This is a genomic window from Streptomyces sp. NPDC054842 (assembly GCF_053611025.1).
Map to the genome: position 1 here is coordinate 1 of NZ_JBSGZN010000057.1, position 48,973 is coordinate 48,973.

The 48,973-nt window shown below is 74.3% G+C and carries 46 protein-coding genes and 1 pseudogene; 24 read left to right on the top strand and 23 right to left on the bottom strand.

The window, feature by feature from the left end:
• Positions 1-192: 192 nt before the first annotated feature.
• Together ACWGIS_RS31545 and ACWGIS_RS31550 are read left to right on the top strand one after the other, a co-directional pair.
• Positions 193-1,044 carry a patatin-like phospholipase family protein gene (locus ACWGIS_RS31545; RefSeq protein ID WP_453365902.1) on the top strand — a complete coding sequence of 284 codons (852 nt, stop codon included), beginning with the start codon at positions 193-195 and terminating at the stop codon, positions 1,042-1,044.
• A gap of 157 nt (positions 1,045-1,201) precedes the next feature.
• A complete protein-coding gene (locus ACWGIS_RS31550) occupies positions 1,202-2,047 on the top strand; it encodes a spermidine synthase (RefSeq protein WP_453365903.1) in 846 nt (281 codons plus the stop codon).
• Positions 2,048-2,308: 261 nt separating this feature from the next.
• Here the strand turns inward: ACWGIS_RS31550 and ACWGIS_RS31555 are convergent, their stop codons facing one another.
• Positions 2,309-3,334 (bottom strand): hypothetical protein, encoded by a 1,026-nt coding sequence (locus ACWGIS_RS31555; protein ID WP_453365904.1) that lies wholly within the window; start codon positions 3,332-3,334, stop codon positions 2,309-2,311.
• 217 nt (positions 3,335-3,551) lie between these two features.
• Between ACWGIS_RS31555 and ACWGIS_RS31560 the strand changes: the two genes are divergently transcribed.
• On the top strand, positions 3,552-3,989 hold the full coding sequence (locus tag ACWGIS_RS31560; RefSeq protein WP_453365944.1) for a DUF4442 domain-containing protein: 438 nt from the start codon (positions 3,552-3,554) through the stop codon (positions 3,987-3,989).
• Between the two features lie 72 nt (positions 3,990-4,061).
• Here ACWGIS_RS31560 and ACWGIS_RS31565 read toward each other — a convergent pair whose 3' ends face one another.
• The 3 genes from ACWGIS_RS31565 to ACWGIS_RS31575 all read right to left on the bottom strand — a co-directional run bounded on the left by ACWGIS_RS31565 (position 4,062) and on the right by ACWGIS_RS31575 (position 6,364).
• Positions 4,062-4,457 carry an NUDIX hydrolase gene (locus ACWGIS_RS31565; protein ID WP_453365945.1) on the bottom strand — a complete coding sequence of 132 codons (396 nt, stop codon included), beginning with the start codon at positions 4,455-4,457 and terminating at the stop codon, positions 4,062-4,064.
• Positions 4,458-4,924: 467 nt separating this feature from the next.
• Positions 4,925-5,524 (bottom strand): hypothetical protein, encoded by a 600-nt coding sequence (locus ACWGIS_RS31570; protein WP_453365905.1) that lies wholly within the window; start codon positions 5,522-5,524, stop codon positions 4,925-4,927.
• Positions 5,525-5,779: 255 nt separating this feature from the next.
• Positions 5,780-6,364 (bottom strand): hypothetical protein, encoded by a 585-nt coding sequence (locus ACWGIS_RS31575; protein ID WP_453365906.1) that lies wholly within the window; start codon positions 6,362-6,364, stop codon positions 5,780-5,782.
• A gap of 525 nt (positions 6,365-6,889) precedes the next feature.
• Between ACWGIS_RS31575 and ACWGIS_RS31580 the strand changes: the two genes are divergently transcribed.
• Positions 6,890-9,367 (top strand): beta-glucosidase, encoded by a 2,478-nt coding sequence (locus ACWGIS_RS31580; RefSeq protein WP_453365907.1) that lies wholly within the window; start codon positions 6,890-6,892, stop codon positions 9,365-9,367.
• Positions 9,368-9,582: 215 nt separating this feature from the next.
• Positions 9,583-10,269, top strand: coding sequence for a DedA family protein (locus ACWGIS_RS31585; RefSeq protein ID WP_453365908.1), 687 nt, complete (start codon positions 9,583-9,585; stop codon positions 10,267-10,269).
• Positions 10,270-10,284: 15 nt separating this feature from the next.
• Here ACWGIS_RS31585 and ACWGIS_RS31590 read toward each other — a convergent pair whose 3' ends face one another.
• Positions 10,285-10,818 (bottom strand): gamma carbonic anhydrase family protein, encoded by a 534-nt coding sequence (locus ACWGIS_RS31590; RefSeq protein WP_453365909.1) that lies wholly within the window; start codon positions 10,816-10,818, stop codon positions 10,285-10,287.
• 144 nt (positions 10,819-10,962) lie between these two features.
• Between ACWGIS_RS31590 and ACWGIS_RS31595 the strand changes: the two genes are divergently transcribed.
• Complete coding sequence (locus ACWGIS_RS31595; protein ID WP_453365910.1) at positions 10,963-11,781, top strand: acyltransferase; 819 nt, start codon at positions 10,963-10,965, stop codon at positions 11,779-11,781.
• A 90-nt stretch (positions 11,782-11,871) separates the two neighbouring features.
• Here the strand turns inward: ACWGIS_RS31595 and ACWGIS_RS31600 are convergent, their stop codons facing one another.
• Positions 11,872-12,738, bottom strand: a complete 867-nt coding sequence (locus ACWGIS_RS31600; RefSeq protein WP_453365911.1) for an EamA family transporter — start codon at positions 12,736-12,738, stop codon at positions 11,872-11,874.
• Between the two features lie 93 nt (positions 12,739-12,831).
• Here ACWGIS_RS31600 and ACWGIS_RS31605 point away from each other — a divergent pair, with 93 nt between their 5' ends.
• Positions 12,832-13,404 (top strand): helix-turn-helix domain-containing protein, encoded by a 573-nt coding sequence (locus tag ACWGIS_RS31605; RefSeq protein WP_453365946.1) that lies wholly within the window; start codon positions 12,832-12,834, stop codon positions 13,402-13,404.
• A 43-nt stretch (positions 13,405-13,447) separates the two neighbouring features.
• Complete coding sequence (locus tag ACWGIS_RS31610; protein WP_453365912.1) at positions 13,448-14,005, top strand: YbaK/EbsC family protein; 558 nt, start codon at positions 13,448-13,450, stop codon at positions 14,003-14,005.
• 117 nt (positions 14,006-14,122) lie between these two features.
• Here ACWGIS_RS31610 and ACWGIS_RS31615 read toward each other — a convergent pair whose 3' ends face one another.
• On the bottom strand, positions 14,123-14,683 hold the full coding sequence (locus ACWGIS_RS31615; protein ID WP_453365913.1) for an NAD(P)H-dependent oxidoreductase: 561 nt from the start codon (positions 14,681-14,683) through the stop codon (positions 14,123-14,125).
• 156 nt (positions 14,684-14,839) lie between these two features.
• On the opposite strand from ACWGIS_RS31615, the gene ACWGIS_RS31620 reads away from it, so the two are divergent.
• Complete coding sequence (locus ACWGIS_RS31620; protein ID WP_453365914.1) at positions 14,840-15,496, top strand: TetR/AcrR family transcriptional regulator; 657 nt, start codon at positions 14,840-14,842, stop codon at positions 15,494-15,496.
• A 77-nt stretch (positions 15,497-15,573) separates the two neighbouring features.
• Entirely contained in the window at positions 15,574-16,137 is a 564-nt protein-coding gene (locus ACWGIS_RS31625; protein WP_453365915.1) for a DinB family protein, read from the top strand.
• 31 nt (positions 16,138-16,168) lie between these two features.
• Here the strand turns inward: ACWGIS_RS31625 and ACWGIS_RS31630 are convergent, their stop codons facing one another.
• Complete coding sequence (locus ACWGIS_RS31630) at positions 16,169-16,576, bottom strand: CoA-binding protein (RefSeq protein ID WP_453365916.1); 408 nt, start codon at positions 16,574-16,576, stop codon at positions 16,169-16,171.
• A 308-nt stretch (positions 16,577-16,884) separates the two neighbouring features.
• Here ACWGIS_RS31630 and ACWGIS_RS31635 point away from each other — a divergent pair, with 308 nt between their 5' ends.
• The 5 genes from ACWGIS_RS31635 to ACWGIS_RS31655 all read left to right on the top strand — a co-directional run bounded on the left by ACWGIS_RS31635 (position 16,885) and on the right by ACWGIS_RS31655 (position 23,202).
• Positions 16,885-17,580, top strand: coding sequence for a hypothetical protein (locus ACWGIS_RS31635; RefSeq protein ID WP_453365917.1), 696 nt, complete (start codon positions 16,885-16,887; stop codon positions 17,578-17,580).
• On the top strand, positions 17,577-18,131 hold the full coding sequence (locus ACWGIS_RS31640) for a SixA phosphatase family protein (RefSeq protein WP_453365918.1): 555 nt from the start codon (positions 17,577-17,579) through the stop codon (positions 18,129-18,131). Before ACWGIS_RS31635 ends, ACWGIS_RS31640 begins: the two co-directional genes overlap by 4 nt.
• Before the next feature lie 73 nt (positions 18,132-18,204).
• A complete protein-coding gene (locus ACWGIS_RS31645) occupies positions 18,205-18,831 on the top strand; it encodes a YigZ family protein (RefSeq protein WP_453365919.1) in 627 nt (208 codons plus the stop codon).
• Positions 18,832-18,890: 59 nt separating this feature from the next.
• Complete coding sequence (locus ACWGIS_RS31650) at positions 18,891-20,054, top strand: exonuclease SbcCD subunit D (RefSeq protein ID WP_453365920.1); 1,164 nt, start codon at positions 18,891-18,893, stop codon at positions 20,052-20,054.
• Between the two features lie 154 nt (positions 20,055-20,208).
• The gene (locus ACWGIS_RS31655) at positions 20,209-23,202 is read left to right on the top strand and encodes an AAA family ATPase (protein ID WP_453365921.1); all 2,994 of its coding nucleotides are present in this window, start codon (positions 20,209-20,211) and stop codon (positions 23,200-23,202) included.
• Between the two features lie 34 nt (positions 23,203-23,236).
• Here the strand turns inward: ACWGIS_RS31655 and ACWGIS_RS31660 are convergent, their stop codons facing one another.
• On the bottom strand, positions 23,237-23,683 hold the full coding sequence (locus tag ACWGIS_RS31660) for an Lrp/AsnC family transcriptional regulator (RefSeq protein WP_453365922.1): 447 nt from the start codon (positions 23,681-23,683) through the stop codon (positions 23,237-23,239).
• A gap of 161 nt (positions 23,684-23,844) precedes the next feature.
• Here ACWGIS_RS31660 and ACWGIS_RS31665 point away from each other — a divergent pair, with 161 nt between their 5' ends.
• Both ACWGIS_RS31665 and ACWGIS_RS31670 read left to right on the top strand, forming a co-directional pair.
• Positions 23,845-24,351: a rhodanese-like domain-containing protein gene (locus ACWGIS_RS31665; RefSeq protein ID WP_453365923.1), complete on the top strand. Its 507-nt coding sequence runs from the start codon at positions 23,845-23,847 to the stop codon at positions 24,349-24,351.
• 121 nt (positions 24,352-24,472) lie between these two features.
• Complete coding sequence (locus tag ACWGIS_RS31670; RefSeq protein WP_453365924.1) at positions 24,473-24,988, top strand: immunity 21 family protein; 516 nt, start codon at positions 24,473-24,475, stop codon at positions 24,986-24,988.
• Positions 24,989-25,141: 153 nt separating this feature from the next.
• On the opposite strand, the gene ACWGIS_RS31675 is transcribed toward ACWGIS_RS31670, so the two are convergent.
• Entirely contained in the window at positions 25,142-26,833 is a 1,692-nt protein-coding gene (locus tag ACWGIS_RS31675) for a DUF885 domain-containing protein (RefSeq protein ID WP_453365925.1), read from the bottom strand.
• A gap of 33 nt (positions 26,834-26,866) precedes the next feature.
• Positions 26,867-27,394 (bottom strand): Lrp/AsnC family transcriptional regulator, encoded by a 528-nt coding sequence (locus tag ACWGIS_RS31680; RefSeq protein ID WP_453365926.1) that lies wholly within the window; start codon positions 27,392-27,394, stop codon positions 26,867-26,869.
• Positions 27,395-27,453: 59 nt separating this feature from the next.
• On the opposite strand from ACWGIS_RS31680, the gene ACWGIS_RS31685 reads away from it, so the two are divergent.
• The gene (locus ACWGIS_RS31685; protein WP_453365927.1) at positions 27,454-28,674 is read left to right on the top strand and encodes a trans-sulfuration enzyme family protein; all 1,221 of its coding nucleotides are present in this window, start codon (positions 27,454-27,456) and stop codon (positions 28,672-28,674) included.
• A 478-nt stretch (positions 28,675-29,152) separates the two neighbouring features.
• Here ACWGIS_RS31685 and ACWGIS_RS31690 read toward each other — a convergent pair whose 3' ends face one another.
• The 4 genes from ACWGIS_RS31690 to pdxR all read right to left on the bottom strand — a co-directional run bounded on the left by ACWGIS_RS31690 (position 29,153) and on the right by pdxR (position 35,477).
• Entirely contained in the window at positions 29,153-30,571 is a 1,419-nt protein-coding gene (locus tag ACWGIS_RS31690; RefSeq protein WP_453365928.1) for a GNAT family N-acetyltransferase, read from the bottom strand.
• A 159-nt stretch (positions 30,572-30,730) separates the two neighbouring features.
• Entirely contained in the window at positions 30,731-31,936 is a 1,206-nt protein-coding gene (locus ACWGIS_RS31695; RefSeq protein WP_453365929.1) for a hypothetical protein, read from the bottom strand.
• A gap of 357 nt (positions 31,937-32,293) precedes the next feature.
• Positions 32,294-33,883: an alkaline phosphatase D family protein gene (locus tag ACWGIS_RS31700; protein ID WP_453365930.1), complete on the bottom strand. Its 1,590-nt coding sequence runs from the start codon at positions 33,881-33,883 to the stop codon at positions 32,294-32,296.
• Positions 33,884-34,034: 151 nt separating this feature from the next.
• Entirely contained in the window at positions 34,035-35,477 is a 1,443-nt protein-coding gene (gene pdxR / locus ACWGIS_RS31705) for a MocR-like pyridoxine biosynthesis transcription factor PdxR (protein ID WP_453365931.1), read from the bottom strand.
• Positions 35,478-35,524: 47 nt separating this feature from the next.
• Here pdxR and ACWGIS_RS31710 point away from each other — a divergent pair.
• Positions 35,525-35,926, top strand: a pseudogene (locus ACWGIS_RS31710) (EamA family transporter); the annotation flags it as partial.
• 477 nt (positions 35,927-36,403) lie between these two features.
• Here ACWGIS_RS31710 and ACWGIS_RS31715 read toward each other — a convergent pair.
• Positions 36,404-37,234: an alpha/beta fold hydrolase gene (locus tag ACWGIS_RS31715; protein WP_453365932.1), complete on the bottom strand. Its 831-nt coding sequence runs from the start codon at positions 37,232-37,234 to the stop codon at positions 36,404-36,406.
• Positions 37,235-37,498: 264 nt separating this feature from the next.
• On the opposite strand from ACWGIS_RS31715, the gene ACWGIS_RS31720 reads away from it, so the two are divergent.
• Entirely contained in the window at positions 37,499-38,389 is an 891-nt protein-coding gene (locus tag ACWGIS_RS31720) for an RNA polymerase sigma-70 factor (protein WP_453365933.1), read from the top strand.
• A gap of 301 nt (positions 38,390-38,690) precedes the next feature.
• Positions 38,691-39,452, top strand: a complete 762-nt coding sequence (locus tag ACWGIS_RS31725) for a GntR family transcriptional regulator (protein ID WP_453365934.1) — start codon at positions 38,691-38,693, stop codon at positions 39,450-39,452.
• Between the two features lie 99 nt (positions 39,453-39,551).
• On the opposite strand, the gene ACWGIS_RS31730 is transcribed toward ACWGIS_RS31725, so the two are convergent.
• The 3 genes from ACWGIS_RS31730 to ACWGIS_RS31740 form a co-directional block, all read right to left on the bottom strand.
• The gene (locus ACWGIS_RS31730) at positions 39,552-40,709 is read right to left on the bottom strand and encodes an ROK family transcriptional regulator (RefSeq protein WP_453365935.1); all 1,158 of its coding nucleotides are present in this window, start codon (positions 40,707-40,709) and stop codon (positions 39,552-39,554) included.
• Positions 40,710-40,808: 99 nt separating this feature from the next.
• On the bottom strand, positions 40,809-41,471 hold the full coding sequence (locus tag ACWGIS_RS31735) for a response regulator (protein ID WP_453365936.1): 663 nt from the start codon (positions 41,469-41,471) through the stop codon (positions 40,809-40,811).
• A 90-nt stretch (positions 41,472-41,561) separates the two neighbouring features.
• Positions 41,562-42,713, bottom strand: coding sequence for a sensor histidine kinase (locus ACWGIS_RS31740; protein ID WP_453365937.1), 1,152 nt, complete (start codon positions 42,711-42,713; stop codon positions 41,562-41,564).
• 107 nt (positions 42,714-42,820) lie between these two features.
• Between ACWGIS_RS31740 and ACWGIS_RS31745 the strand changes: the two genes are divergently transcribed.
• The 3 genes from ACWGIS_RS31745 (at position 42,821) to ACWGIS_RS31755 (ending at position 45,009) form a co-directional block, all read left to right on the top strand.
• Positions 42,821-43,756 (top strand): ABC transporter ATP-binding protein, encoded by a 936-nt coding sequence (locus tag ACWGIS_RS31745; RefSeq protein WP_453365938.1) that lies wholly within the window; start codon positions 42,821-42,823, stop codon positions 43,754-43,756.
• A gap of 2 nt (positions 43,757-43,758) precedes the next feature.
• Positions 43,759-44,484, top strand: a complete 726-nt coding sequence (locus ACWGIS_RS31750; protein WP_453365939.1) for an ABC transporter permease — start codon at positions 43,759-43,761, stop codon at positions 44,482-44,484.
• Between the two features lie 81 nt (positions 44,485-44,565).
• The gene (locus ACWGIS_RS31755) at positions 44,566-45,009 is read left to right on the top strand and encodes a hypothetical protein (RefSeq protein WP_453365940.1); all 444 of its coding nucleotides are present in this window, start codon (positions 44,566-44,568) and stop codon (positions 45,007-45,009) included.
• 64 nt (positions 45,010-45,073) lie between these two features.
• On the opposite strand, the gene mug is transcribed toward ACWGIS_RS31755, so the two are convergent.
• The 4 genes from mug to ACWGIS_RS31775 form a co-directional block, all read right to left on the bottom strand.
• On the bottom strand, positions 45,074-45,637 hold the full coding sequence (mug, locus tag ACWGIS_RS31760) for a G/U mismatch-specific DNA glycosylase (RefSeq protein ID WP_453365947.1): 564 nt from the start codon (positions 45,635-45,637) through the stop codon (positions 45,074-45,076).
• On the bottom strand, positions 45,634-47,076 hold the full coding sequence (gene purB, locus ACWGIS_RS31765) for an adenylosuccinate lyase (protein ID WP_453365941.1): 1,443 nt from the start codon (positions 47,074-47,076) through the stop codon (positions 45,634-45,636). Before purB ends, mug begins: the two co-directional genes overlap by 4 nt.
• A gap of 117 nt (positions 47,077-47,193) precedes the next feature.
• On the bottom strand, positions 47,194-47,532 hold the full coding sequence (locus ACWGIS_RS31770; RefSeq protein ID WP_453365942.1) for a DUF4326 domain-containing protein: 339 nt from the start codon (positions 47,530-47,532) through the stop codon (positions 47,194-47,196).
• A 104-nt stretch (positions 47,533-47,636) separates the two neighbouring features.
• Positions 47,637-48,419, bottom strand: a complete 783-nt coding sequence (locus tag ACWGIS_RS31775; protein WP_453365943.1) for an SGNH/GDSL hydrolase family protein — start codon at positions 48,417-48,419, stop codon at positions 47,637-47,639.
• Positions 48,420-48,973: the final 554 nt, after the last annotated feature.

Sequence of the window (48,973 nt, forward strand, 5' to 3'; positions counted from 1 at the left end):
TGGGCGCGGCGCGGGGGGGGGGGGGGGGGGGGGGGGGGGGCGGGGGCGGGGGGGGGGGGGGGCGGCGGGGGGGGGGGGGGGGGGGGGGGGCCCCGCCCCCCCCCCGGGGGCCCCCCCCGCGCCGCCGCGTGCCCGTGCCGTGCGCGACACTGACCCCCCAGGGTGACCGGCGGCGCGGGAGGGCGGACAACCGTGACAGGCAGGGCAGGCAAGGCACTTGTGCTCGGCGGCGGAGGCCACGCCGGGATCGGCTGGCTGGCGGGGATCCTCTACGGGCTCGGCGAGGCCGGCGTCGACCTGGGCGACGCCGACGTGGTGATCGGCACGTCCGCCGGGTCCTCGGTCGGCGCCCAGCTCACCTCCGGCGAGCTGACGCTGGAGGGGCTCTACCGGCGCCAGCTCGTCCCGCCCGCCGCCGAGACCGCCGGACGGCTGGGTCCCGCGCGGATCCTCCGTTTCGTCTGGCCCGCGCTGACCTCGCGCACACCCGAGGAGTACGGCCGCAAGCTCGGCCGGATGGCCCTCGCGGCGGACACCGCCTCCGAGGCGAAGCGCCGCGCGGCCATCGAGAGCCGGCTCGTCTCGCCCGAGTGGCCCGACCGCGCCCTGCTGATGCCCGCCGTGGACACGGCGACCGGCGAACTGCGCGTCTTCGGCAAGGACAGCGGCGTCGCCCTCGCGGACGCCGTGGCCGCGAGCTGCGCCGTCCCGGGCGTCTGGCCGCCGGTCACCATCGGCGGCCGCCGGTACACCGACGGCGGCATCCACTCCGCGGCCAACGCCCACTTGGCCGCCGGGTACGAGCGCGTGGTCGTCCTCGCGCCCCTGGCCGTCGGCGGCGGGCCCCTGGTCCCGGCCGCCGTGCAGGGCCGCAGGCTGGCGGAGGCCGGGGCGCGCGTGGCCGTCGTCACGCCCGACCGGGCGGCGCGGCGGGCGTTCGGGCGCAACCCGCTGGACCCGGCCGTACGGGCCGGAGCGGCGCGAGCCGGCCTCGACCAGGCACGGGCGCACTCGACGGAGGTCGCGGAAGTCTGGCGGGGCTGAGCCGGGAGCGCCGGAGCGGGGAGGGCGCGGGCCGTCCGGGCGGCCGGTGGCGGGAAGGAGCCGGCCGGCCTCAGCGGGGAGGCGGCTCGGCCGTCCGGGGCGGCCGGTGGGAAGGACCCGGCCCACCGGGGTGCGCGAGCGACGGCACAATGGAGCCGTGGACGAGCCGATACCCGTGACGCGGGACGTGGATCACGGGACCGCCAAGCTGATGCCGGACGTCGACCGGCGGCGGGCCTGGCTGCTCACGGTTGACGGGGCTCCGCAGTCGTACGTCGACCTGGACGCCCCGGAACACCTGGAGTTCGAGTACGCGCGACGGCTCGGGCACGTGCTGGACACGGTCGCGGAACCGGGACGGCCGCTGGACGTCGTGCACCTCGGCGGCGGCGCCCTCACCCTGCCCCGCTATCTCGCGGCGACCCGGCCCGGCTCACGCCAGGACGTCGTGGAGGCCGACCGCGCGCTGCTCTCCCTCGTGACCGAGCACCTGCCCCTGCCCGAGGCGGCGGGCATCACGCTGCACGGCGCGGACGCCCGCACCTGGCTGGAGGCCGCCGCGCCCGCCTCGGCGGACGTCGTGCTCGCGGACGTCTTCGGGGGCTCGCGCGTCCCGGCGCACCTGACGTCCGTGGCCTACGCCCGCGCCGCCGGACGTGCCCTGCGCTCCGACGGCGTCTACCTGGCCAACCTCGCCGACGCGGCGCCCTTCGCTTTTCTCCGCTCCCAACTGGCCACCTTCTCCTCGGTGTTCGAGGAGCTGGCACTCATCGCGGAACCGGGCGTGCTGCGCGGCCGCCGGTTCGGCAACGCCGTGCTCGTGGCGTCCCACCGGCCCCTCGACACCGCCGCCCTCGCCCGCCGCACCGCCTCCGACGCCTTCCCCGCCCGCGTCGAACACGGCTCCGCGCCGCGGGAGTTCATCGGCGGCGCGGCTCCCGTGCACGACGAGGACGCCGTGCCCTCACCCGAGCCGCCCGACGGAGCCTTCGGCATCGGCTGACCCGCGTACGGCGTCCATGCCGTCGCCGCCCGCGTCGGGAAGGGCGAAGGCCGCCGCCATCGGAGGGCCTTGGCCGCCCGGGCGCGTGCCGCCCGCGGCGGCGGTCGGCCGGGACGGGTTCGGGCCGGCCGGGGAGGGGCGGCGACGGGGAGTGCCGGCTGCACTGGTCGCCCGCCGGCCGTCCCCGCCGCGTCCCGGTCCGTCGAGCCGACCGCTGTCAGGCGCCCGGCCCGCCGCGCCCCGGGGTTGTCGGACGGCGGCTCAGGACTCCTCGGGGTCGCCGTGCAGCCGCACCGTGGAGGCGATCTTCTGTATGGTCGCGTCCGGCACCTCGTCCTTGACGCCCTTGGCCCCGTAGAAGGTGAAGGAGGCGAAGTCACCCGCCGAGTTCTTGAAGGCGAACGTGGTCGCCTTGCCCTCGGTGGCGCACTTGTTGTCCTTCTTGACCCCGCGCGTGTAGCTCGTCGCGATGCTGCCCTTGAGGCCCGACGCCGAGGTGAAGTCCTTGGCCTTGCCGATCACGATCTTCTTCTCGTCGGCCTTGGTCTGGTCCGTGTAACCGGCCCAGGCCCAGGTCGCGGAGTCACTGCGGGCGGCCTGCGCCGTGCTCTTGGCGCCGCTCTGGCCCTTGGTGCCGGCCGCCGCGAGCTCGGTGTCGTCCTTCGTGCCGTCCTTGTCCTCGTCGGTCGTGCACCACTTCTCCTTGAGGAAGGCGGGTGCCGACATGCCGACGACCGCGGAGCCGTCCTCCTTCTGGGCGTCCTCGAAGCCGATGAAGGTGCCGGGGGTGCGCACCTCCCACTCCGCCGGAACGTCGAACGCCGTCCCCCACTTGGGGTTGATGACGACCTTCCATCCGGCGACGGTCGGCTTCTCGTCGTCGGTGCCGCGCGGGTTGCCACCCGTGGCCGACTCGCTCGGCTTCTCGCTGGCGGTGGCGGACGGCTTGGTGCTCTTGCCGTCGGCCTCGTCGTCCTTGTCGCCGCCGAGGACCAGCACGCCGGTGACAGCGGCGGTCACGACCACGGCGGAAGCGGCCACGATCGCGACGACCTTCGTGCTCTTCCCGCCACCGTGCGACGGCTGGGGCGCGCCCGCGGGGGCGGGAGCGCCCCACTGTCCCGAGCCCGGCTGCTGCTGGTACGGGTTGGGCTGCTGATACCCCGGCTGCTGGTATCCCGGTTGCTGGTACGGGTTCGGCTGCTGGTACCCCGACTGCTGGTACGGGTTCTGGTTCTGGTCCTGCGGGTTCTGCTCGCCCCCGGGCGGCTGCTGTCCTGGCCACATGGGCAGTAACCCTAGTGCCGCCCGTGACACGTTTGGGTCACTGCCTCTCGTCAGACCTGTACCGGGCGCGGGCACCTCCGCCCGCCGGGAGGGGTCGGTCACCCCTTTTCCGGGGGTTCCGCCGCAATCACGTGCCGGGGCGGGGGCGGGGATCGCCGACGGGTCCTGGTCAAAGTTTGCTACTCGTGGGTAACATCAGCGCATGAGCGCAGACCAGATGTCGATCGGCGAGATGCTCGCCGCCACCGTGCCGATGGCCAGGACCCTGAACCTGGAGTTCCTGGAGACCACGCCGGAGAAGGCAGTGGTCGCCCTGCCGGACCAGGGCGAGTACCACAACCACGTCGGCGGCCCGCACGCCGGAGCGATGTTCACGCTCGGCGAGTCGGCGAGCGGCGCGATCGTCCTCGCGGCGTTCGGGGAGCAGCTCTCGCGCGCCGTGCCGCTCGCCGTCAGCGCCGAGATCGCGTACAAGAAGCTCGCCATGGGCCCCGTCACGGCCACCGCGACGCTGGGCCGCCCGGCCGCCGAGGTCGTCGCCGAACTCGACGCGGGGCAGCGTCCCGAGTTCCCGGTCGCCATCGCCATCCAGCGCGAGGACGGTGCCGTCACCGGCGAGATGACCGTCGTGTGGACGCTCCGCCCGAACGGCTGAGCGTGCGGCCTGCGCGATCGCCACTCCCTGGCTCCCTGGAATGTGGGCCAGGGAGCGCCCAGGGAGAATCGATCAGTGCGTCAGGGCCTCGTCGAGGTACTCCCGCACCGGCTCGAACACCCCACCCGGCACCAGGCGGGCCAGATCTTCGAGGTCCGCCCACGCCACTTCTGCGACCTCCCGCGGCGACGCCACGTGCGCCCGGCCCGACAGGAGCCGGCAGGCCACATAGACCACCTGCCACCCAGTGACCGGATGAATCCGTTCACCGAGTACCGACAAGGGCTCGACGGTCACGCCCGCCTCCTCCAGCGCCTCGCGTGCCGCGGCCTCGGGCGGCCTCTCGCCCGCCTCGACCTTCCCCGACGGGAACGTCCACACCAGCGACCCCACGGCAACAGCGCGACGGACCAGCAACACCCGACCCGCGTCCACCACCACCGCACCGGCAACCAACCCGCCGCTCACCGCAGACAACCTCGACTCCATCTCCACAACGGGCGATCACCGCATGCCGCGACGACGGCACAAACATCATGCCGAGCATCAACCTTGCAGGCCTCGTCGACTGGATCGAGTCGCGCGACCTGCCCGCCACCGCGCTCACGGTTGGGGCTGCCGTCCTCGTCGCGGACCTGGCCTAGGCGCACAGGGCCGCAGCACGGGGGAGTTGTCGGTTGCTGGCTTCATGCCGGACTGGCACGTCGCCGCTGGTTATGGGCCGGGCACCGTGACTCCTCTTGAAGGCGAGCCGACGTGCTCACAGGCCAGATCATCTCGCTCTACGACGCCCACAGCTTCATGGCAGGGGAACTGCTGGAGATGCTCGTGGCCGTCCTTTTGCTCAGGCGAGGACGAGACTAGCCAGGCATCACACGCCGCTTCCTCGCCACGGCGGGGCAGCGGCGTGTTTGGCCACGTAGGGGTGAGGTCGCCTACTGCTCGGCGGGCCTGTACGTGGCACTGTCCGGCTCGGTCTTCACGATGAGGCCGGTGGCGGCGACATCCCGGAGCGCTTGCCGGGCCCGCTTCTCTTGCTGCCGCCGGTCCCCATTCGCGCGACCGGCGTCCTGCAACGCCGTGACGGCACGGCGCGTGTCCCAGGTGCCGCCGAGCGCACGAATGACATTCGCGAGAACCTCCTGATGCGTTAGGAGGAGAGGCGCTACAACTCCCATGGAGGGGCCGATGGCGTCGGGTTCAGGCATGCCGAAGGGCGCCGGCCCGATAGCGGAACAACCGCTCACAACGGGGCCGCCGGTGGCCACGAAGGCGCTCTCGCGGCCGTCGGGCATGCGGAGGATTCCCGGGAAGGCATCACTGAGATCGACTCCAGACTCTTCGTCGAGGAGTGTGATGGCGCCAGCCCACGTGCTGTCCTGGTCGGACTCCCGGTTGTCGGTTCGCGTCGGGTCGTACCGCAGCACTAGGGATGCGGTGACTTCAGCTTCACGTCCGTCTGTGAAGACGACCGTCGCGGGACCGACGTAGCGCTGTCGGCCGTCGCCGAGGTGGAAGGGTGCTCGTTCTGCCATGCCGGGAGGCTAGCCCCGAAGATGTGCGGGCGCGCTCGGGTCAACCGATCCGGACAACTGGGCAGCGCACAACGTGTCCGTATGTGCCGATCGTTTGAGGCGTCCCTGGGTGAGGGCTCGCGGTGCACAGTGTCTCAAAGGATCGCGGGGTGCGGCCGGTTGACCGACCGTGCCGCGTGACCGCGCCCCCACTCCTTCCGCTGCGGCGGGGGAGTGGGGCGACTGTCGTGCTGGGGCAGTTGGCCGATGAGTAGCTCAGCCGACCTTCTTCCAGGTCTTGCATCCCGTCGTCTTGAACGCTCCATCACTGCTGGAGATGGTGACGGTGGTCGGCCCTTCGGAGTTGTCGTTCGCGATGATGTCGTTGAAGCTGCCCGACGTTCCCTTCAACCGCGCCCAGTAGCAGTTCGGGATCACCGACTCCTCGGCACCCGCCGTCTTGTAGGTGCCCGGCTTGACGTCGGCCCCGACAACGAAAGTGCCATCGCCCGGAATGGTGGCGGCCTTCGGTGCGGGCTTCTTCTTCGGCTCGGCTGTCTTCGTCTTCGTGACGGTGACCGTCGGCTGCGGCTCCGCCTTCTTGGCCTTGTTGGTTGCCGTCCCAGCGGTCTTCGTGATGGTCACGGTGGGCGGCGGCTTCGAGGCGGCGCCCGCCTTCTGCGCTTCGCTGTCGGATGAGCCGATCCCGACTCCGATGAAGAGGATCACCAGCGCCGCCGGAATGACGACTCGCTTCCGCGCCCACTTCGGCTTCGACGGCCCAGGCTGACCAGGGGGCGGCCCGAAGGGCGCCGGGCCAGGGAAGGGTGGTTGGGCAGGTGGCGGCTGGTTGTACGACATAGTCCCCCCAGGGATGGTCCTTGGAGGGACGAACGTAAGGGTGCAGGTGAAAGTTTTGTAAGAGTTGTGGAGTCAGGGTGATGAAACCGTAACGAAATATGAACGTTCAATGAACCATCGGGGTTGTGCGGCCCGGGTCGGCTCGCTGTCAACTAGTGGATCTTTAGAGCCGGTTTGCGTAACGCTCCCCTGGGGGTGGCTCGTTGCTCGGCCGCCCCCGAGCGGCCGGTGAAGAGAGGCGCACGTATCGCTGGACTCCCGCGCGGACCCTCCGCCGGTGCGCGGGTGGGTCGCCGGCCCCGTCACCCTCCGATCTCACCTCCCGCCAGGGCGCCTCGCTGGTTTCGTCGTTGTCGTTGACACGAGTCACCGGCGGTCATAGTTTTCGCGCCGTACCCGTGGTGTCTGACGGGCTGTCAAGTGGGCGTCGGCGCATAGTGCGTGCAAGGGCCGGACGCGGCTGCCGTCGGCACGCGTACACGCGGTCCACGACGACGTGCCCGCGCACAGAAGGAGTGACGGCCCATGTCCCCCTCCCTTTCCCGGCGTTCCACCCTGCGGCTGCTGGGCAGCGCCGTCGCGGTCGCCGCGGCGGCCACCGGAACCGGCGCCGCGGACCACGCGTACGCGTCCACGCGAAGGGGCGACGCGCCCGCGAACCGGCGGGTCGAAAGCCTGGTCGCCCGGCTCACCCTCGACGAGAAGATCTCCCTCCTGCACGGCGCCACCGACCCCGATCCGCTCGGGCAGGCCGGATACGTCCCCGGGGTCCCCCGCCTCGGCATCCCCCCGCTCCGGCTGGCCGACGGCCCCGCCGGTGTCCGCGTCACCCGCCACGCCACCGCCCTGCCCGCCCCCGTGCTGCTCGCCGCCGCCTTCGACCCGGACCTCGCCCGCCGCTACGGCCAGGTCATCGGCCGCGAGGGCCGGGCGCTCGGCCAGGACGTGCTGCTGTCGCCGATGGTCAACCTCGTCCGCACCCCGTACGCGGGCCGCAACTTCGAGACGTTCGGCGAGGACCCGCTGGCCGCCGGCGACCTGGTCGCCGCCGAGATCCGCGGCATCCAGGGCGAGGGACTCGTCGCGACCGTCAAGCACTTCGCGCTGAACAACCAGGAGAAGGACCGCATGTCCGTCGACGTGCGGGTCGGCGAGCAGACGCTGCACGAGGTCGAACTGCGCGCCTTCGAGGCCGCCGTCGACGCGGGCGTGGGCGCCGTCATGGGCGCCTACAACAAGGTGAACGGCACGTTCGCCTGCGAGAACCGGCCGCTGCTCACCGACGTCCTGCGCGAGCGGTGGGGTTTCGAGGGCTGGGTGATGACCGACTGGTTCGCCGCCCACAGCACCGCCGCCTCGATCACCGCCGGACTCGACATGGAGATGCCGGACGGGACCTACTTCGGCGCGCCGCTGAAGAAGGCCGTACGGGACGGCGGCGTGTCCGAGCGGTACGTCGACCGGGCCGTACGGCGCGTCCTGACCGTGATGGACCGCTTCGGGCTCCTCGACGGCAGTGCCCGGCCCCGCCCGGAGCGGGACCCGGAGGCGGGCGCGGCCGTCGCCCTGGAGGTCGCCAAGGCCGGGGCCACCCTCCTGCGCAACGAGGACCGGGCGCTGCCCCTGACCGGCGCCGCCGCGCGGAGCATCGCCGTCGTCGGTCCCACCGGCGCCGTCCCGTTCGTCAGCGGCGGGGGCAGCGCGCACGTCGTCCCCGACCGCGCCGAAAGCCCCCTGGACGCCATCCGGGCCCGCGCGGGCCGCGGCGCCCACGTGTCGTACGCGCTCGGCGAGGACCTCTACGGCAAGCCGCTGCCGGACCGCGCGCTGGACGGCGCCGTCGACCCGGAGGGCCAGGACGTCCCGGCCGGGCGGACCTGGACCTACGAGGGGACCCTGACCGTCGCGGACGCCGACGAGTGGACCCTCGTCGTCCACTACTCCGGCGAGCGGCCCGAGGTCGTCCTCGACGGCGAGGACCTCTACCCCGTGCAGCCCGGATACGCCGAGTACTTCCAGGGCGGCCTCGTCACCACCGCGCCCGACGGGCTGTCCGTGCGCCGCCGGACGCTGCGGCTCGGCGCGGGCGCGCACAAGCTCGAGATCACCGCGAAGGGCGGCGAGCGGGGCCAGGTGTTCCGGCTGCGGCGTGTCACCGGCGCCACCCGGGCGCAGGACGTCGTCGAGGCGGTCCGGGCCGCCCGTGCCGCGCGGAGCGTCGTCCTCTTCGCCTACGAGGACGCGACCGAGGGCCAGGACCGCACCACGATCGCCCTGCCCGGCCACCAGGCGCAGCTGATCGAGGCGGTGACGGCGGCGAACCCCCGCACCACCGTCGTCCTCAACACCTCGTCCTCGACGGCGATGCCGTGGCTGGGGCGGACCGCCGCCGTGCTCCAGATGTACTACCCCGGCCAGGAGGGCGCCGCCGCCACCGCCGCCGTCCTGTTCGGCGACTGCGACCCGGGCGGGCGGCTGACCCAGACCTTCCCGGTGGACGACGCCCACCACCCGGTCGCCGGCGACCCGCTCCGCTACCCGGGCGGCGACGGCGTCGAGGAGTACTCGGAGGGCGTCCACGCCGGCTACCGCTGGTACGACGCGCAGGACGTGCGCCCGCTCTTCCCCTTCGGGCACGGACTGTCGTACACCTCCTTCGCCTACGAGGACCTGCGGGTACGCCGGAGCCGGCGCGGCCTGGACGTGACGTTCACCGTGCGCAACACCGGGCGGCGCGACGGCGTCGAGGTGGCGCAGGTCTACGTCGGCCCGTCGCCCGAGCTGCGGCTCGACCAGGCCGTGCGGATCCTCGGCGGCTACCGGCGCCTCGCCCTGCGCGCGGGGGAGCGGCGCCGGGTGAGCGTGACGGTGACACGGCGCACCCTCTCCTCGTGGGACGCGAAGCGTCACGGCTGGGTCCTCGGCACCGGCCGCCGTACGGTCTGGGCGGGCTCGTCCTCGCGTGACCTGCGGCTGCGTACGACCGCGGAGGTGACGAGCTGAGACACCGAACCGCCGCCGTCCTCACCGCTCCCGCCCGGCACAGGCGGCCCGCCGGTCGCCCCGCGCACCGGGGGCACCGGTGCGGCCTCCGGGACTCGGCCCCCCGGGCCCGAGCGGGTAGGCTGCCCGGCGGGCGCCCGGGGGGAGGGCGCGCGCCGGGGGACCCGCACAGCGGGAAGCCCGGACCATGCACAGCGATACGGGAGGAACCGGCGTTGCACGTCCAGGAATGGCTCGAGACGGTGCCCGCGGTCAGCATCTACGCGCTCGTGGGACTGGTCATCGGACTGGAGAGCCTGGGCATCCCGCTGCCCGGCGAGATCATCCTGGTCTCCGCGGCGCTCCTCTCCTCCCAGCACGCCGGCATCAACCCGGTCGTCCTCGGCGTCTGCGCCAGCGTGGGCGCGATCGTCGGTGACTCCATCGGCTACGCGATCGGCCGCAAGGGCGGACGCCCGCTGCTCGCCTGGCTGGGCGGGAAGTTCCCCAGGCACTTCAGCGAGGGGCACATCGCCACCGCCGAGCGGTCCTTCGAGAAGTGGGGGATGTGGGCGGTCTTCTTCGGCCGCTTCGTCGCCCTGCTCCGCATCTTCGCGGGCCCGCTCGCGGGCGTGCTGCGGATGCCGTACTGGAAGTTCCTCATCGCCAACGTGCTCGGCGGGATCCTCTGGGCGGGCGGCACGACCGCGGTCATCTACTACGTCGGTGTCGTCGCCGAGTCCTGGCTCAAGCGGTTCTCCTGGCTCGGGCTCGTGGTGGCGCTGCTCATCGGGGTCACCTCGCTGCTGATCGTCCGGCGCAAGACGAAGCAGGCGACCGCCCACGCCGAGGCCGCGGGGGCCCCGGCGGCCGGGGCCCCCGCGGTCGAGCCGGAGCCCGTTCCGGCCCCCGCCGCCGACTGACCGGACGGTCCGCTCTCAGCTCTCCTCGTGCGCGGCCCGGTGCGTCCTGGCCAGCTCCACGTAGAAGGCGCCGTTCAGCGCGATGCCCTCGCATTCCTCGGCGGTCAGCTCCCGCTTGACCTTGGCCGGCACGCCCGCGACGAGGGAGCCCGGCGGCACCCGCATCCCCTGCGGTACCAGCGCCTGCGCCGCCACCAGCGAGCCCGCGCCGATCACCGCCCCGTTCAGCACCGTGGCGCCCATCCCGATCAGGCAGTCGTCCTCGACGGTGGCTCCGTGCACCACGGCGTTGTGCCCGACCGACACGCGCTCGCCGATGGTCACGGGGAAGCCGGGGTCGACGTGGAGCGTGCAGTTGTCCTGGATGTTGCTGTCGGCGCCGACGACGATCGGGCCGCCGTCGGCGCGCAGCACGGCGCCGTACCAGAGGCTCGCGCCCGCGCCCAGCGTCACCTCGCCCAGCACCACGGACGTCGGGGCAGTGAACGCCTCCGGGTCGACCTGGGGTTCCTTGCCGCCCACTGCCGCGATCAGCGCCTGGTGCGTCATCGCACTCTCCTTGTTCCTCTTGTCCCCGATGGGCCTCGTCACCGGCACCGTAGGCGATGGGCGCGGGGCCGGGACGGCCGGGTGGGGCGAAGATCACAGGTGCCCGGCCGGGTGCCCGCACGGCACGCTGAGTACCGTGAGCGGGTGCCCACGAGCAAGAACACGTTCTCATCATGGCGGCGCCGCCTCGCGCAGCGCGCCGTCCACGCGGGCTGGGCCTGGGTGCAGCGCACCGGCGCGGTCACGGCCGCGCGGCCGGGCCGGTTCCGGTTCGGCGCGATGGGGACCGGCACGCGTCTCGCGTTCCCGCTGGGCACGGTCTTCGGCGAGCCCTGGATCCACCTCGGCGCGCACTGCATCATCGCCGAGCAGGTCACGCTGACCGCCGGTCTGATGCCCGACCTGGACCTCGGTCCCGACCCGATCCTGCGCATCGGGGACGGTGTCGTCCTCGGCCGGGGCAGCCACGTCATCGCGGACACGACGGTCACGATCGGCAGCGACTGCTACTTCGGGCCGTACGTGTACGTGACCTCCACGAACCACTCGTACGACGATCCGCACGAGCCCATCGGGAAGCAGTGGCCGCGGATGGACCCGGTGTCCATCGGGCCCGGGTGCTGGATAGGGACGGGGGCCGTGATCCTGCCGGGGGCGCGGATCGGCCGCAACGTCGTGGTCGCCGCGGGTGCGGTGGTGCGCGGGACGGTTCCCGACCACGCGGTCGTGGCCGGGGCCCCGGCGAGGGTCGTACGGCGCTGGGACGCGCGGCTCGGCTGGCAGCCGCCGCTGCGGACGCCGGCGCCGGTGCCGATCCCGGACGGGGTGACCCCGGAGCAGCTGCTCGCGCTCTCGGACCTGGGCGCCGAGGAGATCACCCGCCTCACGGAGCTGGACGCGGAGGCGATGGCCCGGGTCACGGAGCCGGGCGCGGAGGCCGAGGACGCGCGGGCGGAGTCCTGACGGTCCCGCCGTCCGGCTCCTGAGCGGACGGCCCGGTCGCCGGGCCATTCCTTGCCCCGGGGAGCGTCCTCGGCGTCGCGTCGGCCCCGGTCAGCCGGTGGCGAGCAGGACCGTGCCGATCAGGGCCAGGCCCGCGCCGGCCGCTTGGATCCCGCGGAGCCGTTCGCTGAGGAGGCCGCGGGCCGCGAGCGCCGTGACCACCGGGTAGAGCGAGGCGAGCACCGCCGCCACGGTGACCGGACCGAGCTGGGCCGCGGTCGCGTACGTACCGTTCGCCGCGACATCGGCGAGTCCGACGAAGGCGAGAGCGGGCAGCGCGCCGCGGACGACGGCTGCCCCGCCGTCCTCGGGGAGCGCCCTGGCGCCCCGCCGGACGGAGACCCAGAGGGCCGCGCCGCCCGCCGCCACATTCGTGACGCGCTGCACGAACAGGGCGAGGAAGAGGCCGGTGAGCGTCGAGGACGCCTCGGCGATCAGCGACATCACGCCGCCGAAACCGAACGCGGCGAGCAGGGTCAGCAGCACCGCCTGGCGCTGCACGGCGGCGCCCCTGAACTGCGGGCCGCCGGCCAGCACGACCCCGGCGACGGCGACCGCGATGCCCGCGAACTGCAGGACGCCCGGACGCTCGCCCAGCACCAGGCCCACACCGACCGGCACGGCGACGCCCAGGGACCCCAGCGGGGAGACGACGCCCATCGGGCCGAGCGCCAGCGCCTTGTAGAAGGCGAGCATCGCGACCGGGCCGACCAGACCCGCGGCGACCGCGAACCACAACTGCGGCCCCGCCTCCCGCCACCCGCCCGTCGCCACCACGATCACCCCGAGGACTCCCGCCGCGATGGTCTGCGAGACCACGACCACGGTCAGCGCGGGCATGCGCCGGGTCAGCAGTCCGCCGCCGAAGTCGGCCAGGCCCCACAGGAGGCTGGTGGCCAGGGCGAAGAGTGCTGTCATGGGTCGCCTCGCAGTACAGTGCAGTGAACAATCCGGTGCACCACACCGTAGTGCAGCACAATGAACTCTGTCATCCAGAATATTGGACGGAATGTGTCGGACCTCGACCTGCTGAACCAGTCCCTGGCGCGCAACGTCAAGCGCTGGCGCACCGAGCGGGGCTTCACTCTGGAGGCGCTCGCCGCCCGGGCGGGGGTCAGCCGCGGCATGCTCATCCAGATCGAGCAGGCCAGGACCAACCCCAGCATCGGCACGGTCGTCAAGATCGGTGACGCCCTCGGGGTCAGCATCACGACCCTGCTCGACTACGAGCAGGGGCCCAAGGTCCGTATCGTCCCGGCCGAGCAGGCGGTGCGGCTGTGGCACACCGACGCGGGCAGCTTCAACCGGCTGCTCGCGGGCACGGAGGCGCCGGGCCCGCTGGAGATGTGGGACTGGCGGCTGATGCCGGGCGACGGCAGCGACTCCGACCCGCATCCCGGCGGCACGGTCGAACTGATCCACGTCACGGCGGGCGAACTGACGCTCACGCTCGACGGGGTCGCCCACCGGGTCCCCACCGGCGCCAGCGTGTCCTTCGAGGCCAACGTCCCCCACACGTACGGCAACCAGGGTGACGAGCCACTGGAAATGATCATGGCCGTGTCGGTGCCGCCCGTGCACTGAGACGCCCGAGAGGGGCCGTCCGCAGGGCTGTTAGCGTGCGGGCATGCGCGCACCCATCGGAGACTTCGACACCGCCACGCCTGTACCGGACTGCCTCGACGTGCTCACGGCCCCGGTCGCCGACGCCGTGCGCCGCTGGAGCGGCAGCGTGCCCGCCGACCGGATCCTTTACGTCGACACCGAGCCGGAGTGGGCGGACACGGCCGTCTTCGTGGAGCACTACGGCAAGGACCTGCTCGACCGGTCCGCCAACTGCGTGGTCGTCGCGGGCAGGCGCGGCGGCGAGACCACGTTGGCCGCCTGTGTCGCGCTCTCGGCCACCCGCGTCGACGTCAACGGCGCGGTGCGGCGCCAACTCGGCGCGCGCAAGGCGTCGTTCGCCCCGATGGAGACCGCGACCGGGGAGACCGGCATGGAGTACGGCGGCATCACGCCCCTCGGGCTGCCGGACGCGTGGCCGGTGCTCGTGGACTCGGCGGTCGTCGACCTGCCGTACGTCCTGGTCGGAAGCGGGCGGCGGCGCGGGAAGCTGCTGGTGCCGGGGAAGGCGTTCGCCGAACTGCCCAACGCGGTGGTGCTGGAGGGGCTGGGCGTCGCCTGACCTCGCGCCGGAACCGGCGGACGCCTCGCGTCAGGGCGTGAACGCCCACCAGGGGTACGGCAGTTGTGCCGTACCCCTGTGTCGTCTGCGGTGCCGGGCGTCCGGCGGGCGCGCTCGTCAGGCGGCGGCGGGCGCGGCCTGCGCGGTCAGCTGCCGGAGGACCTCGGTCAGGCCCGTCACGACCTCGTCGTCGTCGGCCGGGTGCGTCTCGGCGAACCGGGTCACGGAGCCGGGGATGGACAGCTTGACGTCCTCCAGCACCGTGCCGCCGGCGATGCCCGCGGCCTTGCGGGCCTCGTCCTGCGCCCAGACGCCGCCGAACTGGCCGAACGCGGTGCCGACCACGGCGACCGGCTTGCCGCCGAGCGCACCGGCGCCGTACGGGCGGGACAGCCAGTCGATCGCGTTCTTCAGCACGGCCGGCATGGTGCCGTTGTACTCGGGGGAGAAGAGCAGGAAGCCGTCGGCCTGCGCGGCGGAGGCGCGCAGCCGGGCGGCGGCGGCCGGCACGTCGCCCTCGACGTCGATGTCCTCGTTGTAGAAGGGCACGTCGGCCAGCCCTTCGAACAGCTCGATCTCGACGCCCTCCGGGGCGTGCTTCACGGCGGCCTCGGCGAGCTGGCGGTTGTGCGAACCGGCGCGAAGGCTGCCGACGAGCGCCAGGATGCGGACGGACATGGGGGACTCCTCAGAGAGCGGGTCAAGGCGGTGTGCGGCGGGGGGCGGCCCGCACCGGGCCCAGGCTCCGCGGCTAAGCGGACCGGGGTCCGGTACGATTTCTATCACTGAAACGGACCAGGGTCCACTTTCCCTGGTGAGCGCTACGCTGGTGTCATGACCTCGCTCCCGCCGCCCCCGCCCCCGACCGCGCACGACGCCCAGGCCGGGCTGCTGGAGCTCACCCTGACCCCGGTGGACGAGCCGCCCCAGCTCAGGGCCGACGCCGCCCGCAACCGCTCGCGGCTGCTGGAGGTCGCGGCCCGGCTGGCGTCCGAACGCGGCGCCGCCAACCTCACGATGGAGGCCGTCGCCCTGGCCGCGCAGGTCGGCAAGGGCACCGTCTTCCGGCGGTTCGGCGACCGGACCGGACTGCTCATGGCGCTCCTGGACCACTACGAGAAGCAGGTCCAGGCCGCCTTCCTCACCGGTCCGCCGCCGCTGGGCCCCGACGCCCCGCCCCTGGAGCGCCTGCGGTCGTTCGGGGCGGCCGTCATCCGCCACGAACAGGTCCACCACGACCTCTATCTGGCCGCCCACGCGGAAGCGGGACGCCGCCACACCTCGCCCGCGTACGGCCTTCGGCTGACCCATGTCTCCCTGCTGCTGCGGCAGGTACGGGTGGGCGGCGACATCGAACTCGTCGCGCACACCCTGCTCGGCTACCTCGACCCGACACTCGTCCACCACCTGGTCACCCGGCGGGGCGTGTCGCTGGAGCGCGTCGAGGCGGGCTGGTACGACCTCGTGGACCGCTACACGGCACAGGGCTGAGTCGGCGGCCCACCCGCTGACGGCCGTACTCCCGCCCCAGCCACGGGAGTTGACGGGCGGGAGTCGATGATGGACCCATGACGACTCCCAGCAGAAGAGGCGACTTCTTCGTCCCTGCCGGCGCCGCCACCGGCCCGGACCCGCGGCAGACCGGCCCGGCGACCGGTGACGAACGGGTCCTGCTCACCGGCTTCCTCGCCGCCCAGCGCGCGACACTGGAACTCAAGTGCGCCGGACTGGACGACGACGTGTGCCGGCGCTCGGTGCCGCCGTCGACGCTGTCGCTGCTCGGGCTCGTGCGGCACCTCGCCGACGTGGAGCGCCGCTGGTTCCGGGCGGTGATGGCCGGGCAGGACGCGCCGGCCCGCTTCTCCTCGGCGGCCGACCCGGACGGTGACTTCGGCGGCGCGGTGCCCGGTCCGGCCGTGGCGGCGGAGGCATGGGCGGCGTGGCGCGCCGAAGTGGCGTTCGCCGAGGACTTCGTGACGGACGCCCCCCACCTCGACGTCGAGGGCCACGACTCCTGGCGCGGCACGGTGTCCCTGCGCTGGGTCCTCGTCCACATGATCGAGGAGTACGCCCGTCACAACGGCCACGCCGACCTGCTCCGCGAGCGGATCGACGGCGCGATCGGAATCTGAGGCGGCCGGAAGGCGTCCCGCGCGGGGCCGGCTAGCCCAGTCTGCCGATCTCGATCGCCGGGCAGCGGTCCATGACCATGTCCCGGCCCGCCGCGCGGGTGCGCTCGTAGGCCGCCTCGTCGACGACCCCGAGCTGGAACCAGACGGCGTCGGCGCCGATCGCCACCGCCTCGTCGGCGACGGGTCCCGCGAGGTCGCTGTTCACGAACACGTCCACCACGTCGACCTTGAAGGGGATGTCCGACAGGGACGCGTAGCCCTGCTCGCCGTGGACCGTCTCGGCCTTGGGGTGAACGGGGACGATCCGCTTGCCGTAGCGCTGGAGCACGGCCGCGACGCCGTACGCCGCCCGCTGCTGGTTCGGCGACAGGCCCACGATCGCCCACGTGTCGCCGAGCTCCGTGAGGATCTTGCGGATCGTTGCCGGGTCGCCGTGCACGGTCGGCCTCCTAGGGGTCCCAGTGAAGAACGTTCAGCCGGGGAACGGTCCGGGGGACGCGATGATTCCCCGACGTCGCGGAGTCCTCCGTAGCCGTGTCCCGCACGGCTTCGGGGCGACGGCAGGCGCACTCGGGGCAGCGGGCCGCGCCCCGCTGTCCGGTCGCCGCAGCCCGCCTCGGGGAAGGGTGCCGTCCCGCGCCGCGGGGCCGGCGGCGCCCCCGGCCGAGCCGCACCCCAGGTGCGCCGCCTGTCCGGAATGGCGCCCACCGCCCTGCACGCGGGCCGTCCCCCGCCTACGCTCACCCCGTGCTGCGAATCACCGATGCCCGAACCGGCGAGTCCACGGACGCCGTCGCCGCCCCCCGGGGCCTGACCCGCGTGGAGGCGCACGTGACGGGAGCCGACACCGCGGCCCTGCGCGTCCTGCTGGTGGCCGACGTACTGGCCCGGGCCCTGGAGATCGGCAAGACCCCCGTCGTCACGGTCGCCGATCCACCCCCCGAACTCCGCGCCCTCGCCCTGGAACTCGGCATCCGGCCGCCCGAGGGCCGCGCCGCGCCCGGCGGCCAGAGCGTGCACGTCATCGGGGCGGACGCCGCCGGCCGGGACCCGGTCCCCGCGGACGGCATCCACGTCGAGGTCGCCCCGGCCCGCGGCACCGCCGACCCCGGCGTGCTGCGGCTCGCCCTCCTCGCCCGGCCGCGCCGGGAGCCCGCCGACCTCGACGACGAGACGGTGGCCCTGGCCGCGGAACAGCTGGCCCGGTGGCGCAAGGCCGTCGCGACCTGGGCCACCCGTCCCTCCAAGCCCGTCCCCGAGCACGTCAAGCAGCAGCTGCGGGCCGCCTGGGAGGACGACCTGGACGTGCCCGCCGTCCTGCGGGTGCTGCACGGGGTGGAAGACGCGGAGGACATCCCGGACGGCGCCCGCTTCGAGACGTACGCCTACGCGGACCGGCTCCTCGGACTCGAACTCACCCGGGACATCGGGACATCGGGATGATCGCCCGCACCGGGGCGGGACCTCTTCGCCGGCTCGTCGTGCTGCGGCACGCCAAGTCCGCCTGGCCCGACGGCGTACCCGACCACGAACGGCCGCTCGCGCCGCGGGGCCGCCGTGACGCCCCGGCCGCGGGACGCGCGCTCACCGCGGCGGACTGCCTGCCCGACCTCGTGCTCTGCTCCACCGCCGTACGCGCCCGCCGCACCTGGGACCTCGTCGCGGCGCAGTGGGGCACGCCCCCGCCCGTGCGGCTCGATCCGCGGCTGTACGGGGCCGGCACCGGCGACCTGCTGGAGGCCGTGGGCGAGGTGCCGGACCCGGTGCGGACCCTGCTGCTCGTCGGGCACAACCCGGGACTGGAGGAGCTGGTGCTCGCCCTCGCCGCGGACGGTGTCGACGAGACGCTGGAGCAGGTGCGGACGAAGTTCCCGACCTCGGCCGTGGCGATCCTCGCCTGGCACGGCAACACCTGGCGGGACCTCGCGCCCGGCACCGCCCTGCTGACGGACATGACGGTCCCGCGCGGCGGACGACCCGACGACCGGCACTGACCCGACCGCCGGCCCGCGCCGGCGGTCCCGGGCACGGTGATCCGCGGGCAGGGGCACCGCATACGCTGGCGGAATGCAGGACGAGTACCGCACAGTGGCCCGCGCGGGCGTGCACGAGACCGAGATCAGCCGCTCGCGCTTCCTCTGCGCGCTCGCTCCCGCCGCCACCGAGCAGGAGGCCCAGGACTTCGTCGCCGGCGTCCGCAGGCGGCACGCGGACGCCACGCACAACTGCTACGCCTACGTCATCGGAGCCGACGCCGCCGTGCAGAAGGCGAGCGACGACGGCGAACCGGGCGGCACCGCGGGCGTCCCCATGCTCCAGATGCTGCTGCGCCGCGACATGCGGTACGTCGTCGCGGTCGTGACCCGCTACTACGGAGGCGTCAAGCTCGGGGCCGGCGGACTCATCAGGGCCTACGGAGGCGCCGTCGGCGAGGCGCTGGACGCGGTCGGGACGCTGACCCGCAGACGGTTCCGGCTGGCGACCGTGACCGTGGACCACCAGCGCGCCGGCAAGCTGGAGAACGAGCTGCGGTCCACCGGACGCACCGTGCGCGAGGTGGCCTACGGCGAGGCGGTCACCATCGGGATCGGCCTGCCGGACGCCGACGTGGAGGCGTTCCGGTCCTGGCTGGCAGACGTCACAGCCGGGACAGCAGGGTTCGAACTGGGCGGAGAGGCATATGGGGACGCATAACGGGCCGATACGGGAGTAGCCGTCCGTGATGTCCGACCCGCCCGTTAGTCTCGGGGATCATGAGGCTCCTGCACACTTCCGACTGGCATCTCGGCCGGGCGTTCCACCGGGTGAACATGCTCGGTGCCCAGGCCGAGTTCATCGGTCACCTCGTCACGACCGTGCGCGAGCGCGGCGTCGACGCGGTGGTCGTGTCGGGTGACGTGTACGACCGCGCGGTGCCTCCGCTCGCCGCGGTGGAGCTCTTCGACGACGCCCTGCACCGGCTCGCGGACCTGGGCGTGCCGACGGTGATGATCTCCGGGAACCACGACTCGGCGCGCCGGCTCGGCGTCGGCGCCGGGCTCATCGGACGGGCCGGCATCCATCTGCGGACCGACGCCTCGGCGTGCGGGACCCCCGTCGTCCTCGCCGACCGCCACGGCGACGTGGCCTTCTACGGGCTGCCGTATCTGGAGCCCGCCCTGGTGAAGGACGAGTTCGGGGTCGACAGGGCGGGACACGAGGCGGTGCTCGCCGCCGCCATGGACCGGGTCCGCGCCGACCTGGCCACGCGTCCCCCGGGCACCCGTTCCGTGGTCCTCGCGCACGCCTTCGTCACCGGCGGCCAGGTCAGCGACAGCGAGCGGGACATCACCGTCGGCGGGGTCGCCGCCGTGCCCGCGGGCGTCTTCGACGGCGTGGACTACGTGGCGCTCGGTCACCTGCACGGCAGTCAGACGATCACCGGGCGCGTCCGCTACTCGGGCTCCCCACTGCCGTACTCCTTCTCGGAGGCCGACCACCGCAAGAGCATGTGGCTGGTCGAGCTGGGCCCCGACGGCAGCCTCGGCGCGGAGCGCGTCGACTGCCCGGTGCCGCGTGCCCTGGCCCGGATCCGCGGCCGCCTGGACGACCTGCTGGCCGACCCCGCCCTGATCCGCCACGAGGACGCGTGGGTCGAGGCGACCCTCACCGACCCGGTGCGACCCGCCGAACCCATGGCCCGGCTGGCCGAGCGCTTCCCGCACACCCTCAGCCTCGTCTTCGACCCCGAGCGGGCGTCCGGCGAACCCGAGGTGTCCTACGCGCGGCGGCTCGCCGGCCGGGGCGAGCAGGAGATCGCCGAGGACTTCGTCGCCCATGTGCGCGGCGCCGGGCCCGACGCGCACGAGCGGTCCGTGCTGCGCGACGCCTTCGACGCGGTCCGCGCTGACGAGACGGTCCGAGAGGTCGCCCGGTGACGCGGCATCGGCTGGGCAGGACGGGGGAGCCGGTGGTGCCGGGACGAAGCGAGCGCGCACAGCCGAGTGGCGCCCGCGGCATCCGGCGAGCGCCCGCCGGCCCGGCGGTCGCGCGCGGAGCCCGGCGTGGTGCCGGTGCGGAGGTGGCTGCCGCATGAGGCTGCACCGGCTCGACATCGCCGCCTTCGGCCCCTTCGGGGGCGAGCAGCACGTCGACTTCGACGAGCTGTCCGCCGCGGGACTCTTCCTGCTGCACGGACCGACCGGCGCGGGCAAGACGTCCGTCCTCGACGCCGTCTGCTACGCGCTGTACGGGGCGGTCCCCGGTGCCCGGCAGAGCGGCCAGGGCCTGAGCCTGCGCAGCGACCACGCGGCGCCCGGCACGCGCACCTCCATCCGCCTCGAACTCACCGTGGCCGGACGCCGCCTGGAGATCACCCGGCAGCCGCCCTGGGCACGCCCGAAGAAGCGCGGCTCCGGCACGACCGTCGACAAGGCGCAGAGCTGGCTGAGGGAGTACGACGGCACGGCGGGCGCCTGGAAGGACCTCAGCCGCTCGCACCAGGAGATCGGCGAGGAGATCACCCAGCTCCTCGGGATGAGCCGCGAGCAGTTCTGCCAGGTCGTCCTGCTGCCCCAGGGCGACTTCGCGCGTTTCCTGCGGGCCGACGCCGAGGCGCGCGGCAAGCTCCTCGGACGCCTCTTCGACACCCACCGGTTCGCCGAGGTGGAGAAGCGGCTCGCCGAGCGGCGCCGGGTGGCCGAGGCCCAGGTGCGGGCCGCCGACACCGAGTTGCTCGCCGACGCGCACCGCATGCAGCAGGCGGCGGGCGACACCGCGCCCCTGCCCGACCTCGCGCCGGGCGACCTCGGACTCGCCGAGGCCGTCCTGACCTGGGCCGCGATCGCCCGGAGCACGGCCCGTGAGCGGCTCACCGTCGCCAGTTGCGCCCGGCGCACCGCGGAGTCCGCGCACGCCGCAGCCGAACGGGAACTCGACGAGGCACGCGAAGTGGCCCGGCTCCAGCGCCGGTTCGCCGAGGCACGCGAGCGTGCCGCGCGACTGGAGGAGCGCGCCGACGGCCACCGGGAGGCGCGGGCGCGGATGGAGCGGGCCCGCAAGGCCGAGGCGGTGGCCCCCGCGCTCGACCTGCGCGAGGCCGCCGAGGCCGAGCACCGGCGCGCCGCCGCGAAGGAGACCCGCGCGCGCGAGCTGCTGCCAGGGACCTTCGCCGGGGCCGGCGCGGCCGGGCTCGCCGTCGCCGCGCGCAAGGCCGCCGAGGAGCTGGGCGGCCTGGAGTCCGCGCGCCGCGCCGAGCAGCGGCTGGCCGGACTCCTCGCGGAGCGCGAGGCGCTCGACCGGCAGGAGCGCGCCGACGAGGACGTGCTCCAGGAGGCCGCGAGCTGGCTCGCGGAATGGGACACCACACGGGCGGCCCTCCAGGCGGACGTCGAGTCCGCGCAGGGGGCCGCCGCCCGCGCCGAACAGCTCGCCGTCCAGCGCGACCCGGCCCGCAGACGGCTGAACGCGGCCCGTCAGCGCGACCAGTTCGCCCGCGACACGGACGAGGCACAGGAGCAGGTGCTCGCCTCCCGGGAGCGCGCGGCGGACGCCCGCGCCCACTGGCTGGACCTCAAGGAGCAGCGGCTGAACGGCATCGCGGCCGAACTCGCCGCGAACCTGGCCGACGGCGCGCCCTGCGCCGTGTGCGGCGCCACGGAACACCCCGCGCCCGCCCGGAAGATCGACGGGCACGTCGACCGGGAGGCCGAGGAGCGGGCGCTGGCCGCCTACCAGGACGCCGACGAGCGGCGCGCGGAGGACGAACGACGGCTCGGCCTCGTACGTGAGGCGCTGGCCGCGGCCACCGCCGAGGCGGGCGACACCCCGACCGGTCGACTCGCCGAAGAGGCCGACGACGTGGAGCGGCTGTACGCCGAGGCGCGGGCCGCCGCGTCCGGGCTGCACGGCTCCCGCGAGGCGCTCGCCCAGGCCGAGCGCGAGCACGGGCGGCGGGTCGCGGCCCGGCAGGCGGCCGAGGTGCGAGCCGCTTCCCGCGTCGCCCGCCGGGACGCGCTGGACCGCGAACGCCTCACACTGGAAGAGGAGTTGGCGCACGTCCGGGGCGACGCCGACAGCGTGGCGGCGCGGTCGGCGCAGCTGGAGCGGCGGGCCGCCCGGCTCACCGACGCCGCGGACGCCGCACGCGAGGCCGAAGAGGCCGCCCAGCGGCTCAAATCGGCGGACGCGCGCCTCGCCGACGCGGCCTTCCGCGCCGGATTCGACACCCCGCTCGCCGCGTCCGCCGCCCTGCTGGACGACGCGGCCCACCGCGACCTGCAACGACGGCTCGACGCCTGGCAGTCGGAGGAGGCGGCCGTGCGCGCGGTGCTCGCCGAGGCCGACACCGCCACGGCCGCCCAACTGCCGCCCGTGGACCTGTGGTCCGTCGAGCGGGCCGCCGATTCCGCGGCCCGCAGGCTCCAGGACGCCGTCTCGGCCGGGGACGCCGCCGCCCGGTGCTGCGCCGAACTCGACCGGCTGTCCGCGCGGGCCCTGGCGGGCGTACGGCGTCTCGGCCCCCTGCGGGAGGAGTACGACCGGGTGGCGCGGCTGGCGGGACTCGCCGCGGGCACCTCCGCGGACAACGAGCGCAAGATGCGCCTGGAGTCCTACGTGCTCGCCGCCCGCCTGGAGCAGGTGGCCGCCGCGGCGACCGTGCGGCTCCAGCGGATGTCGTCCGGGCGGTACACCCTCGTCCACTCCGACGACCGCTCGGGCCGCGGCCGCAGCGGACTCGGCCTGCACGTGGTCGACGCCTGGACCGGCCGGGAGCGGGACACCGCGACACTGTCCGGCGGCGAGACCTTCTTCGCCTCGCTCGCGCTGGCGCTCGGTCTCGCGGACGTCGTCACGGACGAGGCGGGCGGGGTGCGGCTCGACACCCTCTTCATCGACGAGGGCTTCGGCAGCCTCGACGACCAGACCCTGGACGAGGTCCTCGACGTACTGGACTCCCTGCGGGAACGCGACCGCAGCGTCGGCATCGTCAGCCACGTCGGGGACCTGCGGCGGCGGATCCACGCCCAGCTGGAGATCGTGAAGGGCCGGACGGGTTCGGCCGTACGCCAGCGGGGCGCGGGCTGACCCGTCCCGGCCGTCGGCTGTCGGGCCGCCGGACTCAGCGGCCCACCGGGCGCCGGGGCAGCGGCGAGGAGTAGACGACGCTGGTCGTCACCGAACCCAGCGTGCCGATCCGGCCCGTCACCTGCTCCAGGTGGGCCATGGAGCGCGCGGCGACCTTGATGACGAAGCAGTCGTCGCCCGTGACGTGGTGCGCCTCCAGGATCTCGGGCGTCACCGCGACCAGGTCGTGGAAGGGCTTGTAGTTCCCGGTCGGATACCGGAGACGGACGAAGGCGAGGATCGGCAGTCCGAGGCTCTCCGGGGCGACGACGGCCGCGTAGCCCTGGATGACGCCCGCCTCCTCCAGCCGGCGCACCCGCTCGGTGACCGCGCTCGCGGACATGGAGACGGCACGGGCCAGCTCGGCGAAACTGGCCCGGCCTTCGCGTTGCAGGACGTCGAGGATGCGCCAGTCGGTGGCGTCCGGGGAATACGCGGTCATACCCGAGAGACAACAGGGAAATCCCCGGCCGATCAAGACCGGGGCCGTGATTCGCCACTTCAGCGAAGGGGCCGCCGGCCATAGGTTCTTGGACAGGAAGTCCCGTACGGCCCGCGCGGTGAAGGCGCCGGTACGGCGGGACCGCTAGGAAGGCCCGACCCATGACCGCGACAGCCACCGCCACCGTCACCACCGAGATCAGCGCCGCGAACCCCGTCCTGCGGATCGCCCCCGCGGCTCCGGCCGAGGCCGCGGCCTTCTTCCGCGCCGGCCTCGCCTTCCACGCCGACGTGTCCGACGTCGCCTCCGTGCTCGCGGCCGGCGGCGACCCCGGGTTCGTCGTGCTCGACTCGCGCTCCACGGCCTCCTGGGACCAGGGACACGTTCCCGGCGCCGTCCACCTGCCCACCGCGCTCATCCCGGAGCAGGCCGAGCGGCTCCTCGACCGCTCCGTGCCCGTCGTCACCTACTGCTGGGGCCCCGGCTGCAACGGCGCGACCCGCGCGGCCCTGGCGCTCGCCCAACTGGGCTTCCAGGTCAAGGAGATGCTCGGCGGATTCGAGTACTGGGTGCGCGAGGGCTTCGCGTACGAGACCTGGGAGGGCAGCGAGCGGCGCAGCGCCGACGCGCTGACCGCGCCGGTGGACGCCGAGGAGTGCGGCTGCTGAGTCCGCGGCCCGCCGCGCCAAAGAGCCTGCGACGGCGAGGCGTTGGGGCGGAACAGGGGATATCGGACGCGGCGGGGGAGCGGGAGAGCCCGGGCGGAACGCTGCCTGTAGCTTCTGCCGCATGGCGCGTTACGCGGAACCGGGTGCGGTGGAGTGGGTCGAGTCGGGCGGCGGGCCGCTCATAGCGATTCCCGAGGTGGTCCTGCCGTTCTGGTCGGGGGCCGACGGCGACGACATGTCGTCCGACTACGACCGGGCGTGCGACGTCGAGGGGTTCATCGGCCTGGTACCGGTGGGGGACACCCGGGCCCTGGTCCTCGGCGACGAACCAGCCTCCACCACGTTCCTGCCCCGGCACGGCACCTTCGTACGGTGGTGCGCCGCCGACTCCGAGGCGGAACTCCTCGCCGGCGTCCCGGCCGCGCTCGACGCGGCGGTCTGGGAACCGGAGGTGCGGTGGGACGTCCCCGGACCGGTGCTGCTGTTCGACGCGGCCTGGCCGGGCCGTGTCTCCGAGCAGACGGACCACCTGCGGGTCGACCTGGAGCCCGGCCGGTACGGCGTCCGCGCGGCCCATGTGGAACCGGGGCCCGAGACCTGGCTGGGTCTCGTGCAACTGCGCCGGCTGGCCGTCTGACCGGACGTCGGCCACCGGACCGGCGTCCGGCACCGGACCGGCGGCTCGGACCGGACCCGTGGCTGGCACCGGGCCGGCGGCTGGCACCGGACCGGCGGTCGGGGCCGGACCGGCGGGCGGCCCGGCCCCGGCCGCCGTGCGGCGGCGGACCGGCTACAGCTGGGACAGCTCGTCCACCAGGTCGTCCAGGCCCAGGGAGCCCTGGGAGAGCGCCGCCATGTGCCAGGCCTTGGCGTCGAAGGCGGCACCGTGCCGCTTCCGCGCGTTCTCCCGGCCGAGCAGCCACGCCCGCTCACCGAGCTTGTAGCCGATGGCCTGCCCCGGGATGGACAGGTAGCGGGTCAGCTCGCTCTCCACGAAGTCCGCCGGCCGGCTGCTGTGCGAGCCGAAGAACTCCTCGGCCAGCGCGGGCGTCCAGCGCTCACCCGGGTGGAACGGCGAGTCGGCCGGGATCTCCAGTTCCAGGTGCATGCCGATGTCCACGATCACCCGGGCCGCCCGCATCATCTGCGCGTCCAGGTAGCCGAGGCGCCGCTCGGCGTCGGTGAGGAAACCCAGCTCGTCCATGAGCCGCTCCGCGTACAGCGCCCAGCCCTCGCAGTTGGCGCTCACCCCGCCGACGGTGGCCTGGTAGCGGGAGAGGTCCTCGGCGACGTGGGCCCACTGCGCGAGTTGCAGGTGATGGCCGGGAACGCCCTCGTGGTACCAGGTCGACACCAGGTCGTACACCGGGAACCGGCTCTGGCCCATCGTCGGCAGCCAGGTACGGCCGGGGCGCGAGAAGTCCTCGGACGGAGCCGTGTAGTAGGGGGCCGCCGCGCCGCCGGGCGGCGCGATACGGGACTCCACCCGCCGTACCCGCTCGGCCAGTTCGAAGTGGGTGCCGTCGAGCGCGTCGATCGCCTCGTCCATCAGGGCCTGAAGCCAGTCGCGGACCTCGTCGACCCCCTCGATGTGCGTGCCGTGCTCGTCCAGGTGCGCGAGCGCCACCCACGGCGTCGCGGCACCCGGCAGGATCTTCTCCGCCTCCTGCTTCATCTCGCCGAGCAGCCGGTGGTACTCGGACCAGCCGTAGGCGTACGCCTCGTCGAGGTCGAGGTCCGTGCCGTTGTAGTACCGCGACCAGCGCGCGTACCGTTCGCGGCCCACCGTGTCCGGGGCGCCCTCGATGGTGGGCGCGTACACGTCGCGCATCCAGTCGCGCAGGGACACCAGGGCCTCGGTCGCCGTCCGGGCGGCCGAGTCGAGATCCGCGCGCAGGGCCTCGGGGCCGGGCGAGACGAAGTCCTCGAACCAGCCGCGGCCCTGCCCGTGCGGGTCCGACCACTCGGTCAGCTGGGTGATGAAGGTGGCCGTCGGACGCGGACCGCCGTAGAGCTTGCGCTCCAGGCCGAGGGCCAGGGACTCGCGGTAGCCCTCCAGCGCGGCGGGCACCGCGCGCAGCCGCTCGGCGACCGCGGCCCAGTCCTCGTCCGTCGCGGTCGGCATGAGGGAGAAGATGTCGCGCACCGAGTGCGCGGGGGAGTGCAGGTTGCTCACCACCCGCAGCCCCTCGTCGGCGTCGTGCACGGCCAGTTCGGCGGTGAGGCGCTCACGCAGCAGACGGGCGCAGCGGCGCTCGATGCCGCTGTCCGCGCCGGGCTGCCGCTCGGCCTCGTCGAGCCGCGCCAGCGTCGTCCGCGCCAGCTCCGCCAGGGCCTCCTGGCCCGCGGGCGAGGCGTCCGGCAGCCTGGTCGAACTTGCCGGGTCGCCGAGGTAGGTACCGGTGACCGGGTCGAGGGCGATGAGCTCGTCGACATAGGTGTCGGCGACCTCGCGGGGCAGCGGGCTCTTGGTGTCTGACATGCGGACAATCCTCATACGAGGACCCGGTCCGCGTCAGCCGGATTCCGCTGAGGGCGTGGACCCTTGCGCCCCGTGCGCCGAGGTGTCCCGCTGCGGTGGCAGCAGCGGCCCGCAGTCCCACTGCTGGAAGATCAGCCGCGTCTCGACCCGGGCCACCTCGCGCCGTGACGTGAACTCGTCGATCACCAGGCGCTGCAGATCCGTCATGTCCGACACCGCCACGTGCACCAGGTAGTCGTCGGGGCCGGTGAGATGGAAGACCGTACGGGACTCCGGCAGCGCCCGGATCCGGTCCACGAACGGCCCGACCAACTCCCGCCGGTGCGGCCTGACCTGCACGGACAGCAGGGCCTCCAGACCGCGCCCCAGCTTCGCCGGATCGAGCCGCAGCTGGTGCCCGAGGATGACCCCGGCGCGGCGCAGCCGGGTCACCCGGTCCAGGCAGGTCGACGGCGCGACCCCGACCTGCGTGGCAAGATCGCGGTAGGTGGTCCGTGCGTCGTTCTGCAGCAGGCGCAGCAGATGAAGATCCACCGGATCCAGTACGACGGTTTCGGCCATGGCCCGAACGTAGCACGGGGTTCGACGCCACGGGCCCGCCCGGTGTTCAGGCTGCGGCCATGGACTCCGTCACCCCGCACGCCTCTCGCGTCCCCGATCCACGTCCCGCCCCGCGCAAGCTGGCCACCGAGGCCGTCCACGCCGGGCGCGACGACCTCGCGCGGCAGGGACTGCACGCCGCGCCGATCGACCTGTCCACCACCTACCCCTCCTACGACAGCAGGGGCGAGGCCGCCCGCATCGACGCCTTCGCCGCGGACGGCGCCGAACCGGAGGGGCCGCCGGTCTACGGGCGCCTCGGCAACCCGACGGTCGCCCGCTTCGAGACCGCGCTGGCCCGGCTCGAAGGCACCGAGAGCGCGGTCGCCTTCGCCAGCGGCATGGCGGCACTCAGCGCGGTGCTGCTCGTGCGCAACGCGATGGGGCTGCGCCACGTCGTGGCGGTGCGCCCGCTGTACGGGTGCAGCGACCATCTCCTGACCGCCGGGCTGCTCGGCTCGGAGGTGACCTGGGTCGACCCGGCCGGGATCGCGGACGCCCTGCGGCCCGACACCGGGCTGGTCATGGTCGAGTCCCCGGCCAACCCGACCCTCGCCGAACTCGACCTGCGGGCCGTCGCGCACTCCTGCGGTTCGGTCCCGCTGCTCGCGGACAACACCTTCGCCACGCCCGTGCTCCAGCGGCCGGCCGAGCAGGGCGCCCGTCTCGTCCTGCACAGCGCCACCAAGTACCTGGGCGGACACGGCGACGTGATGGCCGGGGTGGTGGCCTGCGACGAGGAGTTCGCGCGGGGACTGCGCCAGGTGCGGTTCGCGACCGGCGGGGTGCTTCACCCGCTCGCCGGCTACCTGCTGCTGCGGGGCCTGTCGACCCTCCCGGTGCGGGTCCGGGCGGCCTCGGCCAACGCCGCGGAACTCGCCCGCCGGCTGGCCGCGGATCCGCGGGTCGCCCGCGTGCACTATCCGCGCATCGGCGGCGCCATGATCGCCTTCGAGGTCGTCGGCGACCCGCACGAGGTCATCGCGGGCGTCCGCCTGATCACCCCCGCCGTGAGCCTGGGCAGCGTCGACTCCCTCATCCAGCACCCCGCCTCCATCAGCCACCGCATCGTCCCCTCGGCCGACCGCCGGGACGCGGGCGTCAGCGACCGACTGCTGCGGCTGTCGGTGGGCCTGGAGGACGTGGACGACCTGTGGACCGACCTGGACACCGCACTGGGCGCGCGACCGGAGCCGCGGGCCCTGGCCCGGGAGCACGAGGCGGCCGTGCGGGGGGCGTGACCGGCGGCCCCGAGGGGAGGGGCCGGAACCGGCGGGGCCGTGGCGACGGGTGAGGGGCACCGTCGTAAGCGGACGGCGCTCGCCGTGCGGGGCGCGGGACCGGCCCGGCGGGGTGCGCGGGGACGGGCCGAGGTCGGCGGGGCCGCCACGACACGCAGGGTCTCGCTCGTCGGAGAGCGACGCTCACCGTGCGGGGCGCGGGGGCGGGGGCGGTCCGGGGGCTGCGCGGGGGCGGCCCGGGACCGGCGGGGCCGTGCCGGCGGGGGAGGGCCACCGTCCTGCGCGGGGCGACGCTCGCTTGCGGGGCGGGCGGCCGGTCCGACGGGGTGCGCCCACGGGGCCGGGGCCGACGGGGGTCACGCCGACGGGCGAGGGCCAAGGTCGTACACGGGGCGACGCTCGCCCGCGGGGCGCGCGGCCGGCCCGGCGGGGTGCGCCGGGCCGGTGCGTTCGGTACCGGGGGTGCCGGATCGTGCCGTCAGTCCCGGGTGGCCGGTCCGCCCACCTGGTCCCGCGACTGCGGTGCGGCGGCCCGGACGCCGTCCAGGCGGGCGGTGATGACGAGGGTGCCCTCCTCGATCTGGTAGTCGAGGGGGAGATCCAGAGCGCGCATCGCGGCGACCATGCCCGTGTTGGACGCCTGCGTCACGGCGTACACGCTCTCGCAGCCCGCCTCGACCGCCATGGCGACCAGCCGGCCGAGGAGTTCCCCGCCGATGCCGCGCCGCTGCCACTCGTCCTCGACGAGCAGCGCGACCTCGGTCTCGTCGCCGTCCCACAGGAGGTGGCCGAGGCCGACGATGCGGCCCGAGGCGGTCTGCACGGCGAGCGTCCGCCCGAAGCGGGGGCTGAGCAGGTGGTTGAGGTAGCGGTCGGCGTCCCCGACGGGGCCGTGGTACCGCATGCTCAGCGTGCGCGGCGAGCAGCGCTCGTGCATGGCCTTCGCGGCCTCGTGGTCGGCGGCGTCGGCCCTGCGCACGGTGATGGCGTTGCCCTCGGGCAGCGTCAGGACGTCCAGGCCGCGCGGGATCCGCGGACCGAGCCGCGCGTCCAGCTCGACCAGGGCCCGCGCCCGGGCGAACTCGGTCGGCGTGAACGGCAGATACGGCCGCTCCACCGTGATCACCCCGCCCTCGGGAGCCCGCAGCCGCATCACCGTGTCCTCCAGAGCGCCCTCGACCGGCGCCGCCTCGATCGCGCGGCCGGAACCCGGCGACCTGGCGGGCAGCGAGCGGATGGTGCAGCGGCCGAGCAACTGCCGCAGCGCCAGCGGCAGTTCCGCGGCGTCCAGGGCGGTGCGCGTGGCGAGGCCGAGGACCCGGGTCGGCGCGTCCACCAGGTCGTGGGCGTCGGCCCGCTCGATCCACGTCCCGGTGCCGCCCGCCCCGGCGACGGCGCGGGTGACTTCGGCGGCGGTCAGGGCGCCGGGGGCGCGCAGCAGGAACTCGTCCACCGTGCCCTCGGCCAGCGGATGGGTCTGCAGGCTCAGGATGTCGACCTCGTGCCCGGCCAGCGCCGTGCACAGCGCGGCCAGTGACCCGGGAGCGTCCCGCACCGTGGTCCGCATCCGCCACAGGACGGTGGGCTCGGCGGCGTCGCCGGACGCCGGGGACGCGGGCCGCCCGGCCTGCCGCGCCGTGGCGGGCGGCCGGGCCCCGGTATCGCCTGCCGGCGGTGCGTGACCGTGGCGTCGTGCCCACCAGGTGTGGAATCCGGCCGTGGCGACCAGGACGACGGCCGAGATCCCCAGCAGGGCGGGGTCGTCGGGGCCGTGCCCGATCAGGTTGGCCACGGCGTCGGCCACCGCCACGGCCGTGAACAGGGCGGCGAGCTCGACGAGGTCCCGCCGCCAGTGGTGCACGGGGCGCCCGTGCTTCGCGCGCGTCACATGAGACATGTCCGGAGTCATGCAGCCACTGTGAAGGAACGGTGTTGCGTGATCACGAACGCTTTGTGACTGATCGGTTAAGTGTCGCTCTGTCCTTTTTATTTGAATTTCTACGAGTCTCGTCACCGAGCGCGGCGCGGACGGGAGGCACTCCCGGTCACGCGGCGTTCAGCCGGACGCCAGCAGCGCGCCGGCCTCCTCCCCGTCCCTCGGTTCCTCTCCGAGGAACCGTGCCGCACGGGCGCGCAGACCCGGCGCCAACCGGTGTGCGGCTCTGGCCAGTTCGGACCGCGCGGCGGAGTCCTCCAGCCGGTCGAAGTGGCGCTCCACGAGCTTCAGCGCCCGCTCCTGCACCGCCGCGTCCTGGTGCGTGAACGCCGGCGCCACCGCGGGCAGCAGCTCCGGCACCGTGGACGGATCACGTCTGATCACCTTGTTCAGCAGGATGAGCTGGGTGCGGACCAGCTTCCGCTCGCCGCGCGGCAGCACCCCGCCGGACATCTCCGCGAGACGGCGGGCGGTCAGCTCCCCGTCGAGGGCGAGCGCGCCCAGGACCGACTGGGCGTACGAGGCCACGGCCGAGGGCGCGTCACGGACCAGGGCGATCCAGTCACCGACGCGCTCCCGCTGTTCGTCCCGGGTGAGTTTCAGCGAGACCAACAGCCGCAGGAACACCCGGTGGTCGGCCGGCGGCCCGCCCCGCAGCAGCCGGGCGACACAGGCGTCGACCATGGTCCGGCGGTCCAGCAGGCCCTCGCCGCCGAGCCGGGCCAGAGCCACCGTCCAGCTGTCGGCGCCCTCCCCGTACTGCCACTCCACCCGGGCGCCGATGCCGTCGGTCGTGAAGAGGGCGGTTGCCAGCTCCGTCAGATGCGGATCCCTGCGCAGCCGGTCCAGGACGGTGTCCCCGCGCTTCCAGACATGGCCGAGATGCTCCATCCAGCCCTGGACGTAGGCGTCCGTCGTCGGCGCGGCACACCCGGACAGCCGCACCAGGCCGGCCATCAGCGCGTACGGCACACCGGAGGCGACCGGCCGCTGGGCGAGCCGGTGCGTCACGTCGGCCAGCCACGCGGGGTCGCGGTCCCCGAGGACGTCGAGGAGGACGGCGGGTGACGCCTGCGACCAGCGCAGATCGGGCGCCGCGAGCCAGGTGGCCGCCGCGGCGGCCCCGGTCTGGCAGGCCGCTCCCGCCGCGTGCAGCGCGGGCTGGGCGCGGCGGGACTCCGCGTTCCACGGGGCCGCTCCCAGCTCCTTGCGCAGCTGTCTCAGCCCCGGGAGGCACGCCTTGCGTTCCGTATCGGTCATGCCGTCCAGCAGGCTCACGACCTCAGCCGTCCGCCCCGCCCGCACGGCCTCCAACAGCACACCCATCGCACGCCCCCGTCGATCCTCGGTCTCCCGGCCCCCACCGCGCACGACTTGGGCGCGGGCGGCGGCCCCGGCCCGGAAGCGCTCCCGGGCCGCACGGTCCGCGCCGCGCACGCGAGGGCGGAGGACGCCGCGGAACGCGCCCTGGCGGCGTCGTGCCGCCGGGCGCCGGCCCCGGCGTGCGGAGATCGCGTCATGGGAGAACCGTAGAGGCCACCACTGACAACGACCCCTGCTCCGCCGGTGGTTGTGACCGGGGAGCCGTGGTGGCGCACGGCGAACGGAGCGGCGCACCGGGGGATGACTCCGGTGCGCTGCCCATCGGTTCGAGGGTACGGGACCGTCCGGCTCAGCGACGGATCACTGCCCGACCCGGCCCGGCCGCAGCACCTTCGTGAACAGCACGGTGCCGTCCTGCTCGCGCAGCCGGACCGTCAGATCGCCGCTGCCGCCGTCGATGTCCACCTCGCCGAAGAACTGGTAGCCCCCGGCGGGCGAGACGTTCGACGCGGTCGGCGCCTTCACGAACACCCGCTCGGGGCCGAACGTGCCGTCGAGCGCGCCGGCCGGGAACGCGCCGGCGTTCAGGGGACCGGAGACGAACTCCCAGAACGGCTCGAAGTCGCTGAACGCGGCCCGCTCCGGCCGGTAGTGCTGGGCCGAGGTGTGGTGGACGTCGGCGGTCAGCCACACGGTGCCCGTGATCCGCCGGTGCTTGATGTACCGCAGCAGCTCGGCGATCTGCAGTTCGCGGCCGAGCGGCGCCCCCGGATCGCCCTGGGCCACCGCCTCGATGTTCTTCTGCCCCTCGGTGGTGTCCGGCACGACCAGCCCGAGCGGCATGTCCGAGGCGATCACCTTCCACACGGCGCGCGAGCGGGACAGTTCCCGCTTGAGCCAGCTCAGCTGCTCCTCGCCGAGGATGCCCTGCGGGTCGGTGGTCTGGGTGCCGGGGGTGTTGGCGTTGCGGTAGGTGCGCATGTCCAGCACGAAGACGTCGAGCAGCGGGCCGTGGCGCACGACGCGGTGAACCCGTCCCTCCCGGGCACCGGGCCGCAGTGTGGAGACCGGGAAGTACTCGCTGAACGCGCGGCCGGCGCGCGCCGCCAGTACGTCGACGCTCTTCTCGGTGTACCGGGTGTCCGTCGCCGCGATCACCTGGCCCGGATACCAGTTGTTGCGCACCTCGTGGTCGTCCCACTGCACGATGGACGGCACCTGGGCGTTGAAGCGGCGGAGGTTGTCGTCCAGCAGGTTGTAGCGGAAGTTGCCGCGGAACTCCGCCAGGGTCTCGGCGACCTTGGACTTCTCCTCGGTGGTGACGTTCCGCCAGGTGCTGCCGTCGGGCAGGGCGGCGGTCGCGGAGATCGGCCCGTCGGCGTAGATGTTGTCGCCGCTGCACAGGAAGAAGTCCGGGTCCAACGAGGCCATCGCGTCGTAGATCCGGTAGCCCCCGATGTCGGGGTTGATGCCCCAGCCCTGTCCGGCGATGTCGCCCGACCACAGGAAGCGCACGCCGTCGCGCCGCCGGACCGGTGCCGTGCGGAAGGTGCCCGGCACGGGCTCGCCGGTGCGCCGCGGGTCGTCGGGGTCGGCGAGCAGGACGCGGTAGTGGATCTGCTCGCCCGGCGGCAGCCCGCGCAGCCGGGTCGTGCCGGTGAAGTCCGTGCCGGGGCCGAGCAGCGGACCGTGCCATCTCCTGGCGTTGCGGAACGACTCGGTGGCCGACGTCTCGACGATCATCCGGGCCGGCCGGTCGGAACGTACCCACACCAGACCGGAGTCGGTCGTGACGTCACCGGCCTGGACACCCCAGCCCGCCTCCGGCCGTCCCGACAGGGCGAACGCCGGTGCGGCGCCGGCCGCGGCCGGCAGAGCCAGGGCCGCCGACGCGGCCAGGGAGCCGCGCAGCACGCTGCGACGGCCGGGGAACGGCGGACGGTGTGACATGGATGCGCCTCCAGGGACGGGTTCCGGCCAGTGTGCAGTGCCACACCTACTGGTGCGCCGCAGCGCACACGGAAACCCCAAGTGAACAACTGACCGCACCCGCAAGGGAACCGGCGTGCGCCCGAGCCGACGGCGCACCGTCGAATCCCCGTCAGCCCTCGCGCACCGCCGCCGCCATGAGGCGCACCCCCTCCTCGATGCGCGCCGGGGACAGGTGCGCGTACCCGAGCACCAGCCGTACGCCCTTGTCCACCGCCGTGCCGTAGTCCGACAGCGGGCGCACCGCGACCCCCTCGGCGGCCACGAGACGCAGGAAGCGGTCCGCCGGCCCGTACCGTTCGGGCAGTTCGGCGATGGCGTGCAGTCCCGCGGCGATCCCCGAGACCCTGGTGCCGGGGAAGTGCTCGGCGAGGGCGGACACGAGCGTGTCGCGCCGCTCCCGGTACGCGCGCTGGCAGCGCCGCAGCTGCCGGTCGTAGTCACCGCGCTCCAGGAACCGCGCCATGAGGGCCTGGTCGATCACCGGATGGCCGAGATCCATGGTCCGCTTGCGTTCCACGACCTCTTCGGCGAGCGACTCGGGCACCACGAGCCAGCCGAGCCGGAGCCCGGGGGCGAGGGACTTGCTGACCGACCCGGTGTACGCGACGTGCTCCGGATCCAGTCCCTGGAGCGCGCCCACCGGGGCACGGTCGTAGCGGAAGTCCCCGTCGTAGTCGTCCTCGACCACGAGACCGTCCACCGAGCGGGCCCAGTCGAGCAGTTGGGCACGGCGCCGCGCCGAGTACGCGATCCCGGAGGGGAACTGGTGGGCGGGGGTGACGACCACCGCCCGCACTCCGGAGTCGTCCAGGGGGCCGGTCGCCAGTCCCTCACCGTCGAGCGGCAGGGCGACGGCGGTGATGCCGGCCGAGGCGTACAGGGCGCCGTGCTCGGGGCTGCCGGGGTCCTCCACGCCGACGGTGCGCACCCCGCGCGCGTGGAGCACGAATCCGAGGAGCGTCGTCGCCTGCGCCACCCCGGAGACCACCACCACCCGCTCCGGGTCCGCGACCACCCCGCGACGCCGGGAGAGCAGTTCGGCCAGGGCGGTCCGCAGCCGGGGCAGCCCGCGCGGATCGGGGTAGCCGAGCGCGTGGTGGGGCAGTTCGGCGAGCACCCCGCGCTGCGCGGCGGCCCAGGCGGCCCGCGGGAACAGCGACAGGTCCGGCGTGCCGGGCAGGAAGTCGGCGCGGGCGCCCGGGAAGCGCGGCGCCAGATCGCGCGCGGGCGGCCGGGCCGCCCGGGTCGCGCCGCCCACCCAGGTCCCGGCGCCCCGGCCGCTCCGCAGGTACCCCTCCGCCGTCAGCTGCTCGTACGCCTCCGTGACCAGCCCCCGGGACACGCCGAGATCGGCCGCCAGCTCCCGGCTCGGCGGCAGCCGGGTGTCCGGCGCGAGCCGTCCCGAGCGCACCGCCTCCCGCAGCGCGGCCTGGAGGGTGCGGCCACGCGTGCGTGCGGGTGCCGACGCGGCCGGCAGCAGCAGCTCCCAGGCGGCGGCCCACGGCGACCGCGCCCCGGCCCCGTCCTCCCGATTGGTCCCCGATGGCGTCATGGAAGTGGACCTTAAACCGGACCGGGCCGCTTCGTAGCGTCGCCACCATGAACGCCACCACCCGCGGAGCCCTGCTCGCCGCCTTCGCCTGCGTCCTCGTCGGAGGCTCCTTCACGGCCAACAGCGTGCTGGGCCACTACCCGTACGCGGGCGGGCAGTTCCTGCGCTACGCCCTGGCCTGCCTGCTGCTCCTGCCCCTCCTCGGCCGGGGCGGCACGGCGCCGCTGCGACGGCTCGCCCCACGCCAGTGGACGCGCCTCGCGCTCCTGGCGGCGGTGGGCATGGTCGGCTTCAACCTCGCCGTCATCGCGGCCGAACGCACCGCGGAACCGGCCGTACCAGGGGTGTTCGTCGGCTGCGCCCCGGTGGCCGTCGCCGTCCTGGTCCCCCTCCTGGACGGGCGCCGGCCCCAACGCCTGGTCCTGTACGGGGCGTTGCTGGTCGCGGTCGGCGCCTTCACGGTCCAGGGGTGGGGGCGTACGGACGGCGCGGGGATCGCGTGGTCCGCGTGCGCGCTCGGTGGCGAGGTCGGCTTCGCGGTCCTCGCCGTGCCCGTGCTGCGCCCCCTGGGACCCCGGCTGCTGTCCGCCACCGTCTGCGCCGTCGCCGCGGCCGAGTCGGCGGTGGCGGGGCTGCTCGCGGACGGCGGCGGGTGGCTGCGCGTACCGGACGCCACCGAGACGGCGGCCCTGCTGTGGCAGGCGGTGGTCGTCACGGTCGTCGGCTTCGTCTGCTGGTACATGGGCATGCAGCGCATCGGCGCGGAACGCGCCACGCTCTTCTCCGGGCTCATCCCCGTCGCCGCGGCCTGCACCGCGCCGCTCGTCGGCACGGGCGCGTACGGCGCCGCCCAGGGCGTCGGCAGCGCCCTCGTGGGGGCCGGTGTCGCCCTGGGCTCGGGGGCGCTGAGTGTGCGGGCCCGCCGGTCAGCGGCTGCCGTCCAGGAGGACCCGCGCCACCAGCGCCGGATCGTCGTTCATCGGGACGTGCCCGCAGCCGGGCAGCCGGACGAGGCGGGCGCGGGGGATGATCCCCTTGGCGCGGACGCCCTGGCGGCGGACCAGCAGCCGGTCCCGGGTGCCCCAGGCGACGGTGACCGGCACTCCCGGGACGTCGTCGGTGAACTGGACGGTGATGCCGGCCCGCAGCGTCTCGGGGAACCCCTCCGCGTGGGCGAGCGCGAGCGTCTCGGCGACGACGGCCTCGGGTGAACGGCGCTGCGGCCGCGCGTAGATGCTGCTCGTCAGCACCGTGCGCCCCGCGGCTGTCCGGGACAGCCGCTCCACCAGGGGCAGCGGCAGGCGGCGCGCTGCCTGCCGCATCGCGGTCAGCACCCCGAAGGCGTACCGCCGTTCGGCCTGCGTCCAGAAGCCCGCGGGCGACAGCGCCGTGACGGACCGTACGAGCTTGTCGCGACCGAGTCCGAGGGCCAGCAGACCGCCGAGGGAGTTGCCCGCCACGTGCGGGCGGTCCAGGCCCAGGGCGTCGCAGAAGGCGCTGAGCGCGGTGTTCATGGTCGCCAGGTCGTGCGTCAGTCCGTCGGGCAGCGCGGGGGACTCGCCGAACCCGGGCAGGTCCACGGCGATCACGTCCCGTTCGGCCGCCAGGATGTGCAGGACGGGGTCCCAGGCCTGCCGGTGGTGGCCTATGCCGTGCAGCAGGAGCAGCGGTTCGCCGGTGCCCACGCGCGCGTAGGACAGGGTGACCGGCCGGGGGCCGTGCGGGGAGGGGACGGTGAAGGAGACCGTGTCGGACATGGTGCTGCTCCTCACAGGGGACGCGCTGACGGGCAATGGGCAATGGGCAACGGACTGTCGGCGGGCGTCGGGCGACGCGCCGCTTCCGTAGACACCTTGTCAGCAACTGCTACCGACGGGTAGCCCCCGTGCCTCCCGACCTCGGACGCCGGACGGCGCCCGCTCGACGCCGTGCCCGGCCGGCACGCGCGCGGAGTGGCCGACGCCACACCGTCGCCCGGACATCGCCTGGACACCGCGCCGGAGGTCGTATGGGATGGACGGGTGACCACTGACACCGGCACCACCACGGACGTCTTCGAAGAGCACCGCCCCGTCCTGATGGGCGTCGCCTACCGCATGCTCGGCAGGGTCGCCGACGCCGAGGACGTGGTGCAGGAGGCGTGGCTGCGCTGGTCGGACGGCGACCGCTCGGACGTGCGCACACCGCGGGCCTACCTGGTGCGCGTCACCACCCGGCTCGCCATCGACCGGCTGCGCCAGGTGCAGTCGCGCAAGGAGGCCTACGTGGGCCCCTGGCTGCCCGAGCCGTACGTCACCGAGTTCGGGGACACCGCGCCGGACACCGCCGAGCGGGCCGTGCTCGCCGACTCCGTCTCCCTGGCCGTGCTCGTCGTCATGGAGTCCCTGTCGCCCCTGGAACGCGCCGTGTTCGTCCTGCGGGAGGCGTTCGGATACCCGTACGCGGAGATCGCCACCACTCTGGACCGCAGCGAGGCGGCGGTACGCCAGCTGGCGGGCCGGGCGCGCCGGCACGTCGAGGAACGGCGTCCCCGCTACGAGGTCGATCCGGCCGAACGCCGCGTCCTGACCGAGCGGTTCCTCGCCGCCGCGGTGGACGGCGACCTGGAGGGCCTCATGTCCCTGCTGGCCCCCGAGGTCCGGCTGGTCGGGGACAGCGGCGGGCTGTCCAAGGCGCCGCTCCGGGTCCTGCAGTCCGCGGACAAGGTGGGCCGCTTCCTGCACGCCGTCGCGGGCAAGGGCCTGCCGGACGTCTCCTTCCGCATGGTGGAGCTGAACGGCGGCGCCGCGTTCCTGGTCCTGTCCGGCGGCAAGGTCGACACCGCCTTCCAGCTGGACGTCACGGACGGCCGCGTCCAGTGCGTCTACGTCATGCGCAACCCGGAGAAGCTGCTCGCCCTGTCACCCCACTGACCTGCCCCGCCCCGGCCGTCCCCGAAGCCCCCGCCGTCCCGGCGGGGGCTTCGTGCCGTGCGCCGGTTCCCGCGCGGCCTGTCCTGCGTGAGCCCCGGACCGCGCGCTCGTGTCGCGGACGTGACCCGGCGCGAACGCCGTATGAACGCTGCGCGGCCAGCGCCCGGGCAATCCGCGAGGGATCGAGGATTGGTCTTGACCAAGGGTGGGGCCCGTCCTATGGTCGCAGGGATAGTGCAGGAACCTTTAATAAACAAGGGCGCTAAAACGCCGCCGGGCCACGGCGATTGCGGAGGACAGGGTGGGGACCACGCAGCTGGAAACGGTGCCGGAGCCTAAGTACTGGCATCTCAAGACCGTGCTCAGCGAGGCACTCGACTCCGAGTTCTCGGTGGGCGAGATCCTGCCCAACGAGCGGGACCTCGCGGCCCGGTTCGGAGTCGCCCGCGCCACGCTCCGGCAGGCCCTCGAACAGCTCGAACTGGAAGGCCGCCTGCAGCGCCGCCGCGGAGTGGGCACCACGGTCGCCCCGCCGCGCGTGGGCGTCGCCGTCGGATCCGAGCAGCACACCTGGCCGGGCGCGCCCGGTGACGCCTGGCAGCCCGCGGACTGCACGTCGGCCGTGCCGCCCGGCGCCGTCGCCGACATGCTGGAGACGGACCGCGAGCAGGCGGTGCACATCGTGCGCCGCTCACGCGTGACGCACGGGCAGCCGGTCGCCGCCGAACTGCTCTACGTCCCGGCCGCCTCGGTGCCGGAACTCAGTTCCATCGACGCGCCCTCGGGGCCCGCACGCGCGCGTGCCGTGCTGCGCGAACTCCAGCGCCTCGGCCTGGAGGGCCAGGACCGCGCGGTGGAGCTCGGCTCCGCGCGCGCGGACGACGCCAAGGAACTCGACCGCCTCCCCGGGGCGCCCGTCCTCGTCGTCACGACCCGCTTCTTCGCCGAAGGGCGCACGGTGGCGGTCTCGCTGGCCACGTACCGGGCCGACACCTGCCGGCTGACCTTCGGGGACTCCGGCGGCCTGGAGATCCACCACGACCAGGAACGCCGCGCGTCCTGATCCGCGGGCGACAGCCCACGCACATGGAGCGCACACGTCACGCCCCGGCCGACGGCCGGGGCGTGACGTCTCTCGCCGTGTTCGCCGTGTTCGGCGGCGTCAGCGACGTGCGGTGACCGTGCCGTCCACGGCGAACAACTGCTCCTCCACGTGGTCCAGGGCCAGCCGCAGCGCACCGGTGGCGACCGCCGCCTCGCCCAGCAGGGACAGCGCCACCTTCGGGGGCCGCAGGCAGTAGCGGGCCAACTCCCGCCGCAACGGCTCCAGTACACCGTCGAGCCCGGCCGCCCAGCCGCCGATGACGACCAGCTCCGGGTCGAGCGCGAGCACCAGCGCCGCCACGTCGTGGACCAGCCGCTGGATGAACCGGTCGACGGCCGCGCGGGCCCGCTGGTCGCCCTCGCGGGCGAGCGCGAAGACATCGGCGACGGCCTGCTCGTCGAGGGGGTGCAGGGGCTCGTCCGTCGTCGACAGCAGCGTTTCCGGGGTCGCCCCGCGGCCCAGCAGGTGCAGCGCCCCGATCTCCCCGGCCGCGCCGCCGTAGCCCCGGTGCAGCCGGCCGCCGATCAGCGCACCGGCGCCCGGGCTCAGCCCCGCCAGGACGAACACCAGGTCGTCGGACTCGGTCGCCGAGCCCTTCCAGTGCTCGGCGACCGCCGCCGCGTTGGCGTCGTTCTCCACCAGCACCGGGCACTTGAAGGAACGGCTCAGCCGCTCCCCGAGGCGCAGGCCCGTCCACTCCGGCAGGGCCGTGCCCAGACGTACGGTGCCGTCCGCCTCCACGATGCCGGGGCTGCCCACCCCGACCGCCCGCAGGGAGCTGCGCGCGACGCCCGCCCGGCGCAGCAGCTCGGCGACCGCGCCCCGCAGCCGTTCGAGCCGCTCGTCCGCCGGGGCGGTCTCCTCGACCTCCTTGGAGATGGCGCCAAGCACCCGGCCGTCCAGGTCGGCGAGGAGCGCGGCGACCCGGTGCGGGCCGATCTCCAGGCCCAGCAGGTGCCCCGCCTCGGCCCGGAACCGGAAGCGTCTGGCGGGCCGTCCCTGGCGCCGCGCGGCGCTGTCGTCGGCGGCCTTCTCGACCACGAGCCCGGCCTCGATCAGACCCTCGACGACGCCCTCGACCGTGGGCCGGGACAGTCCGGTCACCCGGGTGATCTCGGTGAGTGTCGCGCAGTCCGTGGCACGCAGGGCGTGCAGCACCACCGCGGAATTGATCCTTCGCAGCAGAGAGGGGTCCCCGCCGGTCAACCGCCCCAACGTCTTTCCTCCCAGCTCGCGCGCGTGTTGGCCGGATCGTACTCGGCGCGGCGGCCTCCGGCGAGTGCCGGGCACCCCCGGGTCACCGACGGCTCCGTCTCAGCCCGGTGACACGAACCCCGACTCGTACGCCGTGATGACAGCCTGGGTGCGGTCGCGGGCGCCCAGCTTGGCCAGGACGGCACTGACGTGGGACTTGACCGTCTCGGTCCCGACGATCAGCCGGCCGGCGATCTCGGCGTTCGACAGACCCCGGGCCATCAGGCGCAGCACCTCGGCCTCCCGCCCGGTCAGCGCGGCCCGCTCCAGGAGCGCCCGGGCCGCGGGATTCCCGCCGCCGTCGCCGTACTCGGCCGCCAACTGCCGCACCGACGCCGGGAACAGCAGCGACTCGCCCTCGGCGACCAGCCGCACGGCGTGCACGATCTCGGCGGGCCGGGCCCGCTTGAGCAGGAACCCGTCGGCACCGGCGCGCAGCGCCTCGTAGACGTACTCGTCGTTCTCGAACGTGGTGACCACCAGGATCTTCGGCGGGTCGGCGACGGTACGCAGCACCGCCCGGGTGGCCTCGATCCCGTCCATCAGCGGCATTCGCACGTCCATGGCGACGACGTCGGGGCGCAGTTGCCGCACCAGGGGGATCACCGCGGCGCCGTCGGCCGCCTCACCGACCACCTCGATGTCCGGCTGCGCTTGGAGGACGGCACGCAGACCCGCGCGTACGAGGGGTTCGTCGTCGACGAGCAGGACGGTGACCGGCATCCGGCCAGCCTAGGGCCTGTGGTGGATCATGCCGGCGTCCGGGACGAACCGGTGGTCACGGCTGCCCCGATCCGAGCGGCGGACCCCGGATCAGCGCAGCGGCAGCTCCACGCGCACCCGCCACTCGCCCTCGTCGGGCCCTGTCCGCGCGCGGCCGCCGAGCAGCGCCGCGCGCTCCCGTATGCCCCGCAGTCCGCTGCCCCGGCCGGGACCGGGGACGGTGGCCGTCAGCGGGTTGCGCACCTCGAGACCGAGCGTGCCGTCCGCGACCCGGACCCGGACCCGGACCGGCACTCCACCCGCGTGCCGCAGCGCGTTCGTCAAGGACTCCTGGAGGATGCGGTAGCCCTCCCGGGAGACCGGGCCGGGCACGCTGTCCAGGGGGCCCGTCACCTCGGCGTCGACCTCGGCGCCGGAGGCACGGGCGGACTCCAGGAGGCGGTCGGCCTCGGTCAGCGCGGGGCGGCTGCTCGCGGGGCGCTCCGCCTCGCGCAGCACACCCAGGACCCGCTCCAGGTCCTCCAGGGCGGCCCGGCCGGTGTCCTCGATCGCCGCCAGGGCGCGGTCCGTGAACGCCGGGTCCCGGGCCGTGCGCGCCGCCCCCGCCTGCACCACGGCCACCGTCAGGGCGTGCCCTATGGAGTCGTGCAGCTCGCGGGCGATGCGGTTGCGCTCCAGCAGCTGCTCGGTCCGCTCCTCCAGGGCCGCCAGCCGCTCGCCGGGGGAGGGGCCGAGCAGGCGGCGCGCGAGGGCGGCGACCAGCCCGCCGAGGCCGACGACCGAGGCGTACAGGGCGAGCAGGGGCAGCGGGACGAGCAGGACCCAGCCCCAGTGCGGCCGGTCCATCGACCAGAGGGGGCCGTGGACCGGCGCGTCGCCGAAGGCGGCCCGGCACAGATCGACGACGAGCACCGGCAGCCACACGCACGCCAGTGTCGTGACCGCCCCGAGGGCCATCCGCGCTTCCAGCCACAGCACCGTCCGCAGCCGGTCCCGCCACGTGAGCGAGCGGGTGACGGAGACCGCCGAGCCCCCGTCCGGCATCAGCATCAGGCGCGCCTGCACGCCCTCGCCCGCCCGCACGGCCGGCACCAGCCCCAGCGGGACCAGCAGCACGGCCGGCACCCACGGCCGGGACATGTCGATGAACAGCCACACGCTGACGAAGAGCATCGGCACCCACAGGTGCAGCAGACGCGTGTACGTCGTCGCGCTCGTCAACGGGCGCAGGAACCGGGCCATGGCGTCATCGTGCCAGGCGGCACCGACAGCGGGGCTCCCCCGGGCGGGGGAGACGCTCTCCCCGCGCGGGGGAGGGACGGCGGGCCGGGCACGGCCACGCTGGAGCCATGACCAGCATCGACGTACAGGACCTCACCAAGGAGTACGGGACCGAGCGCGCCGTGGACGGCCTGACCTTCACCGTGCGGCCCGGCCGGGTCACCGGATTCCTCGGGCCCAACGGCGCCGGGAAGTCCACCACCATGCGGCTCGTCCTGGGTCTCGACCGGCCCACGTCGGGCACCGCCACGATCGGGGGACGGGCCTACGCCTCGCTGCACGAGCCCCTGCGCCAGGTCGGCGCGCTGCTCGACGCGGGCGCCCCCCACGGATCACGCACCGCCCGCGACCACCTGCGCGCACTGGCGGCGAGCAACCGCATCCCGGAACGCCGCGTGGACGAGGTCCTGGAGGAGACGGGACTCGCCCCGGTGGCACGCCGCCGGGTGCGGACGTACTCCCTGGGCATGCGGCAACGGCTCGGCGTCGCGGCGGCGCTGCTCGGCGACCCCCGGGTGCTCCTGCTGGACGAGCCGTCCAACGGGCTCGACCCCGAAGGCATCGTCTGGATGCGGGAGTTGCTCCGCCGGCTCGCCCGGGAGGGCCGCACCGTCCTGGTCTCCAGCCATCTGATGACCGAGACGGCGTCCTTCGCCGACCACCTGATCGTCCTGGGCCGGGGGCGCCTGCTCGCCGACACGCCCGTGCGGGAGTTCATCCACGCGCGTGTGCGGCCCCGCGTCCGGGTGCGGACCTCGGACGGCACGGCGCTGAGCCGCCTGCTGGCGCGCCACGGCCACGAGGCCGTCGAGGGCGAGGACGGACGCTGGACCGTGCCGCACGCGCGCGTGGAGGACATCGGGTACCTCGTCTCGGGTGCCGGGCTCCCGATCCTCGAACTCGCGGCGGAGGAGGCCACCTTGGAACAGGCGTATCTCGAACTGACCGCGAGCGAGGCCGAGTTCACCGGCTCCCCGTCCCCCGTACCGTCCCAGGAGGTCTGACCGTGCCGTTCGCCCCCGTACTCCACGCCGAGTGGATCAAAGTCCGTACGCTGCGCTCACTCCTCGGCGCGCTGTTCGCGGTCCTGGTCCTCACCGCGTCCTTCTCCGCGCTCGCCGGGGCCGACGACTCCGACGGCACCGCATTCGACCCGCTGTACTCGGCGTTCTTCGGCGTCAGCTTCGGGCAGATCGCCGCCGTCACGTTCGGCGCGCAGGCCGTCGCCGCCGAGTTCCGGGACGGGGCGCTGCGGGTCTCGCTGGCCGCGGTGCCGGACCGGCGGCGCTGGTTCGCGGCCAAAGCGGTGGCCGTCGCCGTGCCGGCACTGGCCGTCGGCCTGGTCACCGGAGCGGTGACACTCGCCGTGGGCAAGGCGGTCCTCGGCTCCCGCTGGAGCGGGGTCACGGTCGCCGAGGCGCTGCGCGGCGTCGTCGGCTGCGGCCTCTACCTCGCTCTCATGGCGCTGCTGGCGGCCGGACTGACCGCCCTGCTCCGCAGCGGGGTGGCGACGCTGTCCATCCTGATCCCGTTCCTGCTCATCGTGTCCTTCGTGGTCGGCGACGTCTCCGGTGGCGCGGCCGACTACCTTCCCGACCGGGCGGGCCAAGTGGCGCTGCACGACACCTGGGACGGGTCCCTCGGTCCCTGGGCCGGACTGGCCGTGACCGCCGCCTGGGCGACGGCGGCCCTGTGCGCGGGAGCGTGGAGCGTCCGGCGGCGCGACGCCTGACGGCCACCGGCACACGGGCCGGTCCCTCGTGGCCCGCTGACGGACCGCCAATTGTCAGTGGGGGCCGGTTTACTGGACGGCATGACCATCGCGCGGCAACTCGCCACGATCGACCGGCTGTGCTCCGAGGAGTTCCCTCCGGAGCACGGCCGGTCGGACGTCGGCACCGGGGGACCGGGCTACCACCTGGCGGAACTGGCCACGAGCGAGGACTTCTGGGAGGACGACGGCACCCGACGGCTGGAGACGGAGGAGCAGTACGAGGCCGACCTGGACGGCCTCGCGGAGCGGCTGGCGGACCGCTGGGGCGCGCCGCAGCGGTTCTCCCTGATGAGCGTCATCGCACGGACGGAGGCGGGCGAGGAGATACCCGAGCCGTGGGGCTCGCTGAGCGCCCACGTGCCCGACCTGCACCTGTGGAGGGCGGAAGCGCACGGCCGCTGGGTCGCCCTCGGCGTCTCGCAGTGGGACAAGGAGCTGCCCTTCCAACTCCTCGCCGTGGTCACGGACACCGACCCGCCCTGACCTGCTGGCGTCCCTGCCCCGGGCCGGGGGCGCCTTCAACGCGCGCGACGCGGACCACCGGTCCCTACGAGGGTTCCCGGCCGTCCGCCTTCGCGGCCTCCCGCAGACGGGCGAACTCCTCCGCCATCGACGCCGCCGTCCAATGGGCGTTCAGACCGCTGGGGTTGGGCAGCACCCACACCCGGCTGCCCCCGATCGTCCGCTCCTGCGGCCCCACGGTCGCCTTGCGGTCGTCGAACGCGGCGCGGTACGCCGTGACCCCCACCACCGCCAGCCACCGCGGACGCAGCCGCTCCACCTTGGCGGCGAGCAGGCGTCCGCCCTCGCGGTACTCCTCGGCGGTCAGCTCGTCGGCCCGCGCCGACGCGCGCGCCACCACGTTCGTGATGCCGAGCCCGTACGACAGCAGTTCGTCCTGCTCGGACGGCTTCAGCAGCCGCGGGGTGAAACCCGACAGGTGCAGCACGGGCCAGAAGCGGTTGCCGGGCCGGGCGAAGTGGTGGCCGGTGGCGGCCGTCATCAGACCCGGGTTGATACCGCAGAACAGGACGCGGAGGCCCTCCGCGACGACATCCGGCACCAGTCGGTCGCGGGCGGCCTCCAGGTCCGCGGGAGTGAGCCTCGTCAGAGGATCGCCCCCGGGGTGTAGCCCGCGGCCTGCGGGTACCGCTTCACGATCTCCTCGATTCGGCCGACGACGACGGCGACCTGACCGGCGGCGGCACCCGTGAAGGACAGCTTGTCGGCCATCAGCGCGTCGAGCTGGGCGCGGTCCAGCGGGAGGCGCTCGTCCGCGGCGAGCTTGTCGAGCAGCTCGTTGCGCTCGGCGCCCTGCTCGCGCATGGCGAGGGCCGAGGCGACCGCGTTCTCCTTGATGGCCTCGTGCGCGACCTCGCGGCCGACACCGGCCCGCACCGCGCCCATGAGGACCTTCGTGGTCGCCAGGAAGGGCAGGTAGCGGTCCAGCTCACGGGCGACGACGGCGGGGAAGGCGCCGAACTCGTCGAGGACGGTCAGGAAGGTCTCCAGGAGCCCGTCCAGGGCGAAGAACGCGTCCGGCAGCGCGACCCGGCGCACCACCGAGCAGGACACGTCGCCCTCGTTCCACTGGTCGCCCGCCAGCTCGCCCGTCATGGACGCGTAGCCCCGCAGGATCACCATCAGGCCGTTGACGCGCTCGCAGGAGCGGGTGTTCATCTTGTGCGGCATCGCCGAGGAGCCGACCTGGCCCGGCTTGAAGCCCTCGGTGACCAGCTCGTGGCCGGCCATCAGGCGGATCGTCTTGGCCAGCGAGGAGGGCGCCGCCGCCAGCTGCACCAGCGCGGTCACGACCTCGTAGTCGAGCGAGCGGGGGTAGACCTGGCCGACCGAGGTGAACGCCTGGGAGAAGCCGAGGTGCCCGGCGATGCGCTGCTCCAGGTCGGCGAGCTTCGAGGCGTCGCCGCCGAGCAGGTCGAGCATGTCCTGCGCGGTGCCGACCGGGCCCTTGATGCCGCGCAGCGGGTAGCGGCCGAGCAGTTCCTCCACCCGGGCGTGGGCGACGAGCAGCTCGTCGGCCGCGGTCGCGAACCGCTTGCCGAGGGTGGTGGCCTGCGCGGCCACGTTGTGCGAGCGGCCGGCCATGACCAGCTCGCCGTACTCCCCGGCCAGCTTGCCCAGCCGCGCCAGGACGGCCACCGTGCGGTCGCGCACGAGCTCCAGCGAGAGGCGGATCTGGAGCTGCTCGACGTTCTCCGTGAGGTCGCGGGACGTCATGCCCTTGTGCACGTGCTCGTGCCCGGCGAGGTCGTTGAACTCCTCGATCCGCGCCTTGACGTCGTGCCGCGTGACCTTCTCGCGCTCCGCGATCGACGCCAGGTCGACCTGGTCGAGCACCCGCTCGTAGTCGGCGACGGCGGCGTCCGGCACCTCGATCCCGAGGTCCCGCTGGGCCTTCAGCACGGCGAGCCAGAGCTGACGCTCCAGCTTCACCTTCTGCTCGGGGGACCAGAGCGTGGCGAGCTCGGCGGAGGCGTAGCGTCCGGCGAGAACGTTCGGGATACGGGGCTTTGCAGGCGCGGCAGTCACGTGGACGGATTCTACTGGCGATTCGTGCAGGCCAGCGCCGCGGGGTTGTTCGTCGGAAGCCACAAGCCCGCGTCCCGGCCGGGGGAGCGCCCCGGCCCCCGGACGGCGGCCGCCCGGTCAGGACGCGTCGGCCAGCTCCGCCAGGACGTCCCCGTGGCACAGCTCGGGGGCGCACCAGCACGCCAGCGTCCTGCCCCGCAGCGCGGGGACCAGCTCCAGCAGCCCGGGCCGTTCGAGCAGGTACGCCCGGTACTTGGCCATCACCTCGGCGCGCGTGCCGTCACGCTTCTTCGTGGGGGTGTCGTAGGCGAACGGGTTGTACAACGGGTGCTGCGGGAGGTCCCAGTGGCCCATGGTCCAGCGTCGCCCGACGTACACCAGGTCGGCGGGGGCGTGTTCCAGCCGGGGGCCGAAGTCGTGGATCCGCCCCTTGAGGTTGATCACGGAGGTGCTCACCCGGACTCCCTTCGGTACGCGTCCCGCCGAACCGATCCTGCGCCACCCCGCGGGTCCACGCCACCGCCGCCGCCGCGCGCGGCCCTCGGCGGGGCGCGCCGGGATCACGCCTCCGGCTTCTCCCACGGCAGCAGGTGCGGCCGCTTGGCCGGGAGGCCGTCGCCCGAGGAGCGGCCGGTCAGCCGGCGTCCGATCCACGGCAGCAGGTGCCGGTGGGCGAACCGCACGTCCGCCGTGCGGCGCGCGACCCAGCCGGGCGGCAGGGTGGGCGGCATCGGCGCGTGCCAGTCGACGTCCTCGGGGTCGTAGCCGAGCGCCTGCCAGACCGCCTCGGTGACCCGGCGGTGACCCTCGGACGTCAGGTGGAGCCGGTCCACGTCCCACATGCGCGGGTCGGAGAGCGCGGCGGCCCCGTACAGGTCGACGACGACCGCGCCGTGCCGGGCAGCGAGGTCGTCGATGCAGGCGAACAGCTCCTCCATGCGCGGCCGGAAGCGCTCCAGCACCGGGCCGTTGCGGCCGGGGCTGCGCATGAGCACGAGCTGCTTGCAGGAGGGCGCGAGCCGCTCCACCGCCTCTTCCAGCAGTCCGCGGACCCGCCCCATGTCGCACTTGGGCCGCAGGGTGTCGTTGAGCCCGCCGACCAGCGTGATCACGTCGGCCTCCATGGCGGCGGCCAACGGCACCTGCTCCTCGACGATCTGGCCGATCAGCTTGCCGCGCACCGCCAGGTTCGCGTAGCGGAAGCCGGGGGTGTGCGCGGCCATCCGGGCCGCGAGGAGGTCGGCCCAGCCGCGGTAGGAGCCGTCGGGCTGGAGGTCCGACATGCCCTCGGTGAAGGAGTCGCCGACCGCGACAAGACTGGTGTGGGTGGGTTTCGTCTGCATGGCGAGAGCGATCGTAACGCGGCTCCATACCCGCCGGTCGGTCGCCCTCCGCCCGTAGCCGCTGGCAGGGCTGCGCCGGTCGGTCGCTCTCCGCCCGTAGCCGCTCGCAGGGTTCCGCCGGTCGGTCGCCCTCCGCCCGCGGCCGCCGGCACGGCCCCGCCCGCCGACGCCGACACGGCCGGGACGCAATCACCCGCCGACGCCGACACGGCCGGGACGCAATCACCCGCCGGCGCCGACGCGGCTCGCACGGACCCGCCCGGCGACCCCGACGCGGTTCACACGGAGCAGGCGACGCCGCGCGCCTTACCCGCTTCGGTTTGGCAGGGCCCGGTGCGCCGGCGCGGCTCGCCCGCGTCGGCCACCTCGCCGGGCCCGGAGCGCGCACGGGCATCAGCCGGGGCCCTTCGGTCCGGCGCCCCGCACCGGCCGGCCCCCGGAGCGGGCGACGGCGACCGGTCGCGGACGGTGCCGGTGCCGGCCCTCGCGCACCGGACACGTGCGCGCGCTTCGCGTCCTGGGCAGAGAAGAAGGTCCGGCGCACGCCCGAGCGG

What these genes read in the sequence shown, in the direction of transcription:
- ACWGIS_RS31555 (WP_453365904.1), bottom strand. Translation starts at nt 3,334, where the DNA reads ATGTGGCCAGGACAGCAGCCGCCCGGGGGCGAGCAGAACCCGCAGGAC.
- ACWGIS_RS31560 (WP_453365944.1), top strand. Translation starts at nt 3,552, where the DNA reads ATGTCGATCGGCGAGATGCTCGCCGCCACCGTGCCGATGGCCAGGACC.
- ACWGIS_RS31570 (WP_453365905.1), bottom strand. Translation starts at nt 5,524, where the DNA reads ATGGCAGAACGAGCACCCTTCCACCTCGGCGACGGCCGACAGCGCTAC.
- ACWGIS_RS31575 (WP_453365906.1), bottom strand. Translation starts at nt 6,364, where the DNA reads ATGTCGTACAACCAGCCGCCACCTGCCCAACCACCCTTCCCTGGCCCG.
- ACWGIS_RS31580 (WP_453365907.1), top strand. Translation starts at nt 6,890, where the DNA reads ATGTCCCCCTCCCTTTCCCGGCGTTCCACCCTGCGGCTGCTGGGCAGC.
- ACWGIS_RS31590 (WP_453365909.1), bottom strand. Translation starts at nt 10,818, where the DNA reads ATGACGCACCAGGCGCTGATCGCGGCAGTGGGCGGCAAGGAACCCCAG.
- ACWGIS_RS31600 (WP_453365911.1), bottom strand. Translation starts at nt 12,738, where the DNA reads ATGACAGCACTCTTCGCCCTGGCCACCAGCCTCCTGTGGGGCCTGGCC.
- ACWGIS_RS31610 (WP_453365912.1), top strand. Translation starts at nt 13,448, where the DNA reads ATGCGCGCACCCATCGGAGACTTCGACACCGCCACGCCTGTACCGGAC.
- ACWGIS_RS31615 (WP_453365913.1), bottom strand. Translation starts at nt 14,683, where the DNA reads ATGTCCGTCCGCATCCTGGCGCTCGTCGGCAGCCTTCGCGCCGGTTCG.
- ACWGIS_RS31620 (WP_453365914.1), top strand. Translation starts at nt 14,840, where the DNA reads ATGACCTCGCTCCCGCCGCCCCCGCCCCCGACCGCGCACGACGCCCAG.
- ACWGIS_RS31625 (WP_453365915.1), top strand. Translation starts at nt 15,574, where the DNA reads ATGACGACTCCCAGCAGAAGAGGCGACTTCTTCGTCCCTGCCGGCGCC.
- ACWGIS_RS31640 (WP_453365918.1), top strand. Translation starts at nt 17,577, where the DNA reads ATGATCGCCCGCACCGGGGCGGGACCTCTTCGCCGGCTCGTCGTGCTG.
- ACWGIS_RS31645 (WP_453365919.1), top strand. Translation starts at nt 18,205, where the DNA reads ATGCAGGACGAGTACCGCACAGTGGCCCGCGCGGGCGTGCACGAGACC.
- ACWGIS_RS31650 (WP_453365920.1), top strand. Translation starts at nt 18,891, where the DNA reads ATGAGGCTCCTGCACACTTCCGACTGGCATCTCGGCCGGGCGTTCCAC.
- ACWGIS_RS31655 (WP_453365921.1), top strand. Translation starts at nt 20,209, where the DNA reads ATGAGGCTGCACCGGCTCGACATCGCCGCCTTCGGCCCCTTCGGGGGC.
- ACWGIS_RS31660 (WP_453365922.1), bottom strand. Translation starts at nt 23,683, where the DNA reads ATGACCGCGTATTCCCCGGACGCCACCGACTGGCGCATCCTCGACGTC.
- ACWGIS_RS31665 (WP_453365923.1), top strand. Translation starts at nt 23,845, where the DNA reads ATGACCGCGACAGCCACCGCCACCGTCACCACCGAGATCAGCGCCGCG.
- ACWGIS_RS31670 (WP_453365924.1), top strand. Translation starts at nt 24,473, where the DNA reads ATGGCGCGTTACGCGGAACCGGGTGCGGTGGAGTGGGTCGAGTCGGGC.
- ACWGIS_RS31675 (WP_453365925.1), bottom strand. Translation starts at nt 26,833, where the DNA reads ATGTCAGACACCAAGAGCCCGCTGCCCCGCGAGGTCGCCGACACCTAT.
- ACWGIS_RS31680 (WP_453365926.1), bottom strand. Translation starts at nt 27,394, where the DNA reads ATGGCCGAAACCGTCGTACTGGATCCGGTGGATCTTCATCTGCTGCGC.
- ACWGIS_RS31685 (WP_453365927.1), top strand. Translation starts at nt 27,454, where the DNA reads ATGGACTCCGTCACCCCGCACGCCTCTCGCGTCCCCGATCCACGTCCC.
- ACWGIS_RS31690 (WP_453365928.1), bottom strand. Translation starts at nt 30,571, where the DNA reads ATGTCTCATGTGACGCGCGCGAAGCACGGGCGCCCCGTGCACCACTGG.
- ACWGIS_RS31695 (WP_453365929.1), bottom strand. Translation starts at nt 31,936, where the DNA reads ATGGGTGTGCTGTTGGAGGCCGTGCGGGCGGGGCGGACGGCTGAGGTC.
- ACWGIS_RS31700 (WP_453365930.1), bottom strand. Translation starts at nt 33,883, where the DNA reads ATGTCACACCGTCCGCCGTTCCCCGGCCGTCGCAGCGTGCTGCGCGGC.
- pdxR (WP_453365931.1), bottom strand. Translation starts at nt 35,477, where the DNA reads ATGACGCCATCGGGGACCAATCGGGAGGACGGGGCCGGGGCGCGGTCG.
- ACWGIS_RS31715 (WP_453365932.1), bottom strand. Translation starts at nt 37,234, where the DNA reads ATGTCCGACACGGTCTCCTTCACCGTCCCCTCCCCGCACGGCCCCCGG.
- ACWGIS_RS31735 (WP_453365936.1), bottom strand. Translation starts at nt 41,471, where the DNA reads ATGCCGGTCACCGTCCTGCTCGTCGACGACGAACCCCTCGTACGCGCG.
- ACWGIS_RS31740 (WP_453365937.1), bottom strand. Translation starts at nt 42,713, where the DNA reads ATGGCCCGGTTCCTGCGCCCGTTGACGAGCGCGACGACGTACACGCGT.
- ACWGIS_RS31745 (WP_453365938.1), top strand. Translation starts at nt 42,821, where the DNA reads ATGACCAGCATCGACGTACAGGACCTCACCAAGGAGTACGGGACCGAG.
- ACWGIS_RS31755 (WP_453365940.1), top strand. Translation starts at nt 44,566, where the DNA reads ATGACCATCGCGCGGCAACTCGCCACGATCGACCGGCTGTGCTCCGAG.
- ACWGIS_RS31775 (WP_453365943.1), bottom strand. Translation starts at nt 48,419, where the DNA reads ATGCAGACGAAACCCACCCACACCAGTCTTGTCGCGGTCGGCGACTCC.